The sequence below is a fragment of the Bacillus sp. (in: firmicutes) genome, assembly GCA_012842745.1.
Classification (GTDB): domain Bacteria; phylum Bacillota; class Bacilli; order Bacillales; family Bacillaceae_J; genus Schinkia.
The window spans coordinates 1-57404 of the sequence record DUSF01000002.1 but is presented as its reverse complement, the minus strand read 5'-3'; the positions used below and the strand labels follow the sequence as shown (position 1 = coordinate 57404).

General features: G+C 37.0%; 69 protein-coding genes and 1 riboswitch. Of the genes, 59 read left to right on the top strand and 10 right to left on the bottom strand.

The genetic code is table 11. The annotated features are described in order from the left end of the window. From GX497_00445 to GX497_00325, 25 genes are all read left to right on the top strand, one after another. Positions 1-755 (top strand): hypothetical protein (locus GX497_00445; GenBank protein HHY71704.1); only part of this gene is annotated, 755 nt, incomplete at its 5' end. 64 nt (positions 756-819) lie between these two features. Next, a complete protein-coding gene (locus tag GX497_00440; protein ID HHY71703.1) occupies positions 820-2970 on the top strand; it encodes a type I secretion system permease/ATPase in 2151 nt (716 codons plus the stop codon). A 3-nt stretch (positions 2971-2973) separates the two neighbouring features. Beyond that, positions 2974-4338 (top strand): HlyD family type I secretion periplasmic adaptor subunit, encoded by a 1365-nt coding sequence (locus tag GX497_00435; protein HHY71702.1) that lies wholly within the window; start codon positions 2974-2976, stop codon positions 4336-4338. A gap of 206 nt (positions 4339-4544) precedes the next feature. Next, the gene (locus tag GX497_00430) at positions 4545-4769 is read left to right on the top strand and encodes a YqzK family protein (GenBank protein ID HHY71701.1); all 225 of its coding nucleotides are present in this window, start codon (positions 4545-4547) and stop codon (positions 4767-4769) included. 18 nt (positions 4770-4787) lie between these two features. After that, the gene (gene xerD, locus GX497_00425; protein HHY71700.1) at positions 4788-5681 is read left to right on the top strand and encodes a site-specific tyrosine recombinase XerD; all 894 of its coding nucleotides are present in this window, start codon (positions 4788-4790) and stop codon (positions 5679-5681) included. Between the two features lie 88 nt (positions 5682-5769). Continuing rightward, on the top strand, positions 5770-6942 hold the full coding sequence (gene deoB / locus GX497_00420; GenBank protein ID HHY71699.1) for a phosphopentomutase: 1173 nt from the start codon (positions 5770-5772) through the stop codon (positions 6940-6942). A gap of 81 nt (positions 6943-7023) precedes the next feature. After that, positions 7024-7839: a purine-nucleoside phosphorylase gene (locus GX497_00415; GenBank protein HHY71698.1), complete on the top strand. Its 816-nt coding sequence runs from the start codon at positions 7024-7026 to the stop codon at positions 7837-7839. A gap of 16 nt (positions 7840-7855) precedes the next feature. Further along, the gene (locus GX497_00410) at positions 7856-8677 is read left to right on the top strand and encodes a purine-nucleoside phosphorylase (protein ID HHY71697.1); all 822 of its coding nucleotides are present in this window, start codon (positions 7856-7858) and stop codon (positions 8675-8677) included. Positions 8678-8743: 66 nt separating this feature from the next. Further along, positions 8744-10045: a pyrimidine-nucleoside phosphorylase gene (locus GX497_00405; GenBank protein ID HHY71696.1), complete on the top strand. Its 1302-nt coding sequence runs from the start codon at positions 8744-8746 to the stop codon at positions 10043-10045. A gap of 288 nt (positions 10046-10333) precedes the next feature. Continuing rightward, a complete protein-coding gene (locus GX497_00400; protein HHY71695.1) occupies positions 10334-11506 on the top strand; it encodes a D-alanyl-D-alanine carboxypeptidase in 1173 nt (390 codons plus the stop codon). A gap of 108 nt (positions 11507-11614) precedes the next feature. After that, complete coding sequence (gene spoIIAA / locus GX497_00395; protein HHY71694.1) at positions 11615-11965, top strand: anti-sigma F factor antagonist; 351 nt, start codon at positions 11615-11617, stop codon at positions 11963-11965. Then, entirely contained in the window at positions 11966-12406 is a 441-nt protein-coding gene (gene spoIIAB, locus GX497_00390) for an anti-sigma F factor (GenBank protein HHY71693.1), read from the top strand. A gap of 12 nt (positions 12407-12418) precedes the next feature. After that, the gene (gene sigF, locus GX497_00385; GenBank protein ID HHY71692.1) at positions 12419-13195 is read left to right on the top strand and encodes an RNA polymerase sporulation sigma factor SigF; all 777 of its coding nucleotides are present in this window, start codon (positions 12419-12421) and stop codon (positions 13193-13195) included. Positions 13196-13312: 117 nt separating this feature from the next. Beyond that, on the top strand, positions 13313-13939 hold the full coding sequence (locus GX497_00380) for a stage V sporulation protein AA (GenBank protein HHY71691.1): 627 nt from the start codon (positions 13313-13315) through the stop codon (positions 13937-13939). Continuing rightward, on the top strand, positions 13929-14363 hold the full coding sequence (locus tag GX497_00375; GenBank protein ID HHY71690.1) for a stage V sporulation protein AB: 435 nt from the start codon (positions 13929-13931) through the stop codon (positions 14361-14363). The genes GX497_00380 and GX497_00375 overlap by 11 nt, the downstream gene beginning before the upstream one ends. Positions 14364-14384: 21 nt before the next feature. Beyond that, positions 14385-14843 (top strand): stage V sporulation protein AC, encoded by a 459-nt coding sequence (gene spoVAC / locus GX497_00370; GenBank protein HHY71689.1) that lies wholly within the window; start codon positions 14385-14387, stop codon positions 14841-14843. 12 nt (positions 14844-14855) lie between these two features. Next, positions 14856-15869 (top strand): stage V sporulation protein AD, encoded by a 1014-nt coding sequence (gene spoVAD, locus GX497_00365; GenBank protein ID HHY71688.1) that lies wholly within the window; start codon positions 14856-14858, stop codon positions 15867-15869. After that, complete coding sequence (spoVAE, locus tag GX497_00360) at positions 15869-16219, top strand: stage V sporulation protein AE (GenBank protein ID HHY71687.1); 351 nt, start codon at positions 15869-15871, stop codon at positions 16217-16219. Before spoVAD ends, spoVAE begins: the two co-directional genes overlap by 1 nt. Positions 16220-16239: 20 nt before the next feature. After that, on the top strand, positions 16240-17736 hold the full coding sequence (locus GX497_00355) for a spore germination protein (GenBank protein ID HHY71686.1): 1497 nt from the start codon (positions 16240-16242) through the stop codon (positions 17734-17736). A 191-nt stretch (positions 17737-17927) separates the two neighbouring features. Further along, positions 17928-19250, top strand: coding sequence for a diaminopimelate decarboxylase (gene lysA, locus GX497_00350; GenBank protein ID HHY71685.1), 1323 nt, complete (start codon positions 17928-17930; stop codon positions 19248-19250). 105 nt (positions 19251-19355) lie between these two features. Then, entirely contained in the window at positions 19356-21020 is a 1665-nt protein-coding gene (locus GX497_00345; protein HHY71684.1) for a glutamine--tRNA ligase/YqeY domain fusion protein, read from the top strand. Between the two features lie 222 nt (positions 21021-21242). Beyond that, positions 21243-21677 carry a C40 family peptidase gene (locus tag GX497_00340; GenBank protein ID HHY71683.1) on the top strand — a complete coding sequence of 145 codons (435 nt, stop codon included), beginning with the start codon at positions 21243-21245 and terminating at the stop codon, positions 21675-21677. Between the two features lie 109 nt (positions 21678-21786). Continuing rightward, positions 21787-22224, top strand: a complete 438-nt coding sequence (locus tag GX497_00335; protein HHY71682.1) for a peptidylprolyl isomerase — start codon at positions 21787-21789, stop codon at positions 22222-22224. 116 nt (positions 22225-22340) lie between these two features. Continuing rightward, the gene (locus GX497_00330; GenBank protein HHY71681.1) at positions 22341-22979 is read left to right on the top strand and encodes an S-layer homology domain-containing protein; all 639 of its coding nucleotides are present in this window, start codon (positions 22341-22343) and stop codon (positions 22977-22979) included. A 136-nt stretch (positions 22980-23115) separates the two neighbouring features. After that, positions 23116-23499, top strand: a complete 384-nt coding sequence (locus GX497_00325) for a GNAT family N-acetyltransferase (protein HHY71680.1) — start codon at positions 23116-23118, stop codon at positions 23497-23499. Here the strand turns inward: GX497_00325 and GX497_00320 are convergent. Beyond that, entirely contained in the window at positions 23496-24029 is a 534-nt protein-coding gene (locus GX497_00320) for a DUF309 domain-containing protein (protein ID HHY71679.1), read from the bottom strand. The genes GX497_00325 and GX497_00320 overlap by 4 nt on opposite strands. A gap of 98 nt (positions 24030-24127) precedes the next feature. Continuing rightward, positions 24128-24238: a YjcZ family sporulation protein gene (locus GX497_00315; protein HHY71678.1), complete on the bottom strand. Its 111-nt coding sequence runs from the start codon at positions 24236-24238 to the stop codon at positions 24128-24130. A 221-nt stretch (positions 24239-24459) separates the two neighbouring features. Here GX497_00315 and GX497_00310 point away from each other — a divergent pair, with 221 nt between their 5' ends. The 23 genes from GX497_00310 (at position 24460) to GX497_00200 (ending at position 46017) form a co-directional block, all read left to right on the top strand. Continuing rightward, positions 24460-25227 (top strand): segregation/condensation protein A, encoded by a 768-nt coding sequence (locus GX497_00310; protein HHY71677.1) that lies wholly within the window; start codon positions 24460-24462, stop codon positions 25225-25227. Continuing rightward, on the top strand, positions 25217-25801 hold the full coding sequence (gene scpB, locus GX497_00305; protein ID HHY71676.1) for an SMC-Scp complex subunit ScpB: 585 nt from the start codon (positions 25217-25219) through the stop codon (positions 25799-25801). Before GX497_00310 ends, scpB begins: the two co-directional genes overlap by 11 nt. Positions 25802-25888: 87 nt before the next feature. Continuing rightward, a complete protein-coding gene (locus tag GX497_00300) occupies positions 25889-26275 on the top strand; it encodes a hypothetical protein (protein HHY71675.1) in 387 nt (128 codons plus the stop codon). A gap of 117 nt (positions 26276-26392) precedes the next feature. Next, positions 26393-27544 (top strand): D-alanyl-D-alanine carboxypeptidase, encoded by a 1152-nt coding sequence (locus GX497_00295; protein HHY71674.1) that lies wholly within the window; start codon positions 26393-26395, stop codon positions 27542-27544. Next, positions 27537-28133, top strand: a complete 597-nt coding sequence (locus GX497_00290; GenBank protein HHY71673.1) for a spore maturation protein — start codon at positions 27537-27539, stop codon at positions 28131-28133. Before GX497_00295 ends, GX497_00290 begins: the two co-directional genes overlap by 8 nt. A 2-nt stretch (positions 28134-28135) precedes the next feature. Further along, the gene (locus GX497_00285) at positions 28136-28666 is read left to right on the top strand and encodes a spore maturation protein (protein HHY71672.1); all 531 of its coding nucleotides are present in this window, start codon (positions 28136-28138) and stop codon (positions 28664-28666) included. A 149-nt stretch (positions 28667-28815) separates the two neighbouring features. Continuing rightward, positions 28816-29544, top strand: a complete 729-nt coding sequence (locus tag GX497_00280) for an rRNA pseudouridine synthase (protein ID HHY71671.1) — start codon at positions 28816-28818, stop codon at positions 29542-29544. A gap of 65 nt (positions 29545-29609) precedes the next feature. After that, positions 29610-30131, top strand: a complete 522-nt coding sequence (gene resA / locus GX497_00275) for a thiol-disulfide oxidoreductase ResA (protein HHY71670.1) — start codon at positions 29610-29612, stop codon at positions 30129-30131. A 17-nt stretch (positions 30132-30148) separates the two neighbouring features. Further along, the gene (locus tag GX497_00270; protein HHY71669.1) at positions 30149-31741 is read left to right on the top strand and encodes a cytochrome C biogenesis protein; all 1593 of its coding nucleotides are present in this window, start codon (positions 30149-30151) and stop codon (positions 31739-31741) included. A 13-nt stretch (positions 31742-31754) separates the two neighbouring features. After that, positions 31755-32936, top strand: a complete 1182-nt coding sequence (gene ccsB / locus GX497_00265; protein ID HHY71668.1) for a c-type cytochrome biogenesis protein CcsB — start codon at positions 31755-31757, stop codon at positions 32934-32936. Positions 32937-33019: 83 nt separating this feature from the next. Then, positions 33020-33739, top strand: coding sequence for a response regulator transcription factor (locus tag GX497_00260; protein ID HHY71667.1), 720 nt, complete (start codon positions 33020-33022; stop codon positions 33737-33739). After that, positions 33739-35523: a cell wall metabolism sensor histidine kinase WalK gene (locus tag GX497_00255; GenBank protein HHY71666.1), complete on the top strand. Its 1785-nt coding sequence runs from the start codon at positions 33739-33741 to the stop codon at positions 35521-35523. The genes GX497_00260 and GX497_00255 overlap by 1 nt, the downstream gene beginning before the upstream one ends. Positions 35524-35578: 55 nt before the next feature. Continuing rightward, a riboswitch (cobalamin riboswitch) is annotated at positions 35579-35762 on the top strand. A gap of 199 nt (positions 35763-35961) precedes the next feature. Beyond that, a complete protein-coding gene (locus GX497_00250) occupies positions 35962-36900 on the top strand; it encodes an ABC transporter substrate-binding protein (GenBank protein ID HHY71665.1) in 939 nt (312 codons plus the stop codon). Next, entirely contained in the window at positions 36863-37918 is a 1056-nt protein-coding gene (locus GX497_00245; protein ID HHY71664.1) for an iron ABC transporter permease, read from the top strand. The genes GX497_00250 and GX497_00245 overlap by 38 nt, the downstream gene beginning before the upstream one ends. A gap of 9 nt (positions 37919-37927) precedes the next feature. Further along, complete coding sequence (locus tag GX497_00240) at positions 37928-39397, top strand: ATP-binding cassette domain-containing protein (GenBank protein ID HHY71663.1); 1470 nt, start codon at positions 37928-37930, stop codon at positions 39395-39397. 14 nt (positions 39398-39411) lie between these two features. Next, entirely contained in the window at positions 39412-40359 is a 948-nt protein-coding gene (gene cobD, locus GX497_00235) for a cobalamin biosynthesis protein CobD (protein ID HHY71662.1), read from the top strand. A gap of 41 nt (positions 40360-40400) precedes the next feature. Beyond that, entirely contained in the window at positions 40401-40955 is a 555-nt protein-coding gene (locus GX497_00230; GenBank protein ID HHY71661.1) for a bifunctional adenosylcobinamide kinase/adenosylcobinamide-phosphate guanylyltransferase, read from the top strand. A 4-nt stretch (positions 40956-40959) separates the two neighbouring features. Beyond that, complete coding sequence (gene cobS / locus GX497_00225) at positions 40960-41754, top strand: adenosylcobinamide-GDP ribazoletransferase (protein HHY71660.1); 795 nt, start codon at positions 40960-40962, stop codon at positions 41752-41754. A 53-nt stretch (positions 41755-41807) separates the two neighbouring features. Further along, positions 41808-42257 carry a cobalamin biosynthesis protein gene (locus GX497_00220; protein ID HHY71659.1) on the top strand — a complete coding sequence of 150 codons (450 nt, stop codon included), beginning with the start codon at positions 41808-41810 and terminating at the stop codon, positions 42255-42257. Between the two features lie 2 nt (positions 42258-42259). Then, positions 42260-42850 carry a cob(I)yrinic acid a,c-diamide adenosyltransferase gene (locus GX497_00215; GenBank protein HHY71658.1) on the top strand — a complete coding sequence of 197 codons (591 nt, stop codon included), beginning with the start codon at positions 42260-42262 and terminating at the stop codon, positions 42848-42850. Between the two features lie 123 nt (positions 42851-42973). Continuing rightward, the gene (gene sigX / locus GX497_00210) at positions 42974-43534 is read left to right on the top strand and encodes an RNA polymerase sigma factor SigX (GenBank protein HHY71657.1); all 561 of its coding nucleotides are present in this window, start codon (positions 42974-42976) and stop codon (positions 43532-43534) included. Next, positions 43527-44738 (top strand): hypothetical protein, encoded by a 1212-nt coding sequence (locus GX497_00205; protein ID HHY71656.1) that lies wholly within the window; start codon positions 43527-43529, stop codon positions 44736-44738. The genes sigX and GX497_00205 overlap by 8 nt, the downstream gene beginning before the upstream one ends. 223 nt (positions 44739-44961) lie before the next feature. After that, complete coding sequence (locus tag GX497_00200) at positions 44962-46017, top strand: c-type cytochrome (GenBank protein ID HHY71655.1); 1056 nt, start codon at positions 44962-44964, stop codon at positions 46015-46017. A 51-nt stretch (positions 46018-46068) separates the two neighbouring features. On the opposite strand, the gene GX497_00195 is transcribed toward GX497_00200, so the two are convergent. Next, on the bottom strand, positions 46069-46317 hold the full coding sequence (locus GX497_00195) for a ferredoxin (protein ID HHY71654.1): 249 nt from the start codon (positions 46315-46317) through the stop codon (positions 46069-46071). Positions 46318-46558: 241 nt separating this feature from the next. Between GX497_00195 and GX497_00190 the strand changes: the two genes are divergently transcribed. The 3 genes from GX497_00190 to GX497_00180 all read left to right on the top strand — a co-directional run bounded on the left by GX497_00190 (position 46559) and on the right by GX497_00180 (position 48437). Continuing rightward, entirely contained in the window at positions 46559-47149 is a 591-nt protein-coding gene (locus tag GX497_00190) for a CPBP family intramembrane metalloprotease (GenBank protein ID HHY71653.1), read from the top strand. Between the two features lie 10 nt (positions 47150-47159). After that, entirely contained in the window at positions 47160-47876 is a 717-nt protein-coding gene (locus tag GX497_00185; GenBank protein ID HHY71652.1) for a LysM peptidoglycan-binding domain-containing protein, read from the top strand. Between the two features lie 123 nt (positions 47877-47999). Then, a complete protein-coding gene (locus GX497_00180) occupies positions 48000-48437 on the top strand; it encodes a DUF2663 family protein (protein ID HHY71651.1) in 438 nt (145 codons plus the stop codon). A 22-nt stretch (positions 48438-48459) separates the two neighbouring features. Here the strand turns inward: GX497_00180 and GX497_00175 are convergent, their stop codons facing one another. From GX497_00175 to GX497_00165, 3 genes are all read right to left on the bottom strand, one after another. Continuing rightward, entirely contained in the window at positions 48460-49029 is a 570-nt protein-coding gene (locus GX497_00175; protein ID HHY71650.1) for a spore coat protein CotJC, read from the bottom strand. Between the two features lie 111 nt (positions 49030-49140). After that, positions 49141-49404 (bottom strand): spore coat protein CotJB, encoded by a 264-nt coding sequence (locus GX497_00170; GenBank protein HHY71649.1) that lies wholly within the window; start codon positions 49402-49404, stop codon positions 49141-49143. Beyond that, the gene (locus tag GX497_00165) at positions 49397-49633 is read right to left on the bottom strand and encodes a spore coat associated protein CotJA (GenBank protein HHY71648.1); all 237 of its coding nucleotides are present in this window, start codon (positions 49631-49633) and stop codon (positions 49397-49399) included. Before GX497_00165 ends, GX497_00170 begins: the two co-directional genes overlap by 8 nt. A gap of 130 nt (positions 49634-49763) precedes the next feature. Here GX497_00165 and GX497_00160 point away from each other — a divergent pair, with 130 nt between their 5' ends. The 7 genes from GX497_00160 (at position 49764) to GX497_00130 (ending at position 54775) form a co-directional block, all read left to right on the top strand. Beyond that, positions 49764-50159 (top strand): hypothetical protein, encoded by a 396-nt coding sequence (locus GX497_00160; GenBank protein HHY71647.1) that lies wholly within the window; start codon positions 49764-49766, stop codon positions 50157-50159. Positions 50160-50229: 70 nt separating this feature from the next. Further along, a complete protein-coding gene (locus GX497_00155) occupies positions 50230-51138 on the top strand; it encodes a MerR family transcriptional regulator (protein ID HHY71646.1) in 909 nt (302 codons plus the stop codon). A 149-nt stretch (positions 51139-51287) separates the two neighbouring features. Continuing rightward, the gene (locus GX497_00150; GenBank protein ID HHY71645.1) at positions 51288-51890 is read left to right on the top strand and encodes a genetic competence negative regulator; all 603 of its coding nucleotides are present in this window, start codon (positions 51288-51290) and stop codon (positions 51888-51890) included. 80 nt (positions 51891-51970) lie between these two features. Beyond that, positions 51971-52873: a serine/threonine protein kinase gene (locus tag GX497_00145; protein ID HHY71644.1), complete on the top strand. Its 903-nt coding sequence runs from the start codon at positions 51971-51973 to the stop codon at positions 52871-52873. Positions 52874-53083: 210 nt separating this feature from the next. Beyond that, on the top strand, positions 53084-53458 hold the full coding sequence (locus tag GX497_00140) for a hypothetical protein (GenBank protein ID HHY71643.1): 375 nt from the start codon (positions 53084-53086) through the stop codon (positions 53456-53458). 163 nt (positions 53459-53621) lie between these two features. Continuing rightward, a complete protein-coding gene (locus GX497_00135) occupies positions 53622-54356 on the top strand; it encodes a hypothetical protein (protein HHY71642.1) in 735 nt (244 codons plus the stop codon). A 20-nt stretch (positions 54357-54376) separates the two neighbouring features. Further along, complete coding sequence (locus GX497_00130; GenBank protein HHY71641.1) at positions 54377-54775, top strand: hypothetical protein; 399 nt, start codon at positions 54377-54379, stop codon at positions 54773-54775. Positions 54776-55250: 475 nt separating this feature from the next. Here the strand turns inward: GX497_00130 and GX497_00125 are convergent, their stop codons facing one another. The 4 genes from GX497_00125 to GX497_00110 all read right to left on the bottom strand — a co-directional run bounded on the left by GX497_00125 (position 55251) and on the right by GX497_00110 (position 56652). Beyond that, positions 55251-55445: a hypothetical protein gene (locus GX497_00125; GenBank protein ID HHY71640.1), complete on the bottom strand. Its 195-nt coding sequence runs from the start codon at positions 55443-55445 to the stop codon at positions 55251-55253. Between the two features lie 82 nt (positions 55446-55527). Continuing rightward, complete coding sequence (locus GX497_00120; protein ID HHY71639.1) at positions 55528-55701, bottom strand: hypothetical protein; 174 nt, start codon at positions 55699-55701, stop codon at positions 55528-55530. Positions 55702-56029: 328 nt separating this feature from the next. Then, positions 56030-56407, bottom strand: coding sequence for a clan AA aspartic protease (locus tag GX497_00115; GenBank protein HHY71638.1), 378 nt, complete (start codon positions 56405-56407; stop codon positions 56030-56032). Next, the gene (locus GX497_00110; protein HHY71637.1) at positions 56404-56652 is read right to left on the bottom strand and encodes a hypothetical protein; all 249 of its coding nucleotides are present in this window, start codon (positions 56650-56652) and stop codon (positions 56404-56406) included. The genes GX497_00115 and GX497_00110 overlap by 4 nt, the downstream gene beginning before the upstream one ends. Before the next feature lie 217 nt (positions 56653-56869). Here GX497_00110 and GX497_00105 point away from each other — a divergent pair, with 217 nt between their 5' ends. Then, positions 56870-57253, top strand: coding sequence for a DUF3888 domain-containing protein (locus tag GX497_00105; GenBank protein ID HHY71636.1), 384 nt, complete (start codon positions 56870-56872; stop codon positions 57251-57253). Positions 57254-57404 lie beyond the last annotated feature (151 nt).

Here is a 57404-nt window from a genome sequence, read left to right as displayed (position 1 = left end):
TTCCAAGTTATCAATCGCGTGAAGAGATTGTAAGCTTACTAGAACGCAATCTCTATATAGACACGAATCAATATGTCCTTCATCACGGAGAAGATGTATTGAAATTAGGAGAAGGAATCCATCCAGAGGATTTAGTGCTAACAAGGGAAGGAATGAATCTGGTTATTCAGACAGGCGGAGAAGGAAATCAAATCACTATCAAGGATTGGTATGAAGGAAACCGATTGAGTCGAATTGAGTTTGCGGATGGAACATTGTGGAATGAAGAGTATATTGAAATGGAGTTAAAGAAAGGGACACATAAGAATGACAGGACTTTAGGATCTGTCGGCAATGATTATTTAGAAGGCTCATACGGAAATGATACTTACCTATTTGGGATTGGGCACGGTCAAGACATCATCTATGATTACGATCCAACTACTGGAAATATGGATACCATTCAGTTTGATGCGAATACTATGGACCTTATTTTCAGTAGAGAAAATAATGACCTGCAAATTGCAATTCAAGGTACAGATGATAACTTAAAGGTTCAATCCTGGTTTTCAGGTAATGCCTATCAAACAGAAGTATTAAAAACAGCAGATGGAAATTTATTACTTAATGCCCAAGTCGAACAGTTAATTCAGGCAATGGCCTCTTTTACTGGAACTGCGGGGATGTCATGGAATCAAGCTTTACACGATAAGCCTGAAGAGGTATCGCAACTTCTAGGTCAATACTGGAAATCGCAGAATGAAATAGTAGGTTAAAGGAACAATGAAAGCTCGTATGGCGTTAATGTCAATGTTCATACGGGCTTTTTCTTAAGGGGGAATGTTTTTGGAAGCTTTGGAAAAAAAGTCACCTCCTGAGTCTGAATTAGATTCGGGTTTAATATCTTTCATAATCATTGCTAATTATCATGGTTTAGCTGCGGACCCGTCTCAAATCCGTCATCACTTCGCATTAGGTGATGAAAAGCTGACTGATTTTGGGATATTAAAGGTTGCGAAAAGTTTCAAATTAAAGGCAAAGGTTATTCAAAGCAATATAGAAAAAATTACAAAATTAACCTTTCCAGCCATTGCGGAGTTAAATAGTGGAGAATATGTTGTGTTAGGGAAAGTAGACGAAGATAAGGTTCTTCTAATACGTGCTCATAAACGAAGTCCTGAAATGATAAATATGGATGATTTTAAGTCACAGTGGACAGGGAAGATTATTTTATTTGCTAAACGAAGCTTTATTGATGAACAACAAAAATTTGGAATAAAGTGGTTTATACCAACCGTTTTGAAATATAGAAAAATGTTTAGCGAGGTATTAATTGCCACTTTTACTCTGCAGCTTTTTGGTTTAGTTACTCCAATTATTACACAGGTAATTATTGACAAGGTACTAGTTCATAATGGGGTTAGTACATTAAATGTGTTGATTATTGGTTTAATCGCGATTGCTTTGTTTGAAGTTACGTTAGGTATAGCGAAAAATTATGTGTTTGTACATACAACGAGCCGAATTGATGTTACGCTTGGGGCAAAGTTATTCAAGCATATATGTTATTTGCCGCTTCGTTATTTTGAAGTAAGGCGGATAGGTGAAACGATTGCTAGAGTTAGAGAGCTTGAAAATGTTCGCAGATTCATTACAGGCCCGCCTTTAACATCAGGATTGGATGCTATATTTATTATCGTTTATATTGCCGTGATGTTTTTCTATAGCACAACTTTAACGTTTGTTGTATTGGGTGTTTTACCTGTCTATGTGATGTTGTCAGCAATCATAACTCCTATTCTTAGAAAAAGGCTGGAGGAAAGTTTTCAACGTGGTGCACAATCACAGTCTTTTCTGGTAGAAGCAGTTTCTGGGATTCAAACGATTAAGTCATTTGCCCTTGAACCAGAAATGAACAAAAAGTGGGAAATGCTCCTATCAGATTATACAAAGGCAAACTTTAAAACAGCTAATCTATCAGGCGTGGCTGGAGCGCTAGGTCAATTTATCCAAAGAATTTCCTATTTAGTCATCTTATGGCTAGGTGCCCATCTTGTCATGAAAGGTACAATTACGCTTGGGCAATTAATAGCATTTCAAATGCTTTCTGGTCGAGTAAGCGAGCCAGTGTTAAGGCTTGTTCAAATGTGGCAAGATTATCAACAGGCTGGCATTTCAATTAAAAAATTATCTGATGTGTTGAATACAAAGACTGAAGTATCAGTAGATACAGTGAAGACCCGTTTACCTATGATAAAAGGACATATTCGTTTTGAAAACGTGAGATTCCGTTACGATGTGGATGGTCCCGAAATTATTAGGAATCTTTCTATTGATATAAGACCTGGGACAACGGTTGGTGTAGTAGGCAGGAGTGGATCTGGTAAAAGCACGTTATCCAAATTAATTCAACGACTTTATATACCAGAATCAGGGAAAATTTTAATTGATGGCATTGATTTGTCAATGGCAGACACTGCTTGGCTTCGCCGACAGGTTGGTGTCGTGCTGCAAGAGAATTTTTTGTTTAATGGAACCATTCGTGAAAATATTGCCATCCATTATCCTTCAGCAAGTATGGAGCAAGTCATTCATGCAGCTAAGCTTGCTGGTGCTCATCAATTTATATTAGAACTTCGGGAAGGCTATGATACGATGGTCGGAGAAAAAGGATCCTCTCTATCTGGGGGTCAAAGGCAGAGAATTGCAATTGCAAGGGCTTTACTAACGAATCCACGAATACTAATATTTGATGAAGCAACTTCCGCATTAGACTATGAATCTGAGCGAATCATTCAAGCGAATATAAACAAAATATGTCAAGGAAGAACGGTTATGATTATTGCTCATAGACTTTCAACTTTACAAGATGCAGATAAAATTATCGTTATTGATCGGGGAGAATTAAAGGAATTTGGCTCCCATGAGGAATTAATGAAGAGAAATGGACTTTATCAATATCTTTATAGTCAGCAAGAGAGGGGACTATAAACAATGGAAATTGAAAAACAACGTGTAAGCGATGAATATGATTTTTTACCTGGGGCACTTGAAATTATTGAGACTCCTCCTTCACCGCTAGGCAGATTTTTAATTTGGATGATTTTTACCGTATTTATTTCTTTTATTGTTTGGTCATACTTTGGAAAAATTGACGAAGTAGCTGTTGCTAGGGGAAAGGTTATCCCTGACGGCAGATTAAAAGTAATTCAACCACTGGAGGAAGGTATTATTACGGCTATACATATTAAAGAAGGGGAGAAAGTTAAAAAGGATCAGTTATTGCTAGAGTTGGATGCAAGTATGAAACAAGCAGACATCACTAGCTTGGAAAATTCGCTGCAAATGGCTATTCTTGAAAAAAATCTAATTTCTGCTGAGCTGAATGGAACGATTAGCAACAAAGAAATAGAAAAAACTAAACTTAATAATTTAAATGCTTCCCAAGTTGTTGAACTACAGAAAAAATATAGTCAAGCGAAAAGCGAAGAATACATAGCTCAAAAGGAAACTTTACAAACAATTATTCAGCAAAGAGAAAAAGATGTTCAACTGGCTATAACAAAACTTGATTCCGTAAAAAGTCATTATTCTTATATTAGTAGTGAAGTAGATAATTTAAAATCTTTATATGAAAATGGTGGAATACCCAAAATTGAACTGAAGAAAAAAGAAGAAGAATTATTACTCAGTCAAAAGGAGGTAGACTCACAAACGGTATTAATAGAAAAATTAAACAGTGAATTAAAAGAAGCCCAAGCAAATTTAATTTCGCTTACAAAAATGTATGAAAAAGATCTTGCAACAAAAGATAAGGAACTTGCAGACAAATTAGTTGTAAAAGAGAAGGAGATTATTGCCCTTGAGGATCAACTTTCAAAAGCGAAAAAAATACTCAAGTATCAAAAGCTTGTTTCGCCAGTAGATGGAGTGGTTCAAGGGATAGCATCGCAAACCATTGGTGGAGTTGTTACTCCAGCCCAACCTGTCGTAACAATTGTACCTGAAGGAACACCACTTATTGTGGAAGCGAATGTATTAAATAAAGATATTGGATTTATTGAGGTTGGCCAACTTGTTGATGTGAAATTTGATACTTTTCCATTTCAAAAATATGGTGTTATTAAAGGAAAAGTACTTAGTATCAGCCCAGATGCGGTTGAAGATGAAAAAATTGGTCTAGTTTATAACATAAAAGTAGAACTTGAAGAAAATACTTTTACAATTAGAAATAAAGAAGTGAATATTTCTTCAGGAATGACAGTGTCTGCAGAGGTTAAGACTGGTAAAAGGAGAATTATAGAATTTTTCTTATCACCAATTCTAAAAAATTTAAAGGAGAGTTTAACTCTTAGATAACATGATGGAAGCAGAAGAACCGTCTCCTGCTTCCTTTAAATATATTTAAAAATTAAATAATTGGTTGTTGTAAATTATTACTAGTGATTAAATAGAGATATATACATTTAGCTGAACATGATGGCACATATGTATAAAATTTCTCATTGTTGACATATCTTTAAGTAGAGGGTTGTACACTATTTTTTTGATGTGGGGGATGAGAAATGTCATTATTTAAAATGGCTTTTGATACGTTAAAAGTTTTTATATTATTTACTGGTTGTACATTGCTTTTTTATTATGGAATTGTATGGATTAATCAGGAATATGAACAGTATCACCGTTACGATGAGCCAGAAGGAGGCGCGCTCAAGGTGTCGGCGCAAGTGAATGATTTTACACCTTCATGGGTGGATCGGCTTATTTATTTTTATCAAAATGGCGAGTAGTAAAGGAGCCTGTTATTTATGAATGACCACTTAGAAGCTTTTTTACATTATTTATTAGTAGATAGACGGGCTGCAAACAATACGGTGCAATCGTATCGCAGAGATTTAAAACAATATATACAATATATAGAGACAGTTGAAGGGTTGCAGTCATTTGATGCTGTCAGCACAATTCATATTGTTAATTATTTAGCATTTTTAAAAGAACAAGGGAAAGCGGTGACAACGATTTCGCGAACTGTTTCATCAATTCGTGCGCTGCACCAGTTTCTTCTTCGTGAAAAAATGGCAACGGGAGATCCAAGTGTGCAAATTGAGCTGCCACAGCAGGAAAAAAGGCTCCCGAAAATTCTTTCCCAAGCTGAAGTGGAATCTTTGTTAAATACACCGCAAGAGGACAATGAATATGGTATCCGCGATAAAGCGATGCTGGAATTATTATATGCAACTGGTATTCGTGTTTCAGAGCTTGTTTCATTAAATGTAGCCGATGTCCATGTTACGATGGGGTTTGTACGTTGCAAGGGAAAAAGGGAAAAAGAAAGAATTATTCCATTAGGTAAAATTGCTGTAGACGCTTTATCATTGTATGTAGAAAGTGCACGGAAGAAGTTGCTTCGAAAAAATGAACATGAAGACGCTTTATTTCTCAATCACCATGGTCAAAGATTGTCAAGGCAAGGGTTTTGGAAGATACTTAAAAATATAGCAAAGGAAGCAAATATTAAGGCGGAGATAACTCCACATACATTAAGACATTCTTTTGCTGCACATCTTTTGGAAAATGGCGCCGATCTTCGAGCGGTTCAAGAGATGCTTGGTCACGCTGATATTACGACGACCCAAATATATGCTCAAGTGTCAAAAGCTAGATTAACAGATATATATAAAGCATACCATCCGCGGGCATAATATTTTCGTAACAGGTTGTTGGAGTGACACGACTAAATTTGATAAAAATGAATATGTAGGACGCATTTATATTTAGGGGGTTTTTCGAGTGAAATTCAAGCGAATTTTTTTAATAGTCATGGATTCAGTTGGAATCGGGGAAGCACCAGATGCTAATGATTTCGGGGATAAGGGTGCTGATACGCTTGGGCATATTGCTGAGCGCATGAATGGCTTAAACATGCCAAATATGGCCAAGCTTGGTTTAGGTAATATAAGGGAAATTAAAGGTATTCCCGCAGCAGAACGCCCTTTAGCTCATTATACAAAAATGGAGGAAGCATCAGTTGGTAAAGATACGATGACAGGCCATTGGGAAATGATGGGCTTATATATTGATAAGCCTTTTCAAACCTTTCCGAACGGTTTTCCAAGTGAGCTTATTACAGAACTTGAGGAGCGTACTGGCCGTAAAGTAATCGGCAACAAACCTGCCTCTGGAACTGAAATTATTATTGAACTCGGTAAAGAACATATGGAAACAGGCAATATTATCGTTTATACATCGGCTGATTCTGTGCTGCAAATTGCTGCCCATGAGGAAGTTGTGCCGCTCGAAGAGCTTTATAATATTTGCAAAATTGCCCGCGAGCTCACATTAAATGAAAAATATATGGTCGGCCGCATTATTGCTCGTCCATTTATTGGCTCACTAGGTAACTTTGAAAGAACGTCAAATCGTCATGATTATGCTTTAAAGCCGTTTGACAGGACGGTTATGAATGAATTAAAAGACCATCACTTTGATGTGATTGCTGTTGGAAAAATTTCGGATATTTATGATGGTGAAGGTGTTACTAAAAGCTTGCGGACGAAATCAAATTTAGATGGCATGGATCGCCTAAATGATACGTTTAAAATGGGGTTTACAGGCTTGAGCTTTTTAAATTTAGTTGACTTTGATGCTAAATTTGGGCATCGCCGCGACCCAATTGGCTATGGGCAAGCGTTGGAGGAATTTGACGGACGTTTAGGCGAAGTATTTGATTTAATGAACAATGATGATTTATTAATAATAACAGCTGACCATGGCAATGATCCTATTCATCACGGAACAGACCATACGAGAGAATATGTGCCACTGCTCGTCTATCATAAAGGAATTGAGGTAGGAAAACAATTACCGATATCGAAAACATTTGCCGATATCGGGGCTACGATTGCCGATAATTTCGGTGTTCCAATGCCGAAATATGGGCAAAGTTTCCTTCGTACTATATAAGGTTGTTAAGACAAGAAAATGTATCTCTGCAAAACTTAAATACGGGCAAAGTTTTTAATACTCATATAGGGAGATGAATAAATGGACAGGCAGCCGTTCGTTGAGGCAGCAAATTATATTCAAGCAAAAATAACAAACAAACCTAGTATAGGGTTAATTTTAGGCTCAGGACTAGGCATTTTAGCTGATGAAATTACAAATTCGATAAAAATCCCATATCATGAAATTCCGAATTTTCCTGTTTCTACTGTTAAGGGCCATAAGGGCCAGTTAGTGATTGGTGAATTGCAAGGTGTTCAAGTAATTGCTATGCAAGGGCGCTTCCATTTTTATGAAGGCTACTCACTCGAGAAGGTGACATTTCCTATCCGCGTGATGAAATTGCTTGGTGTGGAAAAGCTGATTGTTACAAATGCTGCTGGTGGTGTGAATACATCCTTTGTACCAGGCGATTTAATGATTATTACCGATCACATTAACAATATGGGCCAAAATCCACTAATTGGACCGAATAATTTGGAATTTGGCGTTCGTTTCCCAGATATGTCCAATGCTTATTGCGGGCAACTTCGTGAAAAAGCAAGGCAGGCAGCGCTTAGCATGGGTCTCCCACTTAAAGAAGGTGTTTATGTTGCGAATACTGGACCAAGCTATGAGACACCAGCTGAAGTACGGATGATTCGAAAGCTTGGTGGGAACGCTGTTGGAATGTCTACTGTTCCTGAGGTTATTGTTGCCAGACATAGTGGACTTAAGGTATTAGGTATTTCCTGTATTTCAAACATGGCAGCTGGGATACTCGATCAGCCGTTAACACATGCTGAAGTAATAGAAACAACTGAAAAAGTAAAAGAACGGTTTCTTGGATTTGTGAAAGAATTGATACGGGTTATATAAAAAAGGAGTGACAAAAATGGATAATCTTCTCACAAAAATGAAAGAAGCAGCTTCATACATACAGAATTTAATAAAAGTAAAACCAACTGTTGGACTCATACTAGGATCAGGCTTGGGAGAATTAGCAGATGAAATCGAAGATGCAGTAAAAATAGATTATAAAGATATCCCACATTTCCCTGTATCAACGGTGGAAGGACATGCCGGAAAATTAGTAATTGGTATGCTGAAAGGGAAAGCTGTCCTAGCGATGCAGGGAAGATTTCATTATTATGAAGGTTACTCCATGCAAGAGGTAACCTTTCCTGTACGCGTTATGAAGGGATTAGGAATTGACACTATATTTGTTACAAATGCCTGTGGTGGAATGAACGCCAATTTCCAGCCTGGCGATTTAATGATTATTACAGATCATTTAAATATGACAGGCGCGAACCCGTTAATCGGACCTAATGAAGCGGAACTTGGACCGCGTTTTCCTGATATGAGTCGTGCCTATACACCCCAATTAGTGGAACTTGCAAAAAACAATGCAACGAAATTAAATATCCCAATCCAACAAGGCGTTTATGCAGGTGTTTCAGGTCCAACCTATATGACACCAGCTGAATTAATTATGCTGCGCAATCTTGGCGGTGATGCGGTTGGTATGTCAACTGTACCAGAGGTCATTGTTGCTAGTCATATGCAAATGAAGGTGCTCGGCATCTCTTGTGTAACCGATATGGCTATTGGAGAAGAATTAGAACCATTAACACATGAACAAGTTGTTGAGGTTGCCAACCGAACAAAACCTAAATTTATTAATCTGGTGAAAGAACTGGTTGCTGCTCTTTAACTTCGTTTAGAATTCGTAATGATTGGGCGAGTTCAATAAATGCTTAGCAAAAAGGGGTGAATTTATATGAGAATGGTTGACATAATTGAAAAAAAACGCGACGGCAAAGAGCTAATGAAAGAAGAAATTCGCTTTATGATTGAAGGTTATACGAATGAAACAATTCCTGACTATCAAATGAGCGCCTTCGCAATGGCTGTTTATTTTCAAGGTATGACAGAGATGGAGCGGGCCGAATTAACATTAGCGATGGTTGATTCAGGGGATAAAATCGACCTTTCCGCGATTGAAGGAATCAAGGTCGATAAACATTCAACAGGCGGTGTCGGCGATACGACGACATTAGTATTAGCCCCACTTGTTGCTTCTGTTGGTGTGCCAGTTGCGAAAATGTCAGGGCGCGGTTTAGGGCATACAGGTGGCACAATAGATAAATTAGAGTCCATCACAGGTTTTCATGTTGAACTTGAAACTGGGCAGTTTATTGATTTAGTTAATAAAAATAAAGTTGCTGTCGTCGGCCAAAGCGGAAATTTAACACCAGCAGATAAAAAACTATATAGTCTTCGTGATGTTACAGCTACTGTAAACTCTATTCCATTGATTGCCAGCTCGATTATGAGTAAAAAAATTGCTGCTGGTGCAGATGCAATTGTGTTAGATGTAAAAACAGGTGCAGGTGCATTTATGAAGGATTTAGAGGATGCCAAAGAATTAGCGAAAGCAATGGTTGCTATCGGCAATAATATCGGTCGCAAAACGATGGCGGTAATCTCCGATATGAGCCAGCCTTTAGGGTATGCCATCGGCAATGCGTTAGAGATTGAAGAAGCAATAAACACGTTAAAAGGCAAAGGACCAGAGGATTTACAAGAGCTTTGTTTAATATTAGGTAGCCACATGGTTTTTCTAGCTGAAAAAGCAACATCGCTAGAAGAAGCAAGAAAAAAATTAGTAGAAGCAATTCAATCAGGGCGAGCCCTTGAAAAATTTAAAACGTTTATTGCTGCCCAAGGTGGAGACCCAGAGGTAATAGAGAACCCACAAAAGCTTCCGAAAGCTAAATATCAATTTGAACTAGAGGCTAGAGAAGATGGTTGGGTAGAAACCATCATAGCCGATGAAGTAGGCAAAGCGGCCATGCTTTTAGGTGCGGGAAGAGCAACAAAAGACTCAACAATCGATTTAGCGGTTGGACTTGTGCTCCGTAAAAAAGTCGGTGACCAAGTTTCAAAGGGGGAGTCACTTGTCACACTCCACAGCAATTTCGAAAATATAAATGAAATCAAGAGATTGCTTTATGAAAGTTTCAAAATTTCGCCAAACAAGACAGAGGCGCCACCATTAATTTATGAAAAAATTTCATAATAACAAATCGAAACAGGGTATTCCAATCATGGAATACTCTTTTTTTTTAGTAACTGCAACTGTAAATTGAAATATTCCATCAGCTGGTGGCTTATTTCCACATAAATGAGTGGTATTTCCACATAAACGGGCAGTATTTCCACATAAATGTACCATATATCCACATTTCCACATCTAAAAATATTAAATGTAATTTTTGGTATAAAACATCAAAATATGGAAAAAATACGATGTATGAACAATTTCAACTTAATGGAACTATGCTTTTTTGAAAAAAGGAGGGAGATTATGCTGAAGAAACGAGAATTAAAGATTTTAATATGCTTTATCTTTTTGTTTACACTTTTTGCAACGACGGGATTTGCACAAGAAGCGAAAATAGAATTAACAGATCATGCTGCTTCAGCTATTTTAATTGAACGGGACACCGGAACAGTATTGTATGAAAAAAATGCGGATAAAAAACTGCCCCCGGCAAGTATGACCAAGATTATGACGATGCTTTTAATCATGGAAGCGTTGGATCAAGGAAAAATAAAGCTTGATGATAAGGTAAGAACGAGTGAATATGCTGCTTCAATGGGCGGCTCACAAATTTTTCTTGAGGCAGGCGAAGAAATGACCGTTGATGAGATGTTAAAAGGAATTGCGATTGCTTCAGGTAATGATGCCTCTGTAGCAATGGCTGAACATTTAGCAGGCTCAGCGGATGCTTTTATAGCTATGATGAATGATAAAGCAAAGGAGCTTGGTTTACAAAATACAAGCTTCAAAAATGCAACAGGCCTTCCTGCAGAAGAACATTATAGTACTGCCCGCGATATGGCGATTATGTCTAAAGAGCTGCTAAAATATGATGCAATTACAAAATATACAGGGGTTTATGAGGATTATCTACGAGAAGATACTGATAAAAAGTTTTGGCTAGTGAACACAAATCGTTTAGTAAAGTTTTATCCAGGGGTTGATGGGGTTAAAACCGGCTATACAAGTGAAGCAAAATATTGTTTAACAGCAACTGCAAAGAAAGATGGGATGCGGGTAATCGCCGTTATCATGGGTGCACCAACACCAAAGGATCGGAACAGACAGATTACAAAAATGTTAGATTACGCCTTTAGCCAATACCAAACCCATCCAATGTACGAGCGTAATTATCCGCTTGCTAAAGTAAAGGTTTCAAAAGGGGACCAAGCGACCATTAATGCCGTTACATCAGAGCATATCTCCTTGCTTACGAAAAAGGGGGAAGGCATAAAAGATATTGAACAGGAAATTATTTTACAAGAGAACATAAAAGCGCCTGTTGAAAAAGGTGACGAACTTGGCAAGCTCATCCTAAAAAAAGGGGATAAAATCCTTCTTGAAAGTCCGTTAGTTGCGGGCACTGAGGTAAAGGCTGCCACGTGGTGGAAGCTATTCAAGCGAACAATCGGGGATTTTGCTAAATTTCCTCATTAGTTTTGTAAAAATCTTACGAATTAACACTAGTTTTGTCATGTAGCAGGAATTCGAAAAGCTGGTAGCGAAAAGACTCACTTAAGACTTTCAGATTAGGAGGAATTTAAGTTGAGTCTAATCATCAATTTGGAAACAAAAAAAGATGTGCTGCTCATCCGTTTAAAAGGTGAGCTAGACCACCACACAGCAGAGAATTTACGAAATATGGTTTCAGAGAAAATCGAAAAAAACAATATTCATCACATTGTTTTAAATTTGCAAGAGTTAACTTTTATGGATAGTTCGGGTTTGGGTGTCATCTTAGGCCGCTATAAACAAATTCAAAGTCAAGGCGGAGAAATGGTTGTATGTTCCATTTCACCTGCTGTAAAAAGACTATTTGAGATGTCAGGGTTATTTAAAATCATTCGTTTAGTCGATGATGAGCAATATGCCCTAAAAACATTGGGGGTGGCCTAAGTGAAAAACAAGATGGAATTGAAATTTCGAGCACTCAGCCAGAACGAGTCTTTTGCCCGTGTCACGGTAGCTGCGTTTATAGCTCAGTTAGATCCAACATTAGATGAATTAACGGAAATTAAAACAGTTGTTTCCGAAGCTGTTACGAACGCCATTATACATGGCTATGAAAATAATCCGGATGGTGAAGTGTATATCTCTGTTACATTAGAGGACGGGATTGTTCATTTAACGATTAAAGATGAAGGAATCGGCATCGCTAACTTGGATGAAGCAAGAGAACCACTCTACACAACAAAACCTGAATTGGAACGCTCTGGGATGGGCTTCACCATTATGGAAAATTTCATGGATGATATTGTCATCGAATCTGCATTACAAAGAGGGACAACGATTCACCTGACTAAATATTTAGCTAATTGTAAAGCTTTATGTAATTAAGGAGATCTGCCTATGGATGTGGAGGTCAAGAAGCAAAAAAGAGAAACGTATTTAAAAGACCATGAAGTAAAGGAATTAATTGAGAAAAGCCAAGTAGGAGACCAAGAGGCCCGCGATTTAATTGTTCAAAAAAATATGCGCCTTGTTTGGTCTGTTGTGCAACGATTTATTAACCGTGGCTATGAACCGGATGACTTGTTCCAAATTGGCTGTATCGGTTTACTGAAATCCGTTGATAAATTTGATTTGTCCTATGATGTTAAATTTTCAACGTATGCTGTTCCAATGATTATTGGAGAAATTCAGCGCTTTATCAGGGATGATGGAACGGTAAAAGTGAGCCGTTCCTTAAAGGAAACAGGCAATAAAATTAGGAAAATAAAAGATGATTTAACGAAAAAATTGGGCCGGGCACCGACCGTTACAGAAATCGCTGATGAGCTAGAAATTTCTCCAGAGGATGTAGTCTTAGCTCAGGAAGCAAGCCGTACACCGTCCTCTATACATGAAACAGTATATGAAAATGACGGTGATCCAATCACACTTCTTGATCAAATTGCCGACCATTCAGAAGCAAAATGGTTTGATAAAATTGCTCTTCAAGAGGCCATTAGGAGCTTGGATGAACGAGAACGGTTGATTGTCTATTTGCGCTATTATAAAGATCAAACTCAATCAGAAGTCGCGGGACGGCTCGGAATATCACAAGTCCAAGTATCGCGGCTTGAGAAAAAAATTCTGCAACAAATGAAAGAACAAATGGATGAGGTAGACTCGAAAGGAGTCTAACTCATCCTTTTTTTTGTCACTGCCAATTATTGGACCTCTATTTTTCGAATGAGGCTTGAATTCCATAACCATACTACAAATACAAGGAATTGGCACATTTGAGGTGGGGTGTACCAAATGAAGGAGGAAACGATTTATATTCGGATGCGGCTCAGGTTGCAGGCTTTACCACAATCCATCATCACAATCGCTGATGTAGCACAAATGATTGGACAAGAGGAAACAATTAAAGAAATCGGCGCACTGTCGCTACATCAAATTAGTAAAAGCGACAGAAATATTGTTGTTATTGATATTATGGAAGTTATTACGACAATTCAAACCTTTAATCCTTTAATTGATATTCAAACAATCGGACCAACACAAACGATTATTGATGTTATGTATAAACAAAAAAAGCCGACAATCGCCTTTATAGTACTAGTTTGGTTTTTATTATTTATCGGGTCTGCGATTGCTATCATGAATTTTCATGAAGATGTTTCGATGCAGCAGGTTCATCAAAAATTATTTTACATTATTACTGGTGAAAATTTACAAAAGCCGTTATTATTGCAAATTCCTTATTCATTAGGGTTAGGAATTGGGATGATTTTATTTTTCAATCATTTATTTAGAAAACGACTAAATGAAGAGCCAAGTCCTCTTGAGGTGGAAATGTTTAAATATCAACAAGATTTGGATCAATACGTCATTATTAAGGAAAACAAAGAGGAAATCAAAAGAGTAGGCCATGACTCTTAAAATCCTAGTAACAATGTTTGTTGGTTTTGCAGGGGGGCTTTCTGTTGGCGCAGGCTTTGTAGCTTTTTTGACAGTACTTGGTGTGATTCCGCGGCTTACACAATTAACGAAAACGATGAAATATATTTACTTATATGAATGGGGTGTCGTTCTTGGAGCAACCATTGGCGGTTGGGTTGGTTTAAGAGAAACAATCTATCATTTTTCGTATCTTTTTACAATCCCGATTGGCTTAGCCGATGGCATTTTTGTTGGAATGTTAGCTGCTGCCCTTACAGAGGTTTTAAATGTATGGCCGATTCTGGCGAAAAGAATCGGTGTGCAGGAAAAATTAATCATTCTACTTACTGCCATCGTCTTTGGGAAAATTGTAGGTTCATTATTCCATTGGATTTACTTTGTTGATTTGGTTGACCATTCATAAAAAACGAAATGGAGGATTATAATGGCAGAAAAAATGACAAAGGAAAATTATAAAAAACAAATTCAATCATTTCAGCCGAAATCATCTCCTTTCTTGAATGGCTCTAAAGCTTATTTAATTGGGGGCCTAATCTGTATGACTGGCCAAGGGATCCAAAATTTTTATAGTCGTTTTTTTGGCCTTCCAGAAATAAGTTCAAGCCATTTAATGCTTGCAACTTTAATTTTAATTACAGCTTTATTAACCGGTGTTGGCATCTTTGATAAACTTGGTCAATTTGCAGGTGCAGGTACGCTTATACCAGTAAGTGGATTTGCTAATGCAATGGCGAGTGCGGCACTTGAGCATAAAAGTGAAGGTATAGTATTAGGAATTTCCAATAATATGTTTAAAATCGCCGGGTCCATCCTTGTGTATGGAGTGGTGGCAGCGGCCATTATCGGGTTTATCCGCTATTCACTAAAAATACTATTGGCATAAAGGATGATTCTATTGGGACTAGTGGCTAAGCAAACTTGGATTTTTGATAACGACATCTATGTACATTCCACGGGCACGGCTGTCGGTCCAGTGGAAGCAGCTGGTCCGCTTGGCACAAGTTTTGACATTAAATATGAAGATCTTCATTGTGGTCAAAAAAGTTGGGAGCTTGCTGAGCGGAAACTTATGGAGGACGCCATCGAAGTTTGCTTGAACAAGGCAAAGTTGACTACTGAAGATATTGATTTTTTTCTAGCTGGGGACCTTTTAAATCAAAATGTTACATCTAATTATGTAGCTAGAGGAAACCAAATTCCGTTTCTTTGCATGTTTAGTGCCTGCTCAACGTCAATGGAAACGTTGTCGGTTGCTTCTGTTTTAATAGATGGGGGCTTTGCAAACAAAGTGTTGGCATCTGTGAGTAGTCATAATGCAACAGCAGAACGGCAATTTCGCTATCCAACTGAGTTTGCTGTGCAAAAACCAGATACGGCTCAGTTTACAGTTACGGGAGCCGGGTCCATTTTGATAAGCAAAGAAAAATCTTCTGTGAAAATTACAGCCGCAACAATCGGTAAGGTCATTGATTATGGAATCGGTAATCCTTTAGATATGGGTTCAGCGATGGCTCCGGCAGCAGCACATACAATAATCACCCATTTTCGGGAGTTAGGAAAAACGCCAAATGATTATGATTTAATCGTAACAGGAGATTTAGCGGGAATTGGGGCAGCGATTTTAAGAAAAATGCTTGCTGATGAAGGGTATGCTGTTACTACGAATTATAATGATTGTGGTTTGATGGTCTATTATAGCGATCAAGATGTATTTTCTGGCGGCAGCGGCTGCGCCTGTTCGGCCGTTGTCACATATGGTCATATTATAAACGAAATGATAGCTGGAAAATTAAAAAAAGTTTTTGTAGTTGCAACAGGTGCTCTATTAAGCCCGATAATGATTCAACAAAAGGAGACGATTCCGACAATCGCCCATGGTGTTGTTTTTGAAAGGGTTGATGAAGCTTAATGGAATACATCATCGCGTTTTTTGTTGGCGGTTTTATTTGTATGATTGGACAGGTCTTATTAGATAAATTAAAGCTTTCTCCGTCCCATCTTATGGGTTTCTTCGTTGTTGTCGGCGTTATATTGGATAGTTTTGGATTATACGATCAATTCATTGATTTTGCCGGTGCAGGCGCTACTGTACCAATTTCAAACTTAGGACATTCTTTATTACATGGGGCAATGGCTGCGTCAGAGGAGCTAGGCTTGTTTGGCATCCCGATGGGAATGTTTCAACTTGCATCAGCTGGCATTTCATCCGCGATATTGTTCTCATTTTTAGCAGCTCTTATTTTTCAGCCTAAAGGGTAAGGGTGAAAGGGGTGGATTTCATGACAGTTAAAAATATAGAAAAGAAGCCAATTTCCTCATCAATCGTGGCAAATGAAGATTATTTAAAAAATCGAATTGGCGTCGGAACGAGCTTTGATTTAGGTGTTCGCAAAATTAAAATCTTAAAAAAAGAAATCCATTTATATTATTTAAATGGGTTATGCGATTCCGCCTATATTATTGAATTATTAAAAGAGCTGGTTGAGATTAATGATAATGAAAGAAGCTATAAGACGAACACGAAGGATGTTGTTCATAATCGCCTTATTCATCAACAAGTAGATACAGCCGAAGATATGGATAAGGTCGTCGATCAACTACTTTCCGGGCTCATTATTATTATGATTGATGGTGAGAATCGCGCTTTTATAGTTGATGTAAGAAGCTATCCTAGCCGTAATCCAGAAGAGCCTGATACCGAAAAAGTTGTGCGCGGCGCTAGGGATGGCTATACAGAAAACATCATCGTGAATACAGCTCTAACACGGCGACGCATTCGCGACGAGCGTTTGCGCCATGAAATTATTCAAGTTGGGGAACGCTCAAAAACCGATATCTGTGTCGCTTATCTCCAAGATGTGGCTGACCCTACTCTTGTTGATATTATTAAAAAAGAACTGAAGGAAATTGAAATTGACGGAGTTCCAATGGCTGATAAAGCTATCGAAGAATTTCTTGTGAAACAAGGATGGAATCCATTTCCTTTAGTGCGGTATACGGAAAGGCCTGATGTAGCAGCAACCCATTTATTAGAAGGCCATGTCGTCATTATGGTCGATACATCACCAAGTGTGATTATCACACCGACAACTTTTTTTCATCATGTACAGCATGCTGAGGAATATCGCCAAACTCCTTCTGTCGGTGCTTTTTTGCGTTGGGTGCGCTTCATTGGGATGATTGCATCCGTTTTATTAGTACCACTTTGGTACTTGTTTGTAAAAAATCCTGATTTACTACCAGAAGCATTAGATTTTATTGGGCCAAATAAGAAGTATACAATCCCTATTATTGTCCAGTTAATTCTTGCTAACCTTGGTATTGATATTTTGCGAATGGCAGCGATTCATACGCCAACGCCGCTTTCTACAGCAATGGGCTTAATTGCAGCTGTATTGATTGGACAGATTGCCATCGATGTTGGCCTTTTCTCAGCCGAAGTTATTCTTTATGTAGCTGTAAGTGCGATTGGCTCGTTTGCAACACCAAGCTATGAATTAAGTGTTGCTAATAAGATTGTCCAAATATTATTGCTGTTAGCCGTCTTTTTCTTCAATGTACCTGGGTTCGTAATTGGTTTAACACTTGTAATATTATATTTAACATCGTTACGTTCGTTAAATACACCATTTTTATGGCCGTTTATCCCGTTCCAACCTCAGGCGTTTTTACAAATTATTGTTCGTGTAGCTGTGCCGTTAAATAAAACAAGACCAAAGATAACAAATCCGAAGAATGATAAAAAACAACAAACAAGAAAGCCGTTATTAAACTAGCGGTTGAATAATTGAGGAAGTTTAACTATTGCCAATCTCATCTTTTCTATGGTAAAGTTTTATTTATTAATATGAAGATTAAAATTTAGGCTGTCACAAAAAAATGTTCAGGCACAAGACTAGGGAATTGTAACGGATGTCTGACACTTTTTAAGGCAGCTTTTCTTGGTATATAAGTAAGGGGGAAACGTATGTATTTACATGGAACAAGCGTCATAAATACTGCAGGCCATTTAGAGATTGGTGGAGTGGATACAGTTGAATTAGCGAAAGAATATGGAACGCCACTATTTGTTTATGATGTTGCTTTAATGAGAAAGAGAGCAAGAGCTTTTAAAGAAACGTTTGAGAGGCTTCAAGTAAAGGCACAAGTAGCTTATGCAAGTAAAGCTTTTTCAACGATTGCGATGATTAATTTGGCGGAGGAAGAAGGTTTAAGCCTAGATGTTGTTTCTGCCGGCGAGCTATATACTGCATTGGCAGCAAACTTTCCTGTGGAACGAATTCATTTCCATGGTAACAATAAAAGTGTAGAAGAAATAACAATGGGAATTGATGCAGGAATTGGCTGCTTCGTTGTCGATAACTTTTACGAACTTCAATTATTGCAACAGTTAGCTGGGGAAAAAGGCAAAATAGTATCGGTAATATTGCGAATTTCTCCTGGGGTTGAGGCGCATACACATGAATCAATTATGACTGGACAAGTTGATTCTAAATTTGGTTTTGATCTTAAGAGCGGTCAAGTGGAAAAAGCAATCGAAATGACAAGAAACTTGGCTAATCTTAATCTATTAGGAATTCATAGCCATATTGGTTCGCAAATCTTTGAAACAGATGGTTTTATAATGGCTGTTGATACATTGTTTGCTGCCATAGAGAAATGGTCAACGGAATTAAATTACCTTCCTAAAGTATTAAACTTAGGTGGAGGCTTTGGAATTCGTTATACGGAGGAAGACGATCCGCTTCCACCAGAAAATTATGTGGCTGCGATTATTGACAAAGTAAAGTCACATGTTAATCAATTAAATATCGCTATGCCAGAAATATGGATAGAACCAGGTCGCTCGATTGTCGGTGATGCTGGTACTACATTATACACAGTTGGCTCAAATAAGGTTATTCCAGATGTACGAAAATATGTAGCTGTTGATGGTGGCATGGTCGATAACTTAAGGCCCGCATTATACGAAGCAAAATACGAAGCAATCTTAGCTAACCGTGCCAACGACGAAGCTGAAGAAAAAGTTTCAATTGCCGGAAAATGCTGCGAATCAGGGGATATGCTAATTTGGGATTTACCGCTTCCAAAAGCAAATCCGGGCGACATTTTAGCAGTCTTTTGCACAGGCGCCTACGGCTATTCCATGGCGAATAATTATAACCGCATCCCAAGACCTGCTGTTATTTTTGTTGAAAATGGTGAGGCACAGCTTGTCATAAGGCGCGAAAGTTATGAGGATATAATTCATTTAGATTTGCCTTTGAAAAGTAAATTGAAAATGAGCTGAAATATTTGGATATAAAAGGTGCCCTACACACGGGCACTTTTTATTTTTCTATTTTTATGTTATAAATATAAGCATCATAATGATATTCTAGAAAGGTTGACGGTAATGGAAGAAAATAAACATACTTCCTCTAATTTTATTAAAAACATTATTGTAGAGGATTTAAAGGACGAAACATACGATGAGGTTGTCACAAGATTCCCTCCAGAGCCAAATGGCTATTTACATATTGGTCATGCTAAATCAATCATTTTAAATTTTGACCTTGCTGATGAGTTCAATGGCAAAACAAATTTACGCTTTGACGATACAAATCCTTTAAAGGAAGATACGGAATATGTAGAGTCAATTAAAGAAGATGTAAAATGGCTCGGCTATGATTGGGACAACCTATTTTTTGCATCGGATTATTTTGAAGAAATGTATAACCGCGCGGTGTTATTAATTAAAAAAGGAAAAGCTTATGTTGATGATTCGGCGCCTGAAGAAATTCGTGAAATGAGAGGAACATTAACAGCTCCGGGAAAAGAAAGTCCATATCGAAATAGAAGTGTAGAAGAAAATCTTGACATCTTTAAAAGAATGCGGGCTGGAGAGTTTAAAGATGGAGAAAGAGTTTTACGTGCCAAAATTGATATGGCATCACCTAATATAAATATGAGAGATCCGGTCATTTATCGAATCGCTCATGCCACACATCATAACACTGGCGATAAATGGTGCATTTATCCTATGTATGATTTTGCTCATCCGCTTGAGGATGCGATTGAAGCTGTGACCCATTCGATTTGTACGTTGGAATTTGAAGATCACCGTCCATTATATGACTGGGTTATTCGTGAATGTGAAATGGAAGCGCAGCCGAAGCAAATTGAATTTGCTCGTTTAAATATTACGAATACAGTTATGAGTAAACGGAAGCTAAAGCTTCTAGTAGATGAAGGCTATGCCGATGGCTGGGATGACCCAAGAATGCCGACGATTTCTGGTTTAAGAAGAAAAGGGTACACACCTGAAGCAATTCGTGCGTTTTGTAAGGAAATAGGAGTTGCAAAAGCACATAGTACTGTTGATGAACAAATGCTAGAGCATTTTGTAAGGGAAGATTTAAAATTAAAAGCACTGCGTACAATGGCAGTGATTCGCCCGCTTAAGGTTGTCATTACTAATTATCCAGAAGGAGAAGTTGAATGGCTTGATGCTGAAAACAACCCGGAAAATCCTGAGATGGGGATGCGAAAAATTCCATTTTCAAGAGAACTCTATATTGAACAAGATGATTTCATGGAAAACCCACCGAGTAAATATTTTAGGCTTTTCCCAGGGAATGAAGTTCGCTTAAAGCATGCTTATTTTATTAAATGCCATGATTTTATTAAGGATGAAAATGGAGAAGTAGTTGAAATTCATTGTACGTACGATCCTGAAACAAAAAGCGGCACTGGCTTTACAGGACGTAAAGTAAAAGGAACATTACATTGGGTTGAAGCAAGTCATGCAAAACTTGCTGAATTTCGCTTATATGAACCATTTATATTAGATAAAGAAGATCATGAAGAGGATGAAGGAAAAACATTTTTAGATTACGTAAATCCAAATTCACTTGAAATATTACAGGGGTATGTTGAACCTGATATGATGAAAGCGAATGTTCAAGATAAGTTTCAATTTTTTAGACATGGCTATTTTAATGTCGATCCGAAGCATACAACTCTTGAGAAAAAAGTATTTAATCGAATTGTGTCGTTAAAGAGCTCCTTTAAACTGTAAAACTTACTAATTAGTTGATAAAAGTGTCTGGTGTGTAAAAAATTTTACGCCAGACGCTTTTTTTTGCATAAACATCACACCTTTATTTTCCAATTTTGTGAACAGAATTTGAAAAAATAAAAAAATATTCATTTTTTTTCTAAAAAGCGACAGGATTTTTTTTTGATTTGTAGAATTTAAGTCAAGGTAAAAAATAAAATTCATAATGCAGGAGGTGAATGTGTGAAAAAGGTACTTACAGTATTTTTCTCTATCATGATATTGCTTACTTTTTCTAATACAACGAATGCGTTTGCTGCTAATGATGAGCTTGCTGAAAACATAATTAAAAGTGCGGAAAAATACATAGGCACTCCTTATGGAGGCGAATTTGATTGTTCAGGCTATGTTTATAAAGTTTTTAGCGAAAATGGAATTGAACTTTCACGTTCTTCAAAGTCGCAATATGAACAAGGGAAAAGTATAGAAAAAGAGGATTTACAAAAGGGAGATTTAGTATTTTTTAATACATCCGGTTCGGGAATTTCACATGTAGGTATATATATAGGTAATAATAAGTTTATTCACTCTGCCACTTCAAATGGTGTCATGATTTCAAAGTTAAATGATCCATACTATTGGGATTCACGCTATGTTGGCGCGGCTAAGGTATTGTAAAAAGCAGGACTAAGGTTCTGCTTTTTTGTTTTCGCTTTCAAAAATTTTTTATTTTACTTAAAGTAGTGTAAAATAGGAAAGAATAGAAACGCTAGGAGGCATACATAATATGAAAAAAGCATCGATTGAATTTGAAAATGGCGAAAAAATTATCATTGAACTTTTTCCAAATGAAGCGGCTGGTACGGTTGCTAATTTTGAAAAGCTTGCAAATGAAGGCTTTTATAACGGTTTAACCTTTCATCGTGTGATTCCAGGTTTTGTTGCCCAAGGAGGCTGCCCATACGGAACAGGGACAGGTGGGCCTGGCTATACAATAAAGTGTGAAACAGAGGGCAATCCGCATAAACATGTGCCTGGCGCGTTATCAATGGCCCATGCTGGAAGAGATACGGGTGGCAGCCAATTTTTTATTGTTCATGAGCCACAGCCGCACTTAGATGGTGTACATACTGTTTTTGGACAAGTAATTGAAGGAATGGATACTGTCCTTCGAATTCGCCAAGGTGATGTAATGAAAGAAGTTAAAGTTTGGGATGAAGAGTAATTGAAAAAAACTCCTACCATTTATTTGGCAGGAGTTTTTTACTTATTTCGTCTACATATAACAGATATAAAAATCCCCTTCTTAACAAATGATAGTACGGAAAGGGGGCAATACCATTGAACAAAAAATTGATCAATGTGTTATCGACTTCATTTTTAGTTATGGCTCTAGCTACAGGGTGTGGGGTGGCAACTAATGATAATGCAGTTAATGACCGAAATAGAAATAATATAACCCCTGTTGGTTATGATGATCGCACGAATTTTACACCGTTAAACGTGACTGATACAAATAACACAACACCGGATGCCAATGATGTTTCGCCAGGTACTGTCGATGAAACGCCAGGAGCTGACGGTGTGACTGGGGAACAAACGAATAATCGAACACCAGTATCAGGTGGAAATACAACCGATTTCACTGATGTTCCAAAATCACATTGGGCTTATGGTGATATTCACGCTGCCCGTGATTTAGGTTTGTTAAGTGGTACTGATTTAAAAAAGAATACGTTTGGTTTTGGGCAGGCAACAAAAAGGGAAGAAATCGCCTCAATCTTGATGAAAGCCTATCGTGCAGGCTATATGGTTGGAAACAATAATAACAACAACGGAGCAGGCGCAAATACTACGGGCACAAACAATACAAATACAACTGATGTAACTGGAACAACTAATAATGGCGGAACTATTGATACTAATGGTACAGACAATACAGGTACAAATGCGCCCAATATCCATCCAGCAGGTTCGTAATTAGAAGATAGAGGCTCGCTCTTTTGGGCGCAGCCTCGTTTAATTTACCCATTGATTACATAGAACGAATAAGTTATTATTTTGAATAAGGTATTACTTGCTATTAAATGAATGATAAAAGCAAAGAGGGATTAGCATGTTAATTCGTTATAAAAAAAATTATGAAAAAATCGCTATGGGGCTTCTTTCTTTTATGCCTTCTGAAAAAGATTTAAAACGGCTTCAAAATACTATTAAACTTTATGAGGAAGAGGAGAACTGGCATCTCTACCTATATAAGGAAGAAGATATCATTGGTGCAATCGGTGTGAAGATAAAGGACGATGTAGCAGAACTTCGTCATATATCCGTTAATCCTTCATATCGAGGTCAAGGTAAAGGAAGAGCAATGTTAAATGAACTTAGCAAGCAATTAGGGAATGTCGAAATCAAACCAACTGAAGATACAATTAAATTTTTTGAAAAATGTGACCAAGCAAAAGAACTTTGTGATGAAGATGAAGACCCAGATTCCAATTAGGAATGGGGTCTTTTGTTTCTTCTTTGCATTAATTGCTTTTCTCTTTCCAGTTTAATTTCGCTTCGGTCCCGTAATGAATGCTTAAATAAAAGAAATTTATTTGCTAAATTGCTCTCGTCGTTCCAATTGTAGCCTAGGTGCAGACATTGTTCTTGGCAAACTTTTATTAATTTTTCATCAGAAATCGGTAAATGTAAACTATAATACATAGCTCCAGCACTTATTTCGGAAAGTCTTTTTTGTAGTATTATTATAAGCTGTTCGTAATCTAACCCAAGGGCAAACAATTGCTCTTTTTGTTTTTCTAGACTTATCATTGCTTTTTTTAATATACGGAATGCGCCTTTTACATTTCCTGTGCGCTGGTGGTACAATGCTACTGCGATTTGGATTAGGCTAACCCATACGGAGGAGCGATTTTTACAATCATGTTTTTTCCAATAGTCCTCAAGTATCTCGTGACATTCAAAATAATCTCTTGATCCATGAAAGTGTACGAGAAAATCTATATATGGTTTTGGGTACGTTATAAGAAATCACTCCTTTATTTATAGTGTCGGTTTCATTAGTTTATCATAAATGAAAAAGAAGTGCCTGCACGGCACCCCTTTCAACTTTTTTTGGGAAATTAGTACACCCAAGCAGCCCCTACAATGATTAAGAGAATGAATAATACTACGATTAAAGCAAATCCTGCACCGGCACCATATCCCCCGCCGCAACCTACAGCTCCACTCATTTGAAATTCCTCCTTTGTTTTTTTATTGCTTACGGTAATAACATATGAAAATCGAAAAAACTTGTATAGGCGCTTCTATCGGGTCAAGTAGAAAATGCATAAAAATAGGCGAAAATATAACAATAACTGTATATTTTAAGCAACCTCTATAGAATTAAGAGAAATTTTGCTATTATAATTGTGATGAATTAATTTTCAAGAATATTTTGGTGGGATTAATGATGGAATATAGTGTAAAAATAGATGCTTTTGAAGGCCCTTTAGACCTTCTGTTACATTTAATTAATCGTTATGAAATTGATATTTATGATATACCGATGGCCCAAATTACGGAGCAATATTTGCTTTTTATCCAGACTATGCAAGAGCTTGAATTGGATGTTGCTAGTGAGTATCTTGTCATGGCTGCAACACTGCTAGCAATAAAAAGTAAAATGCTTTTACCGAAAACGGAAGATTCCTTAGATGAAGAACTAAGCTTTACTGGTGAAGAAATGGAGGAGGATCCGCGCGAAGAATTAATGCGCCGTTTGCTCGAATATCGGAAATTTAAAGAAGCTGCAACCCAATTGAAGGAATATGAAAAAGACCGCAGCCTTTTATATACGAGACCACCGGGGAATTTAGCGGAATATATTCCAGACCAGAGGGAGGCCCCGGTGTCAGATGTATCTTTATATGATATGTTAAAGGCCCTCCAGCATTTAATGAAACGAAAAAAGTGGAGAGAACCTAAATTAACAACTGTTCAGAGGCAAGAGATACCGATACAACAAAGAATGGAGCAAATATTAGAAGAGTTAGACAAGACAAATGGTAAGCAAAGCTTTTATTCACTCTTTCCTATTCTTGACAAGTCCTATATTGTTGTAACATTTTTAGCTATTTTAGAATTAATGAAAAACAATCACGTACGATGTGAACAAGAAAAGAACTTCGAAGACATTTATATATACAGCATGAAAGGAGTTTCAGCTGATGAAGCTTGAACAAATGAAAGCAATTGTTGAAGGTTTATTATTTATCGTTGGTGATGAAGGGATGGATCGAAAGCAAATTGCCGATGTACTACAAATTAGTGAGATTGTTGCTGTAGAATTGATTGAGGAACTAAAAAATGAATATAGCCAACAGTCAAGAGGGATTGATTTAGTTGAAGTAGCGGGTGTCTATCAATTAACAACGAAACGGGAGCATGCTGATTATTTCAAACGGTTAGTTGATTCGCCAACGTCTTCAACACTTTCCCAGGCAGCTTTAGAGACATTGGCGATTATTGCCTATAAACAGCCAATCACGAGGGCTGAAATTGAAGAAATTCGTGGCGTGAAAACGGAACGTCCGCTGGCAACATTAACATCAAAATCACTTATCAAAGAAGTTGGTCGTGCGGAGGGGGCTGGAAGAGCCATTTTATATGGCACAACAAAAGAATTTCTCGAATATTTTGGACTTAAAACATTGAAAGAACTTCCTCCTTTGCCTGAAAAGTTGGGCGAAGAGGAAATCCAAGAGGAAGCTGATTTGTTTTTTGAAAAATTTCAAGAAACTTTTAGCGAATAATAATTTGGACAAGAAGAAAAAGGTCTTTTATAATAGAATTGTACATATGTCGAAAAAATTAAAATAAAAAATTGGTGGGATGGAATTATGCTTATTAAAGAAATTAAAGGATATGAGTTAGAAAAGGCCCTGCCTAATACATCTGAGGACTTCTTTAATCGCTCTGAAGTTACGTTTGTCGATAATGGAACTGAAAAAACCTTTCATCTTTTATATATTCGCTATTTTGATCAAATCTTTAATGAATTTGTACCTTATGAAAGTGAGCCGCTATTTACTGTTGGTGAGAAAGCTTATTCTTTTAAAGAAATTATTGCGCTCGTGTGCATGCTTAAAAACCCTGAACTAAAAAATCGCAAACGAGTGTATATTAGCGATAAAAATGAATTGCTTGAATATTGCCAAGGAATTGATTATGCAATGCTGCCAAGTATAGTCGAACAAATTGCCAAAGGCGGCTATGAATTAAAATAATTGATTGCAAAAAAGCATGATAGTTTTTCTATCATGCTTTTTGTTATTTACTTCTTAAAAGGCCCTGTCCTGCATAAACTTGTACAAAACAACAGGTGAAGGGACGTGTCGTTTTGAATGCCATCGTTTAGAAAAGTTGTACTTTTACATATTATTGTCGTTTTCTTATTGACCTTAATCCCAATGAAAGGACATGCGTTTTCGAATGTTTCAGCGGAAACTGCGATTTTAATGGATGTTGAATCGGGGCGTGTTCTTTATGAAAAGGCTGCCCACAAAAAAATGCGGATTGCCAGCATTACAAAGATTATGACGGCTATTTTAGCAATTGAATCGGATATGTTAGATGAAACCGTAAAAGTAAGCGAGCGGGCTGTCTATACGGAAGGCTCCTCTGTTTATCTTAAACAAGGTGAAAAAATTAAGCTTGAGCATCTTGTGTATGGATTAATGCTCCGTTCAGGGAATGATACGGCTGTGGCGATTGCTGAACATGTTGGTGGGAGTGTTGAAGGTTTTGTCTTTTTAATGAACCAAAAAGCAGAGGAAATAGGCATGCATAATACAGTTTTTGCCAACCCCCATGGCTTAGATGATCATGAAAATCATTTTTCAACGGCGTATGATATGGCGCTCTTGACGAAATATGCAATGGGAAATGAAAAATACAGGGAAATTGCTGGTACAAAGGTATATCGTGCACCAAATCCCGATGAAAAATGGGATCGCAAATGGACAAATAAAAATAAGCTTCTTACCGGGCTGTATGAATATTCAACAGGTGGGAAGACAGGCTATACAAAGCGGGCCAAACGAACATTAGTGTCGACAGCGGCAAAGGACGGCCATGATTTAATCGCGGTTACCTTAAATGGGCCGAGTGATTGGAACGATCATATTGCGATGTTTGAATGGGGATTTGCTCAATATGACCTTGAAAGTATCGTCGAAAAAGGACTTGTTCATTCAATCAAAGATGATTTCTATAAAGAAAAGGTAGTGGTACAGCGCGATTTCTTATACCCAATCACTGCTGAGGAAAAGGAAAAAATTAAGGTCGATATTAAATTAATCAAGCCAAAGCCACAATGGAAGAAGGAGAAGGATGTGCCGTCTCCATGTGGGAAGATGATTATCAAGCTTGAGGATCAAAACATCGGTGAAATCCCCCTTTATTATGATGAACATGGTAGAATCCATAAAGAAACATGGCTATCGACGATGAAAAGGTTGTTTTTATCAATGATTGGAGTGTACGCCAATGGTTAATATCATTTGGGTTGTGATGACAATTATTGGAATCATATTTGCGATGTTCAACGGGACGATGGATGATGTAAACAAGGCAATTTTTTCTGGAGCGAAAGAAGCGGTAACAATATGTATTGGCCTTATTAGTATTTTAGTATTCTGGCTAGGTCTCATGAATATTGCCGAAGAAGCGGGTTTATTAAATAGATTATCAAGGCTTTTCCAACCGTTCATTACAAGGCTCTTTCCAGAGGTGCCAAAAGAGCATCCAGCAATGGGCTTTATTCTTTCCAACATGATTGCTAATCTATTCGGTTTAGGTAATGCAGCGACACCGATGGGAATTAAAGCAATGGAGCAATTGAAGATTCTTAATGGCAATAAAAATTCAGCTTCAAGATCGATGATTACCTTTTTAGCAATCAATACATCGAGCATAACGTTAATCCCAACCACTGTTATTGCAATTCGCATGAACTATGACTCAGTAGCTCCAACGGAAATCGTAGGAACAACATTAGTTGCCTCACTATTTTCAACAACAGCTGCCATAATGATTGACCGCTACTATCATTATCGGCGCATGAAAAAAGGAGGGAATCTGTGATGATGAACATTATAAACATGATATCACTTTGGCTGATTCCTGTGATTATTGGGTTCATTTTAATTTACGGTACAATAAAAAGGGTACCAACCTATGAATCATTCGTTGAAGGCGGCAAGGAAGGGATTCAAATTGCCTTTTCAATTATTCCTTACCTAGTAGGGATGTTAGTGGCCATTACTGTTTTTCGTGAATCTGGTGCGTTAGAGTATTTTATGAATTTAATAAAACCTTATGTAATGAGTATCGGAATTCCAGCTGAAATTATTCCGTTGGCTATCATTAGACCGATATCTGGAAATGCAGCTTTAGGAATCACATCCGACTTAATTGCTACTCATGGTCCAGATTCGTTTATTGGTAGGCTCGCTTCAACAATGCAAGGAAGTACGGATACAACTTTGTATATTTTAACCGTTTACTTTGGAGCAGTAGGCATTAAAAAAATGGGAGATGCATTAAAGGTTGGTTTATTAGCGGATTTGGTGGCGATTATTACTTCTATTATCGTTGTTACCATTCTCTTTGCGTGAAAAGGGGATTATATTTCATTTGACATTAGGAAGCTTTTTTATGGAGCCCTAATGTCTTTTTTAATTTCGACATTTCCTCGACAAAATTAAAACTAGCGCTTGAGAATTGGGAATGATACAAGTAAGATTGAATCTGAGGTGAAAAATTAATGGAACGCTTACAAAAAGTGATTGCCCATGCTGGTGTGGCATCAAGAAGGAAAGCAGAACAATTAATTATTGAAGGGAAAGTAAAAGTGAATGGTAAAATCGTTAGAGAATTAGGCGTGAAAGTGTCAGCTAATGATAAAATTGAAGTTGAAGAAATTCCGATTCAAAGGGAAGTTCCTGTCTACTACCTCTTTTATAAACCGAGAGAAGTAATTTCAGCTGTATCAGATGATAAAAATAGAAAAGTTGTTACAGATTTTTTTCCAATGGAGCAACGAAGGATTTTTCCGATAGGTAGACTAGATTACCATACATCAGGCCTACTACTACTTACAAATGATGGAGAGTTCGCCAATTTGTTAATGCACCCAAAATATAATATTGAAAAGGAATATGTTGCGAAAGTAAATGGAATCCCAACACGAGAAGAAATTAAAAGGTTAGAAAAAGGTGTACAGTTAGAAGATGGTAAAACGGCCCTCGCAAAAGCGAAAATTCTTTCATTTGATAAAAAAAAGGGCACTTCAATCGTACAATTAATTATCCATGAAGGCAGAAATCGTCAAGTTAGAAGGATGTTTGAAGCGATTGGCTATAAAGTCCAAAAGTTGAAAAGGGAACGATATGGCTTCCTTGATTTGCGCGGTTTAAATCCTGGCGATTATCGCGAACTCACACCACATGAGGTTAAACAGCTGCGGAATTTAGCTGTCACACAACATACATAAATTTACACTATGTGCAAGTTGTTTAGTGATATAATATAAAAAAATACAATGGGGGGTTGTTTGCATTGAAAAATAAGCGTCTTGCAGTACGAACAATCATCCTGCTTGTTTTAGTCGGTGCACTAGCCTATACGCTTTATTCTAATTTTTTTACCGAAAAACAAGTAGTGGGGATAGGAGATCAAGCACCCAATTTTGTGCTTACAGATTTAAACGGGAACGAGGTTGAATTTGCTGATTATCGTGGCAAAGGTGTTTTTCTCAATTTCTGGGCTACATGGTGTAAGCCTTGTGAGACTGAGATGCCTTATATGGAAAATCAATATAACACATACAAAGACCAAGGTGTAGAGGTTTTAGCCGTAAATGTTGGGGAATCAGAGCTTTCTGTTCGCAATTTTGTTGAACGTAAAGGTTTAACCTTTCCAGTTGTTATAGATAAAAAATTAGAGGTCTTTGAAGCATATGGTGTTGACCCACTTCCGACATCTTTTTTAATTAATAAAGACGGGGAGATTATCGATATTATTATCGGAACATTAAAGGAAGAAACAATACGGAATCATATGGAGCGAATCAAACCATAAATAGTTGGGGGTCTAAAATGGATAAAGTGAAATGTGAATGTGGACATGTCAACCCTCATGGAACGATTTTTTGTGAATCATGTGGAAAATCTTTTATTGACAATGATAAAGAAACGCTTTTAGATATGCGTTACGAGGGTAGTGCAAGACGTTCACAAACGTATAAAAAAACGTTTATCGATGTGATTTGGAACTTTTTCTCCTCTGTTAAAGTAGGGGTTTGGTTAATTGTTATAACACTTATTGCTTCATCGTTAGGAACATTGTTTCCACAAGATATATACATACCGCAAAATATTCCGCCAGAGAAGTTTTATGAGCAGGAATATGGATTTCTTGGGAAGCTGTATTATGAGCTTGGCTTTAATAATTTATACGGGTCATGGTGGTACATGATTTTAATCGCTATGATTGCGATTTCACTCGTGATTTGTTCATTAGACAGAGTAGTTCCTTTATATAAAGCGCTGCAAAAGCAAGGAGTAAAGCGAAATTCGAGTTTTTTAAGAAGACAGCGTTTGTTTGCGGAGACGAAAATTGAAATAGAGGAAAATGAAGAGCGTTGGATTGAAGCGTTGAAAAAGAAACGTTACCAAATCCGTGTTGAAGATGGTAATATTTTAGCTGAGAAAGGCCGTTTTTCGCGCTGGGGACCGTATGTTAACCATATTGGTTTAATCATCTTCTTAATTGGGGCGATGTTGCGCTTTTTTCCAGGAATGTATATTGATGAAGCTCTGTGGCTCCGTGATGGAGAAACGAAGGTGATTCCAGGTACAAATGGGAAATATTATTTAGAAAATAAGCAGTTCATTAAGGAAGTTTATGATGGAGATGACAACTTTACCGTTGGGATGGGAATGCCGAAAAACTACCAGGCAGACGTTGTTCTTTATGAGCGTATCGATGATATTGTCCCAGGCAAGGAACCTGAGCTGAAGGAGATAAAAGAACAGAAAATTCGTGTGAATCATCCTTTTAAGTTTGAAGGATATGCGCTTTATCAAATTAACTATAAGCTTAATGAATTTTATAAAATGACGTTTGGGCTAGTTGAAAAAAACACAAATAAAAATGTCGGTAACGTTACGATTAATTTGGATAATCCAGAGACTATTTATGACCTTGGAAATGGCTATAAAGTGGAGATTATGAGTTATTTCCCAAATTTTTATTTTAATGAGGAAGGCGCACCAGATACGAAAAACAGAATTCCAGATAATCCAGCGTTTATCTTCAAAATGTTTTCTCCGGGAATTTCTGATGGGGAGGTAAGCTTTGTTGCCATTAAAACGAATGCCGAGCCGTTTGGAGAAAATCAATTCAAAATGGCCTTTCAAAGTATGGAAACAAGAAATGTAACTGGTCTGACGGTTCGCCTTGATAGGACGATTGCAATCATTATCGCTGGCGGGATTATTTTCATGATAGGTGTTATCCAAGGAATGTATTGGACACATCGCCGCATTTGGATTAAAAAGTCTGGGAACGAGATTATGGTTGCTGCCCATACGAATAAAAACTGGTATGGACTAAAGAGAGAAATAGAGACGATGTTTACAGGAACGGTATTACCGATTCCGATGGATCAACAGGAAAAGGTAAAATAAGGGGGAGAGTAAGTTGATTGAGATAAGCAGTAATTTATTATATGTTTCATTTATTCTGTATTTATTTGCGACTGTTTTTTTTGCAGCTGCGATTCGCGATAAATATTCAAAAGCCAACACAAATAAATGGGCAAAGTTTGGGATTGTTGTTACGATTATTGGCTTTATCGCACAAATGGGCTACTTCATTTTAAGGTGGATTGTAGCTGGGCATGCACCAGTAAGTAATATGTTTGAATATACGACGTTTTTCGGAATGATGCTCGTTCTTGCTTACATCATTTTTTATTTCATGTATAAAAATGTATTGATTGGTGCCTTTACAATGCCTGTTGCCATAATAATCATTGCATTCGCAGCGATGTTTTCACGAGAGGTTTCACCGTTGATTCCAGCATTGCAAAGTCATTGGCTTTATATTCACGTGACAACGGCTGCTCTGGGTCAGGGAATATTAGCAATTAGCTTTGGTGCCGGTCTAATTTATCTTATTCATGTTGTGGATCAATCAAAATCAAGTAAACGGACGTTTTGGCTTGAGTTTATTTTATATTTAATTATTAGTGTGATAGGGTTTGTTATTGTTTCGACAACATTTAAAGCATTGGATTATGAGGTAGCCTTCAAATGGGTGAATGAAACAGGCAGAGAAGCTGAACTTATTTATGAAATGCCAGCAATTGCTGGGCCAATTGGTGGAGAGAAGCTGACAGAAGGGTTTGGGCCAGTATTTGAAACACCATCATGGATGAATGGTGCGAATGCACCGAAAAAGTTTAATACCGTCGTTTGGTCTTTATTTTCCGGCCTCATTTTATACGGTGTTTTACGTTTGATATTTAGAAAAAGAATTGCTGCAGCTATACAGCCGCTTTTACGAGGTGTTAATGCAGATTTAGTTGATGAGATTAGCTATCGTGCGGTGGCAATCGGTTTCCCAATCTTTACTTTAGGTGCACTTATTTTTGCAATGATTTGGGCTCAAATTGCTTGGACAAGGTTCTGGGGGTGGGACCCAAAAGAGGTGTGGGCGCTCATTACATGGTTATTCTATGCTGCTTTTTTACACCTCCGTCTTTCAAAAGGCTGGCATGGTGAAAAATCGGCTTGGTTGGCTGTTGTAGGCTTTGCCATTATTATGTTTAATTTAGTGGCCGTTAACCTAGTGGTTGCCGGCTTACATTCCTACGCTTAAAAAAAGCTTCGAATTATGTCATAATATAAGGGGCAGGGAGAAAGCTTGAATTTTCACATTTTCTTATTGAAGGGAGATTTCAAATGGAAAACGGTCAAGCGAAAATTTTAGTAGTTGATGATGAGGAAAGAATTCGCCGATTGCTAAGGATGTATTTGGAAAGAGAAGATTACGTAATCGAGGAAGCTGAAAATGGAGAGGAAGCTTTATTAAAAGCAACTACCGATGAATTTGACTTAATTTTGCTTGATATTATGATGCCTGGCATGGATGGGATTGAAGTTTGTAAACTAATCCGAGAAAAGAAAGCAACCCCGATTATTATGTTAACGGCAAAAGGGGAAGAAGCCAACCGTGTGCAAGGATTTGAAGTCGGTACGGATGATTATATTGTCAAGCCATTTAGTCCGCGTGAAGTTGTCTTGCGCGTAAAAGCATTATTAAGAAGATCATCAGCAACTGTGTTTTTACAAACGGAGCCGACAACAAAGGATGTTATTGTTTATCCGTTTTTAACGATTGATAATGACGCTCATCGTGTTACTGCAGAAGGCAAGGAGGTTAGCTTAACGCCGAAAGAATATGAACTACTATATTTCTTGGCTAAAGCCCCTGATAAAGTGTTTGATCGTGAACAGCTGCTAAAAGAAGTTTGGCATTATGAATTCTTTGGTGATTTACGAACAGTTGATACACACGTAAAACGTTTAAGAGAGAAGCTTAATAAAGTTTCTGCGAATGCTGCCAAAATGATTGTAACTGTCTGGGGTGTTGGCTATAAATTCGAGGTCGTGTCTGAATAATGCTATGGTTTTGGAGAAGTGTAGTTGGTAAGCTTTGGTTCACGATTCTTTTGCTCGTATCATCCGTTTTAGTGATATTAACGATTCTTTTACTACAATTCTTTGAAAATTTCCATGTAACGGAAGCTGAGAGGGAGCTTACACAGCTTGCTACAAAAGTATCAAAAATCATGGAAACGTATGACCAAGATGAATTAGCTTTTTCGATTGCTTGGGAAGTGATTGACCCCTCTACGAAAGTGATGATTATTGATTGGAAAGGGGATTATTGGTATTCTCCGAACGACGAGAGACTTGCTGATTTACCAATTGATTTTATTTGGAATGATAAGGATTTATCAGAAGTTATGACAAAGGAGAAAACTGTCAGTAAATTAGCCTTTCCACCTAAAATTATTAATCATAACAATCAAATGTATAATGAAATTCTAATTGTCGGTGTCCCAATGAGTCGTGTTGAGGGTAAGCATGGCGGTGTTTTTATTTACCAGTCTTTAGATGTTGTTAGTCAAACATCAAGAGAAACGACAAAAATCATCATAGTCAGTGCTGGAATTGCAATCATTTTAACAACGATTTTTGCCTTTTTCCTTTCAACGAGGATTACTGCACCGCTTAGAACGATGAGAGAAGCCGCTTTTGAAATGGCGAAAGGAAAATTTAATGCAAAGGTTCCCATTTTAACTCATGATGAAATTGGCGAACTTGCCCTTGCTTTTAATCGTATGGGTAGACAGTTAGAGTATCATATTGAAGCGCTTAATCAAGAAAAAGAACAATTAACGAGCATTATTAGCAGTATGGCTGATGGTGTGATCACGATGAATCGTGAAGGTGATGTAATCGTTTCTAATCCACCCGCTAAAAAATTATTAAAGGCGTTCCATTTTGAACACGGCAGTTATGATGAGACCTATCAGCCATTGCCAAGTGAAATGAAAGGCATTCTTGAAAAAGTCATTTTAACGGAAAAGCAACAAATTGCCGAAATTTCAGTGCAAGGGACAAGCTGGGTAGTGTTAATGACGCCTTTGTATGATCAAGAAGCTGTACGTGGTGCTGTTGCTGTTCTTCGTGATATGACCGAGGAGCGCAAATTAGATAAATTGCGCAATGATTTCATTGCCAATGTTTCGCACGAACTTAGAACGCCGATTGCGATGCTCCAAGGATATAGTGAGGCAATTATCGATGATATTGCTAGTACAGAAGAAGAAAAAAAAGAAATCGCCCAAATTATTTATGATGAATCATTACGGATGGGTCGTCTTGTAAATGAACTGCTTGATCTTGCCCGAATGGAGTCTGGTCGGATTGAATTGCACCTTGAAACAGTAGAGGTCACGAAGTACTTCGATCGCATTATTAGAAAATTCCAAGGTGTGACGAAAGAGCATGGGGTTGATTTGAAAATAAAGATTAGTGATAATGAAGGTACGATGGTCATCGATGCTGATCGCATCGAACAAGTATTGACAAATCTAATTGATAATGCGATTCGACATACAAGTGAGGGTGGGGCTGTAGCTCTAATTGTTGATTCATTTCCGGGTGGGTTTCAAATTTCTGTGAAAGACACTGGATCCGGTATACCGGAGGAAGATTTACCTTTTGTATTTGAAAGATTTTATAAAGCCGATAAGGCTAGAACGAGAGGACGTTCTGGAACTGGTCTTGGCCTTGCGATTGCCAAAAATATTGTCGAGGCACACCATGGACATATATCTGTGCAAAGTAAGCTAGGGGAAGGAACAACATTTTCATTTTTTATCCCTCGTCATTAAAATTGCGAATTTTATTGAATTGTATCCAAATTTTATATAGTATAAAAAATGTAATTAGATAAAGTATGTTTTAGGTGCCCAACTGTTTGGACATAATAGGGAATTTGGTTAGAAGCCAAAACTGTCCCCGCAACTGTGAATGTGGACGAAATGAGAATAACCACTGTATGAAAATACGGGAAGGCTCATTGTAGGAGGAAGCATGAGTCAGTAGACCTGCCTAAATACATGCGTTTCAATGCTTCGGGATGAAAGCTCGTGAAACGGCACGTACAGGCTTATTTTATTAGAAAATATGTGTCGTTTAGTGGCTGACTTACAAAAAGGGTCGGACTCCCACATTGAATAAAATTGTGGGGTCTGGCCCTTTTCTAATTTTAAAGGTGAGGTGTCAAAGTGAAGACGTATTTGAAGTGGTTGGCAATATCGATAAGTATCATGTTTTTGTTTAGTTTAATAGGATGTTCAAATCCAAATAATGAAAAAGGAGAAGTTAACCAAGCGCCAGAAACAGAATCAGCGGGGAATGATGATAATTTTCCTGTAACTGTTACTGATGCAACTGGCCAAGAAATAACGATTGCGAAAAAACCAACAAGAATTGTTTCGCTCATGCCGAGTAATACGGAGATTGTTTTTGCATTAGGGGCGGGTCATGCAGTTGTTGGTGTAACGGAATGGGATAACTATCCAGAGGAGGTAAAAGAAATTGAAAAAGTTGGTGGACTAGATTTTAATGTTGAGAAGGTCCTATCATTACAGCCTGATCTTGTTTTGGCAAATGCATCAGGGATGTCGAACGAAAATGGTTATAAGCAGCTACGAGATGTCGGTGTATCGGTCGTTGTTGTACCTGATGCAAAGGCTTTTACAGAAGTTTACGATTCCATTTCTTTAATTGGCAAAGTAGTTGGTACTGATCAAAAAGCGGCTGAAATAGTTACGGGAATGAAAGATAAATTAGCGGAAATCGAAGAAAAGGCAAGCGCAATTACTGAAAAGGAACAGAAAACTGTCTGGGTCGAGGTGCAGCCGCAGCCAGATATTTATACGACTGGCAAAGGAACATTTATGAATGATATGCTGACTCTCATTCATGCTAAAAATGTAGCTGCAGATTATGATGGCTGGGTTAAATTCAATGAGGAGGATGCGATTCTTTTAAATCCAGATGTAATCCTCGTAACATATGGATATTATGTTGAAAACCCTACAGCAAAGGTTTTTAGCCGACCAGCATGGAAAGATGTACCAGCTGTAAAAAATAAACAGGTGTTTGCTGTGGATGCTGATAAAGTGAATCGTTCAGGTCCACGATTGATAGAAGGAGTCGAAGAACTTGCATCTGTCGTCTATCCAGAAGTATTTGGTAAATAGCTTCGTATGGCCGTATTTATTTTCAGTTCTTTTTCTAGTTTTTTCGATATTTCTGGGGATTTCGATAGGCACTCTATCCATTCCTTTTACAACGATTATTGATATTATTACAGATGGTTGGCTCTGCTTGCCAGGAGCAGATGAAATTAGTCCAATGATCTATAATATTGTTGTTTCAATTAGAATGCCAAGAGTAATTTTGGCAATGCTTGTTGGCTTTTCATTATCAATCGCTGGTGCGGCCTTTCAAGGATTACTGAAAAACCCGCTCGCCGACCCCTATACACTAGGGGTATCGTCGGGTGCTTCAGTTGGGGCAGTTATCGTGCTTTTTTTAGGGTTAACAATCCCATTTTTCGGACAGTTCACATTGCCGATTATGAGCATTATTTTTGCCTTGCTCACTTTATTTGTTGTGCTCGCCTTTTCTAAACTTGTTGATCGAAAAATCTCTGTTGAAACAATTATTCTTACGGGAATTATTTTTAGCTCCTTTTTAGGAGCGCTCATTTCGCTAATGATTGCTTTATCAGGCGAGGAGCTAAGGCAAATAGTTGTTTGGTTAATGGGAAGCGTGTCGATGCGAGGCTGGACATATGTCTATATGATGATTCCGTTCACGATTGTTGGTGTGCTTATATTATTATTAAATAGTAAAGAATTAAATGCTCTCTCCTTCGGAGAGGAAACAGCTAGGCAGCTAGGTGTTGATGTGTCTAAGCGAAAGCTGTTTGTATTAATCGGGGCTTCTCTCCTTACAGGTTCTGCTGTTGCTGTATCAGGTACGATTGGCTTTGTCGGGCTTGTTATTCCACATATTACACGAATGATTTGGGGACCTGATCATAGTAAATTATTGCCGTTAGCGATGGTAAATGGTGGTTCTTTTTTAATTTTAGCTGACCTAGTTGCGCGGACCATTATTGTTCCCCAGGAGCTGCCAATTGGAGTTATTACGTCAATGATTGGTGCACCAATTTTTGCTTATATTTTTTTTAACAGAAATCGCAGAAAGTAGATGGTTACCATGATTAAAGTAGTCAATGTTTCAGGTGGTTACCACGATAAAAATATTATCCAAGATGTAAGCTTTGAGGTGAGAAAAGGCGAAATCTTCGGGATTTTAGGACCAAACGGAAGTGGGAAAACGACGATTTTAAAGATGCTTACTGGGCAATTTCCAATTATTTCGGGTGCAGTCTATATTAAGGATCAATCTATCCAACATTATAAAATAAAAGATTTGGCCAAGACGGTTGCTGTTTTACCACAGCTTCATGATCTTTCTTTTTCTTATACTGTCAAAGAGACGGTAAAGCTAGGCCGTTATGCTTATCAAAAAGGGTTTTTCCCCTCATGGCGCAGTGAAGATGAGAAAGCTGTCCAAAATGCCATTCAATTAACAGGCATTGCACAGTTTGCAGATTGCCCAATCGATTTATTAAGCGGCGGTGAAAAACAGCGAGTATTTTTAGCAAGGGCATTAGCACAAGAGCCGGAAATATTGCTTTTAGATGAGCCAACGAACCATCTTGATATTCACCATCAAATAAATTTATTTGATTCCTTGTATAAGTGGGTGCAAGAAAAAGGCTTGACTGTTGTTGCTGTTTTTCATGATTTAAATATGGCGAGCTTGTATTGCAATCGCATTTTGTTATTGAATGAAGGAAAAGTGATGAGCCTTGATGAACCACAAAATGTACTGCAAGAAGAGCAATTAAACGAAATTTATAAGACAAGGTTAATCAAGAAGCAGCATCCCAATGTGCCTACGCCACTAATTACAGTAACGCCAAGTGATGATGGAAATCGTGACCATATTTTTAAGATGTTAAAAACGAGCCAATCAAGTGAAACGATTATTGTTGAATCAACAAAGCCTTTAAAAACATTATCTTCAGCTGTGATTAATTCTGGTTTTAGCTGGAGCAAGTATTTTTTAAATAGGCATGTTGACAAGAATTATAATTGTGATGATGCGGCGGCGGAAATGAAAACATATCTCGACAATATTGGCATTGACCCAACCTATACGGTTGCGATGATGACCGCAGCTCAGTTAGAGGATGCCGCCTTCAGAACGATAGAATCGGAAGAGTTTTCGATTTACGTTGTTGTAACGGCAGGAGTATCAAATGCTGTTGATGTTGCAAAAGCATATTTGCGTACGGATTTACCAAGGTCGCCAAGTACGATTAATACATGGATTTTTATTGATGGTAATTTAGCCGATGCCGCTTTTGTACAAGCGATGATGACAGCTACCGAAGCAAAAGCAAGGGCCGTTTCCGAAAACAAAATCATCGACCCGGAAACAAAGACAATTGCATCAGGCACATCAACAGACAGCTTGCTCATCGCTTCTACACAAACAGGTTGTTTTTTCGAATATGCTGGAACAATAACACCTCTAGGCAAAACGATTGGTCAGGCAGTATTTGAGGCAACAAATGAGGCGATTGGGTGCAATAAATTAAGAAAAGGGTATTCATAACAATGTCGATTGTAATCTTACATACTATAGCAGCTTGGCTTGCTCTTTTTTTAGATAAAGGGCTTGGGGACCCACGATGGCTGCCACATCCCGTCAGGGGCTTTGGTTATGTTATCAAAAAGCTTGATCACTATTTGAATAGAGGGAATTTTCGGAAGGGGAAAGGACTTTTAGCTTGGTTGATCATTGCGGTCATTGTTTTTTTTCCTGCTTTTTATTTCGTCCAGCTTGTTCGTCAAATAAATGAAATTGCAGCGATTGTTGTTGAAGCTATTTTCATTTATACGACGATAGCTGAGAAAGATTTAGCACGTGCAGGAATGGCTGTTGCTGTACCATTAAGAGAAGGGAATTTGCCGCCCGCGCGTGAAATGGTAGGCTGGATTGTTGGCCGTGATACAGACAAGATGGATGAAAGTGAGGTTGTCAGGGCAACCGTGGAGACGATTGCCGAAAATACGAGTGATGGCATTACGGCACCTTTATTCTGGGCGTTTTTAGGTGGAGCGCCACTTGCTTTATTGTATCGGGTCGTTAATACATGTGATTCAATGCTTGGTTATAAAAATGAGAGATATGGTGAGTTTGGCTGGGCTTCGGCAAAAATAGATGATCTTTTTAATTTGATTCCGAGCCGAATAACAGGTTTTGTCATGATATTCAGTAATATTTTATTTTCTAAAAGTTCGTTGTCGGATTGTTTATGCATTTTACTTCGTGATGCTAAAAAGCATCCAAGCCCTAATAGCGGCTGGTGTGAGGCAGCGATGGCAGGGCTGCTCGAGATTCAACTTGGCGGACGGAATACATATAAAGGTGTTGTTTCAGAGAGAGCTAGAATGGGCGAGCCTATTCATAGATTAGCAGTTTTTCATATAGACGAAGCGATAGTGACAATGAAGAGAACAGTCTTTGCTTTGATGGTTCTGTTTACGGTTGGAGTTATTTTTCTGTCTTTCTAATGGTGGTGATTATTGGAAACGTGAATGAGGTGGTAAAATCAATGCTTATCTTTATTTCTGGCGGGGTTAGAAGCGGAAAAAGCTCGTTTGCGGAAAAATTGGCGATGGAGCTTTCACGGGAAGCTGGTCAACTTCATTACATTGCGACAAGTGAGCGTTATGATGATGAAATGATTGCCCGTATTAAAAAACATCAAGAAGACCGTGCGAAAAGCTCTCACAATTGGCAGACATGGGAACAACCGGTTAAGCTACATCAGCTTTTAGATGCATTTACTAGCAAGGATGTTGTCTTAATTGATTGCTTGACAACTTTATTAGGGAATGAATTATTTTCGGAAGATTGCTGGCTTGATGAACGAGCGGTCAATCAACTTAGCGACCGTCTAAAAAGTACGTTTGCCGCTTATAAACTTAAAACGAAAGCAACTATTGTTGTTTCCAATGAAATTTTTTCCGGCGGTATTCCAGTTGATGAAGGCAGTAGACTTTATATGAAGGAATTGGGGAAAATGCACCAATATTTAACGGCGATAGCCAATCAAGCTTATTTATTAGAATGCGGGTTGGCAAGGTTAATGAAGGAAGGGCCGTGAAAAAATGAAGCAAATAATCGATGGCTTTTTATTAGCAGTTCAATTTATTACAACGATACCGTTCAGGGGAAATATTCCATGGAATAGTGAGAGAGCGAAATGGTCTGTCCGTGCTTTTCCGCTTATTGGCCTTATCGCAGGGATACTTATTATATTCCAAATATATGTACTCAGAGAGTATACACCATTTTCGGACTTAATGATTTCTTTATGGATTCTTTTTTTTGGTGTGCTGTTTACAGGTGGATTGCATTTAGATGGCTGGATGGATATGAGCGATGCCGTTTTTTCTTACCGCGATAAGGAAAAAAAGCTGGAAATTATGAATGATTCGAGGGTCGGGGCATTTGGTGTTCTCTCCCTTTTGTTTCTATTAAGCTTTCGCTTTTTATTTATATATGAAATTTTACAGTATACGACGGTTTTAGGGCTAATTTTAATAACATTTATTCCTTTTTTATCAAGAACAGCTGCCGCAGTGCTGTTAGTTAATGGTAAGCCAGCAAAATCAACTGGCATGGCTGCGGCCTATGAAGGAATGTTATCAAAAAAAGATGTTTTTTTTATAGTTGCTGTTGTAATTGCCACAAGCGGTGTTTTTGTCCTTTTTATTAAAAGCTTATTATGCCCAATCACTATCTTACTTGTTGGATGTTTATTGCTCTATCTGTTTGCCAAAGCTTTTTTTTCTCAGCAATTTGGAGGTATTACCGGCGATACTTTAGGAGCTCTATTAGAAGGAGAGGAAACATTTTTGTGGTTCATTCTATGGCTATTGTACTCCTTCTCTATAATATAACTAAAAAATGATAGTATAAATAAAAAATGGAACGTTTATGGAGGTATAAAAAGATGCATTTTGTAACAGGAGGTGCGTTTCAAGGTAAAAGAAGCTGGGTGTCGAGCAACTATAGATTAAATGTTCGTGATGATTGGAAGTGGCATAATTACTATGAGGACAGCGATATTCTGATGCCTAACGAACTGCTGAGTGAAAAACTCGTTATTTTGGAAGGATTAGAGGAAATAGTAAAGCATTCTATCATCAAAGAAGATGTCATACGAAAAAAATGGAAAAGCATTTTTCATGCTTGGAAGACATGGGAGTTGGCCGAATACGGCAGAACTGTTATTTTCATAGGCTGTGACATTAGTAAAGGGATTGTGCCAATTCTAGAAAGTGATCGAAAATGGCGAGATATCACGGGCTGGTGTTATCAGGAATTAGCTAGCCTTTCTTCGAGAGTTGATATTATTTGGAACGGGTTAGCACAAACAATCAAATCGGAAGGTGATGAATGATTATGAGGTTATATACACGTACAGGGGATGAAGGCAAAACAGGCTTAGTAGGAGGACGTGTCGATAAAGATCATCTAAGGGTAAATGCCTATGGTACAGTTGATGAAGTCAATTGCTTTGTTGGCCAGGCAATGACTTTCTTGCGAGATGAAAAATTTGCCGACATTTATGCTGATTTAGAAAGAATCCAGCATGAATTATTTGATTGCGGCAGTGATTTGGCAACGATAAACGGAAAGCGGCCTTATAAAGTAACAGATGAAATGATTGAAATTCTTGAACAACAGATTGATCAATATATTGTCGAAGCCCCACCATTAGAGCGCTTTATCCTTCCAGGTGGTTCACGAGAAGCAGCGGCCCTTCATATTGCACGAACAACAACAAGACGTGCTGAGCGTTATATTGTTAGCCTTCTTAAAAATGAAGAAATCAATAAAGCTGTATTGAAATATGTAAACCGCTTATCAGACTATTTCTTTGCCGTTGCACGTGTTGTCAACGCTAGACAACATGTGAAGGATGTTGAATATGAAAGAAGTGCGCTTGTATTTAGGGATGGAAAAAGGAAGGAAAATAAAACTGAAGATTAGAAGCCAGGAAGGAACATTTATTCTCAATGAAGGTGTTCCTTCCTGATTTTATGCTAATAAGGTATACTTTTGATGGATGTCAGTAATTTTTAGTGTAACTTTTATATAATCGTAGGCGACTATATGGAAGACCGGGAGGTTTTAAGCATCGTGAAGGACATATTTAAAAGGTTCTATGATATGTATCATTATGACCTATTCCAATTTTTGTTTTACATGGTTAAAAACAGAGAACAGGCGGAAGATCTCGTTCAAGAAGTGTATTTAAAAGTTCTTCAATCCTATCATCGTTTTGAAGGCAGGAGCAGTGAAAAAACATGGCTTTTCTCGATTGCTAGGCATGTAGCGATTGATTGGTTTCGGAAACAAAAAAGGACAGCAGATGGAAACTCAATCGATGATGAAACGGTCCAATTTTTTTTAAAGGACCATGCCCCGCTGCCAGAGGAAGTGGCGATTCAAAATGAGCAAATTAGGCTGATGTATCAATGTATGGAAAACTGTACGGTTGATCAAAAATTAGTATTAATTTTACGATATATTCAGTCGTTTTCGGTTGCTGAAACAGCAGAAGTCCTTGGTTGGACGGAAAGCAAGGTTAAGACAACGCAGCATCGCGGCTTAAAGATTTTACGATCTTTAATGGAGGAAGTATTTGCAAAGGAGGGGATGCCGAATGCATAAGTCAACATTTGATGACGAACAACTAGAAAAACTGTTGCAAAGTTTTCCGAAAGTGAAGGACAACCAAGACCCCGATCAGCTTTTTGCAAAAATATCCTCTCGTATTGAAGAAGAAAAAGTAGCGGAAAAACAAGTAAATAGAAAAAATCCAGTGCGTAAGAAAAGGACTTGGATTCTTCCAACGCTTGCTTCTATTGCTGCTGTAATCATTGTTGTTATCGTTGTTCCGTCATTCCTTTATGAACAGGATCATACGATGGAAAATGCACAAATAGAGTCTCAGAAAGAAAAGATGATTGAAGATGATACTGGAGACAATGCCGAAAATTTCTTGATGATGGCAGAAGAAGGGTCAATGGCAAGAATTGCGGCCGAAAATCAGAGTCACATTATAATGGATGTAGAAGAAAATCAAGAGATACTTACGGCTTTTGTTCCTGACGCAAATGCGCAGTTTGTTGTACCGATTAGTTTTATTGTTCCAAAGGAGGGGGCATCAACTAGACTTAAACGGCTTGAATCTATCAAGGATTATCTTCATGAAGATGAGTGGGGATTATCGGATTATATTTTAGAAAATGTCAAGCTCAGTGAAAAAGATAACGGTAAAAAACTAATTATCGATGTCCCTATAAATCATTCATATGGCAATGGTTCAACAATGGAAATTATTTTTTTGGAGACGGTCAAATTAACTGCGAAACAATTGGGATACGAAGCTGTAGAATTTCGTACTGAAGGAAAACTTGGAATAATGCTCGGCAATTATGGAGAATTAACAGAATTAAATTTGAAAAAGAATCAAACAAAGGGTATCTATTTTGTACTTCAGCCAAATGGTCATGCTCAGAAATTTTTAGTTCCTATTCAAATGGATGTTGATTTTAGCGATGCCATTGCAGCGATGAAGCTGCCAATAGAATTAGATACAGAGCAAATCATACTGCCAATACGAGCGGAAATTAATTTCAAACGGATTACACTTAATAAAGAAAAAAACGAAGCAATTATTGAATTTGCGGAGGGTACGCCCCTAGCAAATGATGAAAATTCTTTGCTGATGATTGAAGCGATTTTAATGACAGCTAAAGAATATGGAGTACAATCTGTTTTATTTATAAATGCCTCACAAAATATTATTGGCCCATTCAATTTACTGGAGCCTATTTCAATACCGCTAGCAGTTAACCCAATGCCATACTGAAGCAAGAAAAGAGCTGATACTGATTATTCAGAAACAGCTCTTTTTTATTTCTTTTACCTTTAAATAAGATAAATACTATAGCAATGTTTGTTTTGGAATAATTCACAAAAATGTCAAATAACGACAGAACCTAATAATAATTTTAACTTTATAATTGATTTTAGATAACATAAACAATAAAAAAATAATATGTTGTCTATTATTAGAAAAAGGGGTTGGTAAAATGAAAGCGCTAAAATGGATAGGGGCTGTTTTAATTTTGATTGGGCTTCTTGGCGCATGTAGTAGTAAAGAGGAAGGGGTAAACACGTTACCTACTGAACCGCCATTAGTGGAGAGTACCGTAGTTGATCAAGAATTGCAGGACTTAATTGCGAAATTTCAACCCATTGGTGATATTCCAGTACCAGCGGATAATCCGATGACTGAAGAAAAAGTGGAACTTGGTAAGAAGCTTTATTTTGATCCAAGATTATCTGGAAACAATAAATTAAGTTGTTTCTCATGCCATGCAACAGGGGCTGGATATGGAGATAATCTGCCTACTTTTATTGGATTTGAAGGAGCAAAAGGTACACGTAATAGTCCGACCATCATAAATGCTGGCTATTATACATCTAACTTTTGGGACGGTCGTGCTGGCAGTTTAGAGGAGCAAGCTCTTGGACCGATTCAATCTGAAGTTGAGATGAATCAAAATCTTGACGAATTAGTTGCTGAACTAAGCGCAGTCCCTGGTTATGTAGATGAATTTAATAAAGTTTTTAATGAAAAGATTATTGCTGAAAATATTGCTAAAGCTATTGCTGCATTCGAAAGAACAATAACAATTACTGATACGAGATTTGATCGTTTTATAGCAGGAGAGACAAGTGCGTTAAATGAACAAGAGATAGAAGGTATGAAATTATTTGCTGGTAAAGCAAATTGTATGTCTTGCCATGCTGGTCCCTTGCTTTCAGACAACAACTTCCATAACTTAGGTATTGAAGGTGATGATGGACGATTTGCCGTTACTAATCAAGAGGCAGACAAAGGGAAGTTCAAAACCGCTGGATTAAGAGGGGTAGCACATACTGCACCATTTATGCATGATGGAAGTCTTGCTACACTTAAGGATGTCGTAAATTACTATAATAAAGGCGGCGACAATCATCCGAATAAAGATCCATTAATACAACCACTTAATTTAACAGATGGGGAAGTTGATTCACTTGTTGCTTTCTTAGAATCCATGAGTGGTGAAGTTCCTGTCGTTGATGCACCTGAATTACCATAAAGAATAATAAAAACCTCTTAACTGTAAAAGTTGAGAGGTTTTATGTATTTATTATTCAAATTTAGTTGGATTACCATCAAATGGCTCATCAGCAACTTTGATTGAGTCAGTTGGGCAACCTTCAAATGCATCCATCATGTCATCGATTAACACATCAGGAATTTCAACAATACCTTGATTATCATCTAATGTTACAAATGCGATCCCTTCATCATCGTAATCATAGATGTCAGGCGCAGATGCACCACATGCACCACATGCAATACAAGTTTCTTTGTCAACAATCGTATACTTTGCCATGAAAAATACCTCCCACAAATTGTAAAATTATTTAAAAATTGTTTGAGTCGCATTACACGCTCATAAACATTGTAAATCGCTTTGTCCAACTTTTCAATAGTAAAGTACATTGAGAATACTTATCAGAGAAGGTTTCCTAAATTCCATTAATTGAGTCCCCCTTTTTTTAATAAAATTTGTTAAAATTAGGCTATCTATATTGTAACTAAAACAGGAACTTTTATGCGGTGGTGAACTGTTAATGGCTAAACGTCAAGCCGATATCATACATGAGATGGATGATCGAGAGGTGCTCCTTCATCTTTACTTAACCCAATTCATTATTATAACGCTAGCTTCTGTGATAGGCTTCTTTTTATTTGAGGATTTAGATGCATTTTTTGCAATTTGGAAGTTGAACATAAAAGAAATCCTCCTTTTTGGCGGTGGAAGTGCTATTATTGTAATAGCTATCGATTTAATACTAATGAAATCTTTACCAAAACATATGTATGATGATGGTGGAGTTAATGAAAAAGTTTTTCAAAAAAGACCAATATGGCATATTTTTATCATTTGTATCATTGTTGCTTTTTCCGAAGAACTTTTTTTTCGGGGCATTCTCCAGACGCATTTTGGGTATTTAATTGCTAGTATTGTGTTTGCGATTCTCCATTTCCGTTATTTATACAAATGGACTTTATTGATTGTTGTCATTTCTCTGAGCTTTTATATAGGATGGATTTACCTTATAACCGAAAATCTTTTAGTGACAATTTTTATGCATTTTTTAATCGATTTTGTTTTTGCATTAATTATTCACATCAAGTATTTGCATCGAGTTTTAAACTAGAGGTGATAACATGCCGGCAAACCATGATTTTGATGACCAAGCGGAAGGACTAAGGAAGCGTATGGAGAATAATCAACAAATAATTGAAGAAAAACAAAATGAATCTACCGAGATTGTTGTTTCCGAATTACCATCGAGAAGCGAAGTTCATAGCAAAAAAGAAAAGAAAAAAACAAAAATCCGAATTCGATTCCCTTTGATTCGTTTACTTGCTTTAATATTTATAATAATCGTCTGCTTAGTAGCTACTTACAATCTGTGGAAAGATAATGTTCAATTAACAAATTTAAGTGTAGCTGAGACAAGGCAAGGAGACAAGGGGAATTCCAATATCGATGTAGTAGAAATGAAGGATCATGAAGTAAATTTTCAAAATGAAGTAGAAGTGGTTGAGCCTAATGAAGATGTTTCCAACGGTACAAACGGAGCCAATGTAGCAGATGCTTCGGTAACTGGTCAGGAAACAGTTGAGGCAGATAGTCAAGAAAGTGCTGTCACTGAAAAGCAGCCAAGTACAGCTGAGAACGAAACAACCTCAGTCGAAACTAAAAAAGCATCAAATGAGCGCATTGTATACCATAAAGTAAAAGCTGGTGAAACATTGTATCGAATCTCGATGAAATATTATAAAAGTAGAGCTGGTGAAGACATTATTAAGCGTACAAATGGGCTAGATGGAAATGGCACTGTCATTGCAGGGCAAGTTTTAAAAATACCGGTTAAATGAGAAAAAAGGCTGTCATGTTTCGGACAGCCTTTTTCTCATGCTTAGGAATACTTTTTTGCGAGCATGAATACATGTATTGTAGACGTTAGGTTGGAAGAAGAATGAGGTGGGCTTGTGGAAAAGATGCATCACTATTTAGATGAAGTGGGACAGGTTATCATAAAAGACTTGCTTCAATTAAAAAGGAAGTTTGATAAAAAAGAGGCAGAGTTAAGATTTTATAAACTTGCTTTTCTTGTCATTGTAGCTTTTTTCATTGGATATTTGCTGTTTTTTATAGTGATGCCTTATCGTTTCCATTATGGCATGATGATTTCATTATTAGTAAACAATGTGTACCATTATCTATTTATTGCCGTTATAGTGACGATTCACTCCCGCTTGAAGTTTGTCGAAAAAAAAGCTGATATGGCAGAAAAAGACTTCAATACGCTCCGCTGTGAAGTTATACAAAGGTCCGAAGAACTTTGGCCAGATGGTGAAAAACGGAAGCAGCGCCATCATTTCTTTATAGAAATGAAGGAAAAATATAATATCAATCTTTATTATGAAAGTGACTAAAGGGCTGACAATCTCAGCCCTGTTAAAAATACTTCTTTTTCCCTCTTTCCTCTTTTAAGATTTCCACTGCTTCTTTAAAGCGTTGGGCATGAATAATTTCTCGTTCCCTAAGGAAACGCAGGCTGTCATTAATACATGGATCATCAGATAAATTGATTAACCATTGGTAAGTAGCTCTTGCTTTTTCTTCCGCAGCGATATCTTCATATAAATCAGTAATTGGATCGCCTTTTGCTTGAATATAAGTAATCGTAAATGGCACTCCCGCGGCATTATGATAAAATAATGCCTTATCATGGTCAGCATAATGGCCATCAAGTCCAGCTGCCTTCATTTCGTCTGGAGAGGCATCTTTTGTGAGCTTATAGACCATCGTGGCAATCATTTCCAAGTGGGCTAATTCTTCTGTGCCGATATCTGTTAATAAGCCCGCGACTTTATCAGGTATTGTATATCTTTGATTTAAATAGCGTAAGGCGGCAGCGAGCTCTCCGTCAGCCCCGCCGTATTGTTCAATTAAAAATTTGGCCAGCATCGGATTACATTTGCTAACCTTTACGGGATATTGCAATTTTTTCTCATAAATCCACATTTTCTTTTGTTCCTCCCCCGTGTTGAATTTCTCTAGGGCTTCCGCTTTCTATTCAGTCCAGCTTCAGCGCCCAGCGACTCGTAAGCTTCGCTGAACGGGCGCTTCCGCATTCTAAACTTGCCAAGGCCATGGTGTGTTATCCCAATCCCATGGGTATCTAGAATAGCTATGACCATATTGAAGAAGAGGACCAAAACACATTTCATATTGTTTAGCTATTTGTTTTCTTAGCCTTGCATATTGATTATATTGTTCAATCGCTTGAAGGTCTCGTGGATGTGTGTCTAAATACAAAGTTAGTTCAACTAAAACAAAATCGACTGTTTGCAGTTCTTCTAGCAAAGTGTAATAGTCTTGCGGCATTTGTTTATGCATCTTCATTTTCCTCCCTCATTTTCAATTCATGTACATTGAAATAAGGGTCATAAAAAGCGCACCAAAGTGTTCCAGCATATAGGGCATTTTTGGGATGGAATTGTTGTAATCCAGGGGGTTGAAAATTTATATAAAGGTTTGGCGCAGTTACATACTGTTTACAAGGAATCGGCGGGCAAGGGTCAAATGGACTAGCATAGGGGTACCAATATTTCCGCAATGTAAACATCGCATATCCTCCTTTGTTATTACTGATATACAAGGTCAATTCATTTTATGGAGGATGGGGACTGTCCTATGCATTAAAATAAAACATCTTTTATGCTCTCATTACATATTTGATAATGGGAGGTTTTTTTATGTTAAAAAAAATACTGTTGCTTTTATTTGCTTTCGTTTGTGGATATATAGCAATTTCACTCCTTCCAAGGGCCAATTTGGATAATTTGCCCTACATTGTTTCTGACTTGATTATGAATCCGGTTCGCTTTTTTATTGGCATGCTTGCTTTTATTATGACAACTTCAGTGTTATCAACCTTTGTTAAATCAGCTTATGAACAAACACTATACTGGATAATGAAAAAACAACAGCTGACGGCTTCGGTTGCCATCGATTATAGCTCCATCTTTTGTTACTTATTGTTGATGAGAAAATCAATATTAATCGCAATTTTTCTACTCATTTTTTCATTGGTAATGGGTGTGTTATCAATCGAAAGGAGTAAGGAGGTATTGGAGGAAAGAGGCTATTAGCACAAACCACGTTTACACCAAAATTTTGATAAACTATACTATAGAAAAAGGTGTTGACGGGGGAAGTCTGATGACCTTTGAAGAAGGAAAGTATAATATGAAAGCCGTTTCGAAGCTTCTTGGTATTCAGCCAGGGACGCTGAGGGCTTGGGAACGGCGCTATAAAATGATCGCACCAAATCGAAATGAAGCTGGCCATCGCTTATATTCAGAGCGGCATATTATCATTTTAAAGTGGCTCTTAAACAAAATAAATGAAGGCTTTACAATCAGTCAAGCTGTTGCGCTTTTTGAGGAAAGCGAGGTAGAAAAGAACACACTTCGCCAAATGCAAACTGAAAAATTTGATTACGCCTTTCACGAAATAAAGGAAAATTTATTACAGGCGCTATTAAAATTTGAAGAAGATCATGCTCGTAAAATATTTGATTATGCCTGTAGCTTATTTTCTATAGAAACAGCCTTCATTGATTTAACAATTGCCCTTTTCGCTGAAATGGAAATAGCAAGGGGACAAAAGAAAGTAACAACTGTTCATGAACAATATATTTTTAATTTTATGCGTTCAAAACTTGGGGCAATAGTACAAACAATCCCATATGATAGTTATATGCCTGAAACAGCTCTTCTCGTTACTGGCCCGAATGAGAAGGATGAACTAGGATTATTGTTGTTTGCGCTTTTTTTAAGGTGGAAGGGATATAAGGTTATTTATTTAGGGACAAGCGTTAAAGAAGAGGATCTTTCAGAGATTATTAATGAGATTAAACCGAAATTTTTATTTGCCTCATTTACAATCAATCCTGTCGAAATCGTTTCGCAATTTATTGATAAGATTACCGCTAATCATGTTGATATGAATATAGGAATTGGCGGTCAGGCTATACAGTCTTTCTCACATCGGTTCACGGAAGATTATCAACAATATATAATTGGTCCAACGAGGTTAGAATGGGAAAAATGGCTTAAAAGGCAGTAAGTGTACAATCGAAAACAAAATACTTGTCTTGACCCTCAAAAACAGTGTAAGATTAAGGTTAAAAATGTTACACAATAAGAACCATCTTAAAAAACAAACATATAGTATTGTAAGGATGTTTGGGAGTTGATGGTAAGGGAGGGTAGCTCATGAGGCTAGAGCGTTTAAATTATAATAAAATAAAAATCTTTCTAACTTTTGATGACTTAACAGAACGTGGTTTAACAAAGGAAGACTTATGGCATGATAGTCAGAAGGTTCATCAACTCTTCCGCGATATGATGAGTGAGGCAAGTGATGAATTAGGGTTTGAAGCCGATGGGCCAATAGCGATTGAAGTATACTCTCTTCAGGCTCAAGGGATGGTCATTATTGTGACGAAAGATTTATCGGCCCTGGATGAAGAAGAGGGATTTAATGACGATTATATAGAAATGCAAGTGACCGTTGATGAAAGTGATGATATTTTTTATGAATTTCAGTCACTTGAGGATATTATATCCTTAAGCTCAAGACTTCATGTTTTAGGGATTGACGGTGGCAAGCTTTATTCCTTTCAAAAGCATTTTTATTTAGAATTACAAGAAGAAGAGCTGAATGGGCAGACGACAGAAAATATCATCGCAATTCTTTCTGAATTTGGAACGCCTGCTACAATCACAATTTATCGGGTTATTGAATATGGCAAGGAATTAATGAAGGACCAAGCGATTGAGCAAATTTACAATTATTTCATAAATAAAAATAAATAAAGAGGCTGACTTATAAACAGCCTCTTTTTCATGGTAAGACGTTTTTTTGTAGTGATAAGAATGAACATGGAGGGAATCTTGTGCATTCAACTGAAGAGGGTGCTTATCTAAAGGAAAACATAATATTGAATAATAACTATAGAATAATAAAGATTATTTCCGATAGTGAATTATCTATTGTGTATTTGGCGGAGAATTTAAGAAACAAGGAAATTCAAGTAATTAAAGAATATTTCCCTAAATCGTTGGCTTTACGTGATTTAGACGATAAAGTAGTTTTGCATAAATCTCCCTCTTTTAAGAAGAAGTTTAAAGAATTAAGGGATGTTTTTATTCAAGAAGCTTTAATTATGAAGGAACTAAATCATCAGAATATTATCGGATATGATGATCATTTCGAAGAAAATGGTACATGCTATATTGCAATGGAATATGGTGAGGGAATAAGACTTGATGAAATGATAAAGGAACATCATATAACTTCTTTATCTTGTTTTTTAAAGAATTCGCTACTTCCGCTACTAGATGCACTAGACTATTTACATACAAGTGGCATTATTCACCGCGACATAAAGCCAAGTAATATTATGATTAGAAAGGATGGGCAGCCTACTATCCTTGATTTTGGCTCAGCAATCTATTTTAAAGAGCAAAATAGTTTCACAGCTTTTACTACAACAGGTTTTTCTCCGCTCGAATTTTATTCGAATTCATCTGAACAAGGCGTATATTCAGATATTTACAGTTTATCAGCGACAATATATTATATTCTATCTGGAAAAGCTCCTATGAATATATCAGAAAGAGTAATAGAAGATAAAATAGAGCCTATAAGAAATTACACTCAAAAGATTTCTCCACTATTATCTACTATCATTATGTGGGGGCTCGCAATGAATTATAAAAAAAGATGCCCATCATTAAAACCAATAAGAGCGGCAATTTACATGGAATATATTATTTTAAAAATAAAAAGAGCTTGACTTCATAAATTAACACTTCAATTTCAATGACACTTTTCATTGGAGTTGGGGTGTTTTTTATAATAAAACATTGGGAATAATTACAAAAATATACATTAAAATACAAGTAAAAGATTTACAAAACGAAGGATATAAACTAATCTACAAAGTAGAATTAGATACATAATAAAACAGAAATGTTATAAAGTGGTTGTCTCGAGGAGTGAATCTATGAAACTGAATGAATCAGCCGTTTGCTATAGAAAGAGTGATTATTTAGGAGCAGATTCAGTTGACAAACTTGCTTCATCTACCGAATTAGGGAAATTAATAGTAAAATATAAGGAGACAGTAGACGGGGCGATTTTCCCTACGCTTGATACCGAGGTAGGCATTGAAGTTCATAGTCGGCATAACGTACTCTTTCAAGCTGAAAAAGACTTTGAACTGACAGGTGGACAAGCGCTCCAAATTAAAGCTGGAGAATCCATTCACGTTACTTGTAATACCAGCAACATCGTGATGGATGGGATCACAGATATCCAAGGTGATCTGGTGAAAATGGAAGGGTGCCGCTATAAGTGCTCTTGGCAGTGTTCCAGTTAAGGGCGTTATAAAAAAAGGGGCACAAGCATTAAAAAAGGCATCGAAAGCTGCCAACAAAAAGATAGTCACTAAACCAACAAAACCGAAAGTAGTCGCCTCCCTTAAGACACAGAAGAAGACTGTAAAGAAAAAGATAGGGAAAATCGTTAAAAAAAGAGGAAAGGTGTTTACCAAAGCTCGAAAGCTAAAAAACAACCTGACGAAGAAGGAACAAATTAGCAACCAGAAAAAGCAGATGAATAAACAGGTGCTTGCCGCAAAAGTGAATGTAGGAAATATAAAAGGAAATGCCAACAATTCAAAATCAAGCAACCCGCCTATGTGTCCAAAACCAAATAAGTATACAGAAGCACAAAGTTTCATTTGGGATTCGAGGTATTATGATCAGGTTGATAAACCACCAGTCACATATAAAGATCCTAGAGATTTAACTATAAATGAAGCACTTGAAGCATTAGTAAGTCCTTATGTATCTGAGAGTGATAAAGAAAAAATAAGGTTGTATCACTTTACACTACCAGCTTTAGGGGCAACTGCAGTACATGGAGTTAAAATAAGTGTAAAAGGAGCTAAAGAGACATTTGATGTAGTGAGCTCTAAGATAAAAAAAGCATTTAATACTAAGGGTAGTAGTAAAACTGTAGATGATTTAATTAAAAACGCAACACCTGGGAGAGTGACTAAGGGTAGAACTTCTCAATATGACTTATCTGGAGGGTTTGATAAAGCATTAAAAGACTTTGAGTCATTGCAACCAAATATCACCAAGAATACTCCAGATTTAAAAATTGGTAAATTACCAGATGGAAGAACAGTGATAGTAAGAAAGAAGAGTAGTGATGGTCGCCCAACAATTGAAATTCAAGACGGAAAAAAGAAAACTAAGTTTCGCTATTAATTGTAATAGGAGGAAGAGTATTGGAACATTGGGAAAGATGGATACCGATAAATGGATTACCCTCAAAATTATATAATGATACTTTTATTGATAATAAAGAAGGTATAATATTAGAGTTCAGCGATGAAAAAGATAAAAGTAAAATTGTAGTTAAGTTTGAAGAGGGTGTATTATCCTATAGAAATACGGATGAAGGCTCATTATTGAAAAAACTAAATTATTTAGACCAACAATACGGTACAGATTTTTATAGCGAGTGGACTTTATTTAAAGTCAAAAACTCTGAATATATAAAATGGTTTCTTGAAGAAAGTTCAGGTATTTATGAGCCCAATCAATTAGAACATTATGTGTTTTTAACACCAAATGATGTAATCGAAATACTAACAACATACACTCCAAGTATCGTAATAAAGTAACATATAAAATTAATATTATTGCCCCTCTTTAATAAATCTAGGGGGGCTTTTATGTGGGAAGGGAGTGTCGAATAACTCCCTCTTTAATCGTTGTATAGCGATAACCCTTATAAGCCGTAGATAGTATTTTGTCAAATTATATAGACGTACAACAACTTTAAAACTTATGTCCTATTTAATACGCTTCACCTTCTGTAAATAACCTAAAAATCATCAGGTACTATCATTCATAACCTCAAATAATTTACCTTCGTTTTCTTCCTGACTTTTAATTTTTTTCGCAACTTTGACGTACATATAACGATTACTATGGCAAGAGGACTACTCCACCTCGAATAACTCCTTAATGTCGATGTCTTAAGACACAGAAGAAACCCGCCCAAAAGAAAAAGACGAAGAAAATCGTTAAAAAATAGGGAAAGTCTATACCAAAGCCCGAAAGCTAAAAAACAACCTGACGAAGAAGGAACAAACTTTAAATACTTTTATTGCGTTTTAAATTATAAACGCCTATTATTCCACAAATTAACACCCCAGCTAATAAAAACGCTGTCATAAACCAATTATCTCCCCAACTTACAACAACGCTACATAGACAACCTATCGCAACAGCTAATGAAGCATATTTTGCTCTCCATTTCTCAAGTTTAGAAGTCTTATTTTCATTCAAACTGTGTCCCTCGCCTTTTAGCACATATATCCTATTATTATAGTAAAGCTCCCCTATAGTTTAATAAACAGCTTTTATATTATCATTGGGTGTTCTCTTTATTTAACAATCGAATAATTTCTTTGTTTTTCTCTACTTGAGTCTCGCTATTTCTCTTAATCTGGTTAATCCAAATCATCAAAAAAATCAAAGACACAGGTAATGCAATGGTAAATATCAAAGACAACAAACCAAATATACTTGTACCTAATGTCATACCTACCCCTCCTATAATAATTAGATAAAAAAGTATTTTTCTATTAGCTTTTCTATATAGAAATTAGAAATCCCTTTTTCACACTATCCTGCTTCGTTCAAGATTCTTATAATTCAACTTTAACATAATATCCCAAATATTTTACCCAAAACCATCAATGTGATGATCTCTTATTTAACTCTTGCACATTTACTTTAAGTGCACTATCTCGCAAACATCAGTGTTTTAATATAAAAAATAACATCATAGCATTTATCCATGCCCTGATGTTAATCTTTAAAATTTCTAGCATTGTGCAGCCGTAGTATCAATAGATTTATCTGCATTACTAATTTTGGATTAATTCTAATTTCCCTAAATCAATGATAAACTGTCCATTCATTAATATATCTAGTCCAATTAGTCCATTGATTCCCCAATTATCTAAATTACCAAAGTCTAACTTCATATCTGAAATTTCATAATTTCCTAGCCTGATAAAATCAACTGGTTTACGGAAAGAATACTCCTCACCGCCAATTCCATAAGAGCTTACAAGAGAATCACTATTTTCAAAGTATATGCCTATCTCATCAACAATATCAGATGAAATCAGAGTATGAGCTGCACCTGTATCAATAACAAGCTTATCTATTGTTTTCTTTTTTCCTTTGTAGGAAATCGTCATTTCAACTTCTAGTAAATGATTTACAAATTCTACCTTCATAACCTCATACCTCTTAAACCTATTGCTTTTCTGATCTCAATAACGATTTCTTCAGCCCCTGTATGGTAAACAATAGTATCGCCCTTAGATTTAAGTAACTCTTTAGTAGCTAATTTAGGATCTTCAATAACATTAATTAAGGCAACATCAGTTACAATCTTTTTATCATCTTCTAGGTAAAAGTCAATGATGTTAAGTTTAACATATTGATTTGGGTACATTCTTCTAACCTCTGACCACTTCATAATATACACCGCCCCTTTTACTCTTTACGATTATTATATCACCGTTTTATACAACTATCATGTCTTTAACACCTGATTGAAGAAGATCGTCTCTTTTTAAAGAATTCTGCCTTTTATTAAAAGCATTAGTATTACCATTGTTGTGGTAATGCCCGTTAGCTTAATAAGAACTACCATAATTGTACATTATAAAAGAAAACTGGAATGGGTGGGTTTTATGAAGAAAAGTTTTTTGTTAATGATTGCCTGCTTCACTTTTTTCTCCTATTCACCTGTCAAAGCCACAACCGAAGCTAAAAATGAAATACAGTTGCGTGATGACTTAATCTACATATTGCTTACTCCTTTCATTGATAAAGAAATCGAGAAACATTACGGCGAACTTAAGCAGTATTATTGTGGTACCATTCTCCAAATAAAAAAGTTGGAACAAGGTAGCTTCTATTTTGATGTCACAGTGCAGGTAACGACATTTGAAGGTGCTCACAATCCCCCTAATGATTTAGTGACCATCACATTCAGTAATCATCATTACCCTGGTTGGCGGACTGTCGATTTCAAAAATAGAAGGTTAAAACCAAACGAAGAAATATGTAGATAACTTTTTGTAAAAAAAAAGGGAGTTAATAAGAAAAACTGAGTGAGGAAAACCACCTCACTCAGTCCTTTTTTGTCTAGAAGATATCCGAAATCTTATATTCTATGCCATGTACACCTTTATAATACTCAGGGTACATGTCTCCCCCACATTG

Coding starts and splice junctions, on each gene's coding strand:
- GX497_00440 (HHY71703.1), top strand. CDS start 820: ATGTTTTTGGAAGCTTTGGAAAAAAAGTCACCTCCTGAGTCTGAATTA.
- GX497_00435 (HHY71702.1), top strand. CDS start 2,974: ATGGAAATTGAAAAACAACGTGTAAGCGATGAATATGATTTTTTACCT.
- GX497_00430 (HHY71701.1), top strand. CDS start 4,545: ATGTCATTATTTAAAATGGCTTTTGATACGTTAAAAGTTTTTATATTA.
- xerD (HHY71700.1), top strand. CDS start 4,788: ATGAATGACCACTTAGAAGCTTTTTTACATTATTTATTAGTAGATAGA.
- GX497_00415 (HHY71698.1), top strand. CDS start 7,024: ATGGACAGGCAGCCGTTCGTTGAGGCAGCAAATTATATTCAAGCAAAA.
- GX497_00410 (HHY71697.1), top strand. CDS start 7,856: ATGGATAATCTTCTCACAAAAATGAAAGAAGCAGCTTCATACATACAG.
- GX497_00405 (HHY71696.1), top strand. CDS start 8,744: ATGAGAATGGTTGACATAATTGAAAAAAAACGCGACGGCAAAGAGCTA.
- GX497_00400 (HHY71695.1), top strand. CDS start 10,334: ATGCTGAAGAAACGAGAATTAAAGATTTTAATATGCTTTATCTTTTTG.
- sigF (HHY71692.1), top strand. CDS start 12,419: ATGGATGTGGAGGTCAAGAAGCAAAAAAGAGAAACGTATTTAAAAGAC.
- GX497_00380 (HHY71691.1), top strand. CDS start 13,313: ATGAAGGAGGAAACGATTTATATTCGGATGCGGCTCAGGTTGCAGGCT.
- GX497_00375 (HHY71690.1), top strand. CDS start 13,929: ATGACTCTTAAAATCCTAGTAACAATGTTTGTTGGTTTTGCAGGGGGG.
- spoVAC (HHY71689.1), top strand. CDS start 14,385: ATGGCAGAAAAAATGACAAAGGAAAATTATAAAAAACAAATTCAATCA.
- spoVAE (HHY71687.1), top strand. CDS start 15,869: ATGGAATACATCATCGCGTTTTTTGTTGGCGGTTTTATTTGTATGATT.
- GX497_00355 (HHY71686.1), top strand. CDS start 16,240: ATGACAGTTAAAAATATAGAAAAGAAGCCAATTTCCTCATCAATCGTG.
- lysA (HHY71685.1), top strand. CDS start 17,928: ATGTATTTACATGGAACAAGCGTCATAAATACTGCAGGCCATTTAGAG.
- GX497_00345 (HHY71684.1), top strand. CDS start 19,356: ATGGAAGAAAATAAACATACTTCCTCTAATTTTATTAAAAACATTATT.
- GX497_00335 (HHY71682.1), top strand. CDS start 21,787: ATGAAAAAAGCATCGATTGAATTTGAAAATGGCGAAAAAATTATCATT.
- GX497_00325 (HHY71680.1), top strand. CDS start 23,116: ATGTTAATTCGTTATAAAAAAAATTATGAAAAAATCGCTATGGGGCTT.
- GX497_00315 (HHY71678.1), bottom strand. CDS start 24,238: ATGAGTGGAGCTGTAGGTTGCGGCGGGGGATATGGTGCCGGTGCAGGA.
- GX497_00310 (HHY71677.1), top strand. CDS start 24,460: ATGGAATATAGTGTAAAAATAGATGCTTTTGAAGGCCCTTTAGACCTT.
- scpB (HHY71676.1), top strand. CDS start 25,217: ATGAAGCTTGAACAAATGAAAGCAATTGTTGAAGGTTTATTATTTATC.
- GX497_00300 (HHY71675.1), top strand. CDS start 25,889: ATGCTTATTAAAGAAATTAAAGGATATGAGTTAGAAAAGGCCCTGCCT.
- GX497_00295 (HHY71674.1), top strand. CDS start 26,393: ATGCCATCGTTTAGAAAAGTTGTACTTTTACATATTATTGTCGTTTTC.
- GX497_00290 (HHY71673.1), top strand. CDS start 27,537: ATGGTTAATATCATTTGGGTTGTGATGACAATTATTGGAATCATATTT.
- GX497_00285 (HHY71672.1), top strand. CDS start 28,136: ATGAACATTATAAACATGATATCACTTTGGCTGATTCCTGTGATTATT.
- GX497_00280 (HHY71671.1), top strand. CDS start 28,816: ATGGAACGCTTACAAAAAGTGATTGCCCATGCTGGTGTGGCATCAAGA.
- GX497_00270 (HHY71669.1), top strand. CDS start 30,149: ATGGATAAAGTGAAATGTGAATGTGGACATGTCAACCCTCATGGAACG.
- GX497_00260 (HHY71667.1), top strand. CDS start 33,020: ATGGAAAACGGTCAAGCGAAAATTTTAGTAGTTGATGATGAGGAAAGA.
- GX497_00255 (HHY71666.1), top strand. CDS start 33,739: ATGCTATGGTTTTGGAGAAGTGTAGTTGGTAAGCTTTGGTTCACGATT.
- GX497_00250 (HHY71665.1), top strand. CDS start 35,962: ATGTTTTTGTTTAGTTTAATAGGATGTTCAAATCCAAATAATGAAAAA.
- GX497_00240 (HHY71663.1), top strand. CDS start 37,928: ATGATTAAAGTAGTCAATGTTTCAGGTGGTTACCACGATAAAAATATT.
- GX497_00230 (HHY71661.1), top strand. CDS start 40,401: ATGCTTATCTTTATTTCTGGCGGGGTTAGAAGCGGAAAAAGCTCGTTT.
- cobS (HHY71660.1), top strand. CDS start 40,960: ATGAAGCAAATAATCGATGGCTTTTTATTAGCAGTTCAATTTATTACA.
- GX497_00220 (HHY71659.1), top strand. CDS start 41,808: ATGCATTTTGTAACAGGAGGTGCGTTTCAAGGTAAAAGAAGCTGGGTG.
- GX497_00215 (HHY71658.1), top strand. CDS start 42,260: ATGAGGTTATATACACGTACAGGGGATGAAGGCAAAACAGGCTTAGTA.
- sigX (HHY71657.1), top strand. CDS start 42,974: ATGGAAGACCGGGAGGTTTTAAGCATCGTGAAGGACATATTTAAAAGG.
- GX497_00205 (HHY71656.1), top strand. CDS start 43,527: ATGCATAAGTCAACATTTGATGACGAACAACTAGAAAAACTGTTGCAA.
- GX497_00200 (HHY71655.1), top strand. CDS start 44,962: ATGAAAGCGCTAAAATGGATAGGGGCTGTTTTAATTTTGATTGGGCTT.
- GX497_00195 (HHY71654.1), bottom strand. CDS start 46,317: ATGGCAAAGTATACGATTGTTGACAAAGAAACTTGTATTGCATGTGGT.
- GX497_00190 (HHY71653.1), top strand. CDS start 46,559: ATGGCTAAACGTCAAGCCGATATCATACATGAGATGGATGATCGAGAG.
- GX497_00185 (HHY71652.1), top strand. CDS start 47,160: ATGCCGGCAAACCATGATTTTGATGACCAAGCGGAAGGACTAAGGAAG.
- GX497_00180 (HHY71651.1), top strand. CDS start 48,000: ATGCATCACTATTTAGATGAAGTGGGACAGGTTATCATAAAAGACTTG.
- GX497_00175 (HHY71650.1), bottom strand. CDS start 49,029: ATGTGGATTTATGAGAAAAAATTGCAATATCCCGTAAAGGTTAGCAAA.
- GX497_00170 (HHY71649.1), bottom strand. CDS start 49,404: ATGCATAAACAAATGCCGCAAGACTATTACACTTTGCTAGAAGAACTG.
- GX497_00165 (HHY71648.1), bottom strand. CDS start 49,633: ATGTTTACATTGCGGAAATATTGGTACCCCTATGCTAGTCCATTTGAC.
- GX497_00160 (HHY71647.1), top strand. CDS start 49,764: ATGTTAAAAAAAATACTGTTGCTTTTATTTGCTTTCGTTTGTGGATAT.
- GX497_00155 (HHY71646.1), top strand. CDS start 50,230: ATGACCTTTGAAGAAGGAAAGTATAATATGAAAGCCGTTTCGAAGCTT.
- GX497_00150 (HHY71645.1), top strand. CDS start 51,288: ATGAGGCTAGAGCGTTTAAATTATAATAAAATAAAAATCTTTCTAACT.
- GX497_00140 (HHY71643.1), top strand. CDS start 53,084: ATGAAACTGAATGAATCAGCCGTTTGCTATAGAAAGAGTGATTATTTA.
- GX497_00120 (HHY71639.1), bottom strand. CDS start 55,701: ATGACATTAGGTACAAGTATATTTGGTTTGTTGTCTTTGATATTTACC.
- GX497_00115 (HHY71638.1), bottom strand. CDS start 56,407: ATGAAGGTAGAATTTGTAAATCATTTACTAGAAGTTGAAATGACGATT.
- GX497_00110 (HHY71637.1), bottom strand. CDS start 56,652: ATGAAGTGGTCAGAGGTTAGAAGAATGTACCCAAATCAATATGTTAAA.
- GX497_00105 (HHY71636.1), top strand. CDS start 56,870: ATGAAGAAAAGTTTTTTGTTAATGATTGCCTGCTTCACTTTTTTCTCC.